Source organism: Pseudomonas sp. Marseille-Q5117 (genome assembly GCF_946901175.1).
Taxonomy (GTDB): domain Bacteria; phylum Pseudomonadota; class Gammaproteobacteria; order Pseudomonadales; family Pseudomonadaceae; genus Aquipseudomonas; species Aquipseudomonas iranensis.
This window is the reverse complement of the sequence record NZ_CAMPPP010000005.1, coordinates 286,546-344,216: the sequence shown is the minus strand read 5'-3', so window position 1 is coordinate 344,216 and position 57,671 is coordinate 286,546. Positions and strand designations below refer to the sequence as shown.

The 57,671-nt window shown below is 60.5% G+C and carries 38 protein-coding genes and 1 pseudogene (2 of these 39 only partly in view); 14 read left to right on the top strand and 25 right to left on the bottom strand.

Annotation, left to right across the window (positions count from 1 at the left end):
* The 7 genes from gspL to OC605_RS11535 form a co-directional block, all read left to right on the top strand.
* Positions 1-426 carry the 3' portion of a type II secretion system protein GspL gene (gene gspL / locus OC605_RS11565; RefSeq protein ID WP_262137193.1) on the top strand. It extends 696 nt beyond the left edge of the window, so the window shows 426 of its 1,122 coding nt (coding positions 697-1,122); its start codon lies off the left edge, out of view; it ends in the stop codon at positions 424-426.
* Positions 419-967, top strand: a complete 549-nt coding sequence (locus OC605_RS11560; RefSeq protein WP_262137191.1) for a type II secretion system protein M — start codon at positions 419-421, stop codon at positions 965-967. The genes gspL and OC605_RS11560 overlap by 8 nt, the downstream gene beginning before the upstream one ends.
* A complete protein-coding gene (gspD, locus tag OC605_RS11555) occupies positions 964-3,345 on the top strand; it encodes a type II secretion system secretin GspD (protein ID WP_262137190.1) in 2,382 nt (793 codons plus the stop codon). Before OC605_RS11560 ends, gspD begins: the two co-directional genes overlap by 4 nt.
* Positions 3,346-4,930: 1,585 nt before the next feature.
* On the top strand, positions 4,931-6,337 hold the full coding sequence (gspE, locus tag OC605_RS11550; protein ID WP_262137188.1) for a type II secretion system ATPase GspE: 1,407 nt from the start codon (positions 4,931-4,933) through the stop codon (positions 6,335-6,337).
* Complete coding sequence (gene gspF, locus OC605_RS11545; RefSeq protein WP_122506769.1) at positions 6,337-7,545, top strand: type II secretion system inner membrane protein GspF; 1,209 nt, start codon at positions 6,337-6,339, stop codon at positions 7,543-7,545. Before gspE ends, gspF begins: the two co-directional genes overlap by 1 nt.
* 437 nt (positions 7,546-7,982) lie before the next feature.
* A complete protein-coding gene (locus OC605_RS11540; protein ID WP_024013152.1) occupies positions 7,983-9,086 on the top strand; it encodes a substrate-binding domain-containing protein in 1,104 nt (367 codons plus the stop codon).
* Between the two features lie 174 nt (positions 9,087-9,260).
* Positions 9,261-21,746 carry a filamentous haemagglutinin family protein gene (locus tag OC605_RS11535; protein ID WP_262137186.1) on the top strand — a complete coding sequence of 4,162 codons (12,486 nt, stop codon included), beginning with the start codon at positions 9,261-9,263 and terminating at the stop codon, positions 21,744-21,746.
* 59 nt (positions 21,747-21,805) lie between these two features.
* On the opposite strand, the gene OC605_RS11530 is transcribed toward OC605_RS11535, so the two are convergent.
* The 9 genes from OC605_RS11530 to OC605_RS11490 all read right to left on the bottom strand — a co-directional run bounded on the left by OC605_RS11530 (position 21,806) and on the right by OC605_RS11490 (position 28,471).
* Positions 21,806-22,018 carry a type II toxin-antitoxin system RelE/ParE family toxin gene (locus OC605_RS11530; protein ID WP_262137240.1) on the bottom strand — a complete coding sequence of 71 codons (213 nt, stop codon included), beginning with the start codon at positions 22,016-22,018 and terminating at the stop codon, positions 21,806-21,808.
* A gap of 46 nt (positions 22,019-22,064) precedes the next feature.
* The gene (locus OC605_RS11525) at positions 22,065-22,259 is read right to left on the bottom strand and encodes a stability determinant (protein WP_186569711.1); all 195 of its coding nucleotides are present in this window, start codon (positions 22,257-22,259) and stop codon (positions 22,065-22,067) included.
* Between the two features lie 230 nt (positions 22,260-22,489).
* Entirely contained in the window at positions 22,490-22,708 is a 219-nt protein-coding gene (locus OC605_RS11520; RefSeq protein ID WP_130911900.1) for a hypothetical protein, read from the bottom strand.
* Positions 22,709-22,814: 106 nt separating this feature from the next.
* Complete coding sequence (locus OC605_RS11515) at positions 22,815-24,494, bottom strand: MFS transporter (protein ID WP_038861763.1); 1,680 nt, start codon at positions 24,492-24,494, stop codon at positions 22,815-22,817.
* Positions 24,495-24,672: 178 nt separating this feature from the next.
* Entirely contained in the window at positions 24,673-25,440 is a 768-nt protein-coding gene (gene phnE, locus OC605_RS11510; RefSeq protein ID WP_130901569.1) for a phosphonate ABC transporter, permease protein PhnE, read from the bottom strand.
* The gene (locus OC605_RS11505) at positions 25,437-26,264 is read right to left on the bottom strand and encodes a PhnE/PtxC family ABC transporter permease (RefSeq protein ID WP_024013147.1); all 828 of its coding nucleotides are present in this window, start codon (positions 26,262-26,264) and stop codon (positions 25,437-25,439) included. Before OC605_RS11505 ends, phnE begins: the two co-directional genes overlap by 4 nt.
* Positions 26,258-27,055, bottom strand: coding sequence for a phosphonate ABC transporter ATP-binding protein (locus OC605_RS11500; RefSeq protein WP_110645436.1), 798 nt, complete (start codon positions 27,053-27,055; stop codon positions 26,258-26,260). Before OC605_RS11500 ends, OC605_RS11505 begins: the two co-directional genes overlap by 7 nt.
* Positions 27,052-27,915 (bottom strand): putative selenate ABC transporter substrate-binding protein, encoded by an 864-nt coding sequence (locus OC605_RS11495; RefSeq protein WP_125918615.1) that lies wholly within the window; start codon positions 27,913-27,915, stop codon positions 27,052-27,054. Before OC605_RS11495 ends, OC605_RS11500 begins: the two co-directional genes overlap by 4 nt.
* A 157-nt stretch (positions 27,916-28,072) precedes the next feature.
* Positions 28,073-28,471 carry a RidA family protein gene (locus OC605_RS11490; RefSeq protein WP_073476714.1) on the bottom strand — a complete coding sequence of 133 codons (399 nt, stop codon included), beginning with the start codon at positions 28,469-28,471 and terminating at the stop codon, positions 28,073-28,075.
* Between the two features lie 115 nt (positions 28,472-28,586).
* On the opposite strand from OC605_RS11490, the gene OC605_RS11485 reads away from it, so the two are divergent.
* Complete coding sequence (locus tag OC605_RS11485; protein WP_262137180.1) at positions 28,587-29,480, top strand: LysR family transcriptional regulator; 894 nt, start codon at positions 28,587-28,589, stop codon at positions 29,478-29,480.
* Positions 29,481-29,513: 33 nt separating this feature from the next.
* Here OC605_RS11485 and OC605_RS11480 read toward each other — a convergent pair whose 3' ends face one another.
* From OC605_RS11480 to tssB, 16 genes are all read right to left on the bottom strand, one after another.
* Entirely contained in the window at positions 29,514-30,398 is an 885-nt protein-coding gene (locus OC605_RS11480; RefSeq protein WP_262137178.1) for a DUF6708 domain-containing protein, read from the bottom strand.
* A 25-nt stretch (positions 30,399-30,423) separates the two neighbouring features.
* The gene (locus OC605_RS11475; protein WP_262137177.1) at positions 30,424-31,035 is read right to left on the bottom strand and encodes a DUF6708 domain-containing protein; all 612 of its coding nucleotides are present in this window, start codon (positions 31,033-31,035) and stop codon (positions 30,424-30,426) included.
* Positions 31,036-31,267: 232 nt separating this feature from the next.
* Complete coding sequence (locus tag OC605_RS11470; protein WP_262137175.1) at positions 31,268-32,257, bottom strand: DUF6708 domain-containing protein; 990 nt, start codon at positions 32,255-32,257, stop codon at positions 31,268-31,270.
* Complete coding sequence (locus OC605_RS11465) at positions 32,257-34,800, bottom strand: T6SS effector BTH_I2691 family protein (protein WP_262137174.1); 2,544 nt, start codon at positions 34,798-34,800, stop codon at positions 32,257-32,259. The genes OC605_RS11470 and OC605_RS11465 overlap by 1 nt, the downstream gene beginning before the upstream one ends.
* A complete protein-coding gene (locus OC605_RS11460; protein ID WP_262137172.1) occupies positions 34,797-35,684 on the bottom strand; it encodes a DUF4123 domain-containing protein in 888 nt (295 codons plus the stop codon). The genes OC605_RS11465 and OC605_RS11460 overlap by 4 nt, the downstream gene beginning before the upstream one ends.
* On the bottom strand, positions 35,681-37,804 hold the full coding sequence (locus OC605_RS11455) for a type VI secretion system Vgr family protein (RefSeq protein WP_262137171.1): 2,124 nt from the start codon (positions 37,802-37,804) through the stop codon (positions 35,681-35,683). The genes OC605_RS11460 and OC605_RS11455 overlap by 4 nt, the downstream gene beginning before the upstream one ends.
* A gap of 27 nt (positions 37,805-37,831) precedes the next feature.
* Positions 37,832-38,089 (bottom strand): PAAR domain-containing protein, encoded by a 258-nt coding sequence (locus OC605_RS11450; RefSeq protein WP_186569724.1) that lies wholly within the window; start codon positions 38,087-38,089, stop codon positions 37,832-37,834.
* 77 nt (positions 38,090-38,166) lie between these two features.
* Positions 38,167-38,688 (bottom strand): Hcp family type VI secretion system effector, encoded by a 522-nt coding sequence (locus OC605_RS11445; protein ID WP_186569725.1) that lies wholly within the window; start codon positions 38,686-38,688, stop codon positions 38,167-38,169.
* Between the two features lie 102 nt (positions 38,689-38,790).
* Positions 38,791-39,558: a type IVB secretion system protein IcmH/DotU gene (gene icmH, locus OC605_RS11440; protein WP_410055992.1), complete on the bottom strand. Its 768-nt coding sequence runs from the start codon at positions 39,556-39,558 to the stop codon at positions 38,791-38,793.
* A 31-nt stretch (positions 39,559-39,589) separates the two neighbouring features.
* Positions 39,590-40,936, bottom strand: a complete 1,347-nt coding sequence (tssK, locus tag OC605_RS11435; RefSeq protein ID WP_262137167.1) for a type VI secretion system baseplate subunit TssK — start codon at positions 40,934-40,936, stop codon at positions 39,590-39,592.
* 37 nt (positions 40,937-40,973) lie between these two features.
* A complete protein-coding gene (tssJ, locus tag OC605_RS11430; protein ID WP_262137165.1) occupies positions 40,974-42,320 on the bottom strand; it encodes a type VI secretion system lipoprotein TssJ in 1,347 nt (448 codons plus the stop codon).
* Positions 42,317-43,339, bottom strand: coding sequence for a type VI secretion system baseplate subunit TssG (gene tssG / locus OC605_RS11425; RefSeq protein ID WP_262137164.1), 1,023 nt, complete (start codon positions 43,337-43,339; stop codon positions 42,317-42,319). Before tssG ends, tssJ begins: the two co-directional genes overlap by 4 nt.
* Entirely contained in the window at positions 43,303-45,069 is a 1,767-nt protein-coding gene (tssF, locus tag OC605_RS11420; RefSeq protein WP_262137163.1) for a type VI secretion system baseplate subunit TssF, read from the bottom strand. The genes tssG and tssF overlap by 37 nt, the downstream gene beginning before the upstream one ends.
* Before the next feature lie 7 nt (positions 45,070-45,076).
* The gene (tssE, locus tag OC605_RS11415) at positions 45,077-45,493 is read right to left on the bottom strand and encodes a type VI secretion system baseplate subunit TssE (RefSeq protein ID WP_262137161.1); all 417 of its coding nucleotides are present in this window, start codon (positions 45,491-45,493) and stop codon (positions 45,077-45,079) included.
* Positions 45,494-46,972, bottom strand: coding sequence for a type VI secretion system contractile sheath large subunit (gene tssC / locus OC605_RS11410; RefSeq protein ID WP_186569732.1), 1,479 nt, complete (start codon positions 46,970-46,972; stop codon positions 45,494-45,496).
* A 31-nt stretch (positions 46,973-47,003) separates the two neighbouring features.
* Positions 47,004-47,507 carry a type VI secretion system contractile sheath small subunit gene (gene tssB, locus OC605_RS11405; RefSeq protein ID WP_186569733.1) on the bottom strand — a complete coding sequence of 168 codons (504 nt, stop codon included), beginning with the start codon at positions 47,505-47,507 and terminating at the stop codon, positions 47,004-47,006.
* Positions 47,508-47,843: 336 nt separating this feature from the next.
* Here tssB and vasI point away from each other — a divergent pair, with 336 nt between their 5' ends.
* The 6 genes and pseudogenes from vasI to tssM all read left to right on the top strand — a co-directional run.
* Entirely contained in the window at positions 47,844-48,506 is a 663-nt protein-coding gene (gene vasI, locus OC605_RS11400) for a type VI secretion system-associated protein VasI (protein ID WP_262137158.1), read from the top strand.
* Positions 48,494-49,908, top strand: a pseudogene (gene tssA / locus OC605_RS11395) (type VI secretion system protein TssA). The gene vasI and the pseudogene tssA overlap by 13 nt, the downstream one beginning before the upstream one ends.
* Positions 49,909-49,912: 4 nt before the next feature.
* The gene (locus tag OC605_RS11390) at positions 49,913-52,441 is read left to right on the top strand and encodes a type VI secretion system Vgr family protein (protein WP_262137156.1); all 2,529 of its coding nucleotides are present in this window, start codon (positions 49,913-49,915) and stop codon (positions 52,439-52,441) included.
* The gene (locus OC605_RS11385; RefSeq protein ID WP_262137154.1) at positions 52,438-54,234 is read left to right on the top strand and encodes an esterase/lipase family protein; all 1,797 of its coding nucleotides are present in this window, start codon (positions 52,438-52,440) and stop codon (positions 54,232-54,234) included. The genes OC605_RS11390 and OC605_RS11385 overlap by 4 nt, the downstream gene beginning before the upstream one ends.
* A complete protein-coding gene (locus OC605_RS11380) occupies positions 54,222-55,454 on the top strand; it encodes a T6SS immunity protein Tli4 family protein (RefSeq protein WP_262137152.1) in 1,233 nt (410 codons plus the stop codon). The genes OC605_RS11385 and OC605_RS11380 overlap by 13 nt, the downstream gene beginning before the upstream one ends.
* Positions 55,455-55,542: 88 nt before the next feature.
* Positions 55,543-57,671, top strand: partial view of a type VI secretion system membrane subunit TssM gene (gene tssM / locus OC605_RS11375; protein ID WP_262137150.1) — the 5' portion only. Its footprint extends 1,483 nt past the window's final position; only the first 2,129 of its 3,612 coding nucleotides appear in the window; its start codon is at positions 55,543-55,545; the stop codon falls past the right edge of the window.

The window sequence follows — 57,671 nt, the reverse complement described above, 5'->3', positions numbered from 1 at the left end:
GCAGCCCGCGAAGCGCGGCAGGGCCAGCAGCTCAAGGCGCAGATGAGCCAGCGGGTGAAGCAGGCGTTCCCCGAATTGCCGGTGATTCTCAACCCGCTGCAACAGGCGCGTCAGCAACTGGAGCAGCGGCAAAAAGGCGCGGTCGATGACCCGGCGCAGAACTTCAATCGGCTGGTGTTGCAGGCCGGCACGGGCATGCCGTTCATGGCCGGCAGTGTCGAGCGTCTGACCTATCGCGACGGCGCTTTGCAACTGGCCTTGCTCAGCGATGCAAACCGTGGCGGCAACGACAAGGATTGGCAAAGCACATTGGCCCAGGCCGGCATCAGCGTCACTGCCTATGACGCAGGCTGGACCTTGCGGCCGAGCGATGAGTCCAGCGCCAACACCAACGAAGAAGACGACAGCGGAGCAGACGATGAGTAGGGCGACGCTGGCGATTTACCGTGCGCGTTGGCAGCGCTTCAGCAACCAGTTGCAGGCGCGTTGGCAGCCGCTGGCGCTGCGCGAAAAACGCATGGTCGGCGGCATGGCGCTGGTGCTTGTCGGTCTGTTGATCTGGCTGACGCTGGTCAAGCCGCCATTGGCCAGGATCACTTTCTGGCAGAGCGAAACGCCCAAGTTGCGCGCGCAAACCGAGGCGCTGGAAGTGCTGTTGCGCAGCGTCAATGTGCGGCCGCAGGGGCAGAGCGTTGGCCAGTCGCTGGAGCAAAGTCTGCAAGCGGCGGGGCTGGCCGGGCATTACCAATTACAAGCAGCGGAGGGTGGCGCGTGGCAGCTGAATGTCGACGCCGCGCCGGCTGATGCGCTGCTCGACTGGCTGCTCAGCCAGCCATCACAACTTTCTCTGCAGGTGGTCGAGGCGCAGTTGCAGCGCGCAAGTGAGGCCTCGACCGAAGTCACTGCCGGCACATTGTCAGGCACCGTTCGCATGGATCAGGCGCAGGGCGCTAAGGAAGCTTCATGAAGGAGTCACGCTGCAAACCGGCACGTCTGGCGCTGCCGTTGTTGCTGATGGCATTGAGCGCGTGCAACAGCACCACGGCGCCGCAGAATCAGCCGCCGCTATTGGTCGACAGCGAGCTCGGGCGGCCGCTGGCCAACACCCAGCGCAGCGGCGATGCGGTAGCCGATCGCGAACGGGCGCAGGCTCAGGCGCGGCCGTTGCCCAAGCAGCTGCACAACATCAGCCAGCGTGGGCGAAGTGCTGGTGCTGCGCCGAGCAACACGGTTGCGCGTAATCCGTTGGGCGAGCAACCGGTGACACTGAATTTTGTCGAGGCGGATATTCAGGCGGTGGTGCGTGCGCTGTCGCGGGCCACCGGGCAGCAGTTTCTCGTCGATCCACGGGTCAAGGGCAATCTGACCTTGGTCTCGGAAGGTCAGGTGCCGGCCCGTCAGGCCTACGACATGCTGCTCGCGGCGTTGCGCATGCAAGGCTTCAGCGTGGTCGATGTCGGCGGCGTGGCGCAGGTGGTTCCCGAGGCCGACGCGAAACTGCTCGGCGGGCCGATCTACAGCGCCGACAAACCGGCCGGCAACGGCATGCTCACGCGCACGTTTCGCCTGCAATACGAGAACGCGGTGAACCTGATCCCGGTGCTGCGCCCGATTGTCTCGCCGAACAATCCGATCAATGCCTATCCCGGCAACAACACCGTGGTCATCACCGATTACGCCGAGAACCTTACCCGCGTCGCGCAGTTGAGCGGGAGCATCGACACGCCGAGCGCGATCGACACCGATGTGGTGCAGATCCAGAACGGCATCGCTGCCGATATCGCGCCGATGGTGGCCGACTTGCTCGACGCGCCGGGCAATGATCCGACGCAGAAAATCGCCGTGATTGGCGACCCGCGCTCGAACACCATCATCATCCGCGCCGGCAGCCCCGAGCGCACCGAGCTGGCGCGCAACCTGATCTACAAACTCGACAACGCGCAGAGCAATCCGAGCAATCTGCATGTGGTTTATCTGCGCAACGCCCAAGCAGCGAAACTCGCGCAGGCGTTGCGCGGTTTGCTCACTGGCGAGAGTGACAGCGGCAGCAGCGACGCGGCGCGGTCGGTGCTCAGCGCAATGGGCAGCAGCACCGGCGGCAATGCCGGGCAGAACGGCCAGAGCAGCACGCCGAGCACTGGCACGTCGACCTCGACTGGCAGCGGCGCAAGCGGCGGCAGTTATGCGCAGGGCAGTGGCGGCGGCAGCAGCAGTGGCGGTACGCAGAGCAGCGAACAGAACGTTGCCTTCAGCGCTGGCGGGGTGACGATTCAGGCTGATGCCACCACCAACACGCTGCTGATTTCCGCACCGGAACCGCTGTATCGCAATCTGCGTGAGGTCATTGATCTGCTCGATCAGCGCCGTGCGCAAGTGGTGATCGAGAGTCTGATCGTCGAGGTAGGCGAGGACGATGCCAGTGAATTCGGTGTGCAATGGCAGACCGGTGATCTCGGCGGCAAAGGCGTGATCGGTGGCGCTAATCTGGGTGGTGCGGGTCTCAACACCGGTGCGAAGAACAGCATCGACGTGCTGCCGCAGGGTTTGAATCTTGGCTATGTCAACGGCACGGTCGACATCCCCGGCATCGGCAAGATTCTCGACCTGAAAGTGCTGGCCCGAGCGCTGAAGAGCAAGGGCGGCACCAACGTGCTGTCGACGCCGAACCTGCTGACGCTGGACAACGAAGCGGCGAGCATTTTTGTCGGCCAGACCATCCCGTTTGTCAGCGGCAGCTACGTCACCGGCGGCGGGGGCACCAGCAACAATCCGTTCCAGACCGTGACCCGCGAAGAGGTCGGCCTCAAGCTCAACGTACGCCCGCAGATTTCCGAGGGCGGCACGGTGAAGCTGGATATCTATCAGGAAGTCAGCAGCATTGATGAGCGCGCGTCCAACAGCGTGACCGCCGCCGGCATCGTCACCAACAAGCGCGCGATTGATACCAGCATTCTGCTCGACGATGGGCAGATCATGGTCCTCGGTGGTTTGCTTCAGGACGGCTACAGCCAGAGCAATGATGCGGTGCCGTGGCTGGGCAGCCTGCCGGGCATCGGCGCGCTGTTTCGCAACGAACGCCGGGCGATCACCAAGACCAACCTGATGGTGTTCCTGCGCCCGTACATCATCCGCGACAGCGAAGCGGGGCGCAGCATCACCCTCAACCGCTACGACTTCATGCGCCGCGCCCAGGGCGGCTTGCAGCCGGAACGCAGCTGGGCGATGCCCGACATGCAGGCGCCGCAATTGCCAAGCGCCGCGCAAGGCGTGCCAGCGCCGGGGCCGACATCAGGCCCACGCGCCACGATCAAAGCCGTACCAATTGAAGGGAGCACCCGGTTTTGACTGAGATGATGACTGTGGTGAAGGGATTTATGCCCGCTCGGCTGCGCAGCGGTCGTAAAACCGGTACACGGGATTTGCCTGGAGGAACCGGGTCTAAGGTTTTGGGCCTGCTGCGCAGCCCAACGGGGATAAATCCCCTCGCCACAGGGGATCTCATTGCCACAGGGGATCCCATTGCCACGGCATCGATCGAAGGGAGCACCCGGTTTTGACTGAGATGATGATTGTGGTGAGGGGATTTATCCCCGCTCGGCTGCGCAGCAGTTGTAAAACCGGTACACGCGATTTGCCTGGAGAAACCGGTTCTCAAGGTTTGGGTCTGCTGCGCAGCCCAACGGGGATAAATCCCCTCGCCACAGAGGTTCCCATTGCCACAGAGGATCTCATTGCCCCAGGGGATCTCATTGCCACGGTACCCATTGAAGGGAGCACCCGGTTTTGACTGAGATGATGACTGTGGCGAGGGGATTTATCCCCGCTCGGCTGCGAAGCAGTCGTAAAACCGGTACACGCGATTTGCCTGTAGAAACCGGTTCTCAAGGTTTGGGTCTGCTGCGCAGCCCAACGGGGATGAATCCCCTCGCCACAGGGGATCGCATTACCACAGAAGATCCCATTGCAACGGTACCGATTGAAGGGAGCACCCGGTTTTGACTGAGATGATGACTGTGGTGAGTGGATTCATCCCCGCTCGGCTGCGCAGCAGTCGCAAAGCCGGCACACGCGATTTGCCTGTAGAAACCGGTTCTCAGGTTTTGGGTCTGCTTCGCAGCCCAACGGGGATAAATCCCCTCGCCACAGGGGATCGCATTACCACAGAAGATCCCATTGCAACGGTACCGATTGAAGGGAGCACCCGGTTTTGACTGAGATGATGACTGTGGCGAGGGGATTTATCCCCGCTCGGCTGCGCAGCAGTCGTAAAACCGATACACGCGATTTGCCTGGAGAAACTGGTTCTCAAGGTTTGGGTCTGCTGCGCAGCCCAACGGGGATGAATCCCCTCGCCACAGGGGGTCTCATTGCCACAAGGGATCTCATTGCCACGGTGCCGATTAAAGGGAGCACTCGGTTTTGACTGAGATGATGACTGTGGCGAGGGGATTTATCCCCGCTCGGCTGCGCAGCAGTCGTAAAACCGGTACACGGGATTTGCCTGTAGAAACCGGTTCTCAAGGTTTGGGTCTGCTGCGCAGCCCAACGGGGATAAATCCCCTCGCCACGGGGGATCGCATTGCTACAGAAGATCCCATTGCCATAGAAGATCTCATTGCCACGGCATCGATTAAAGGGAGCACTCGGTTTTGACTGGAATGATGACTGTGGCGAGGGGATTTATCCCCGCTCGGCTGCGAAGCAGTCGTAAAACCGGCGCACGCGACTTGCCTGTAGAAACCGGTTCTCAGGTTTTGGGTCTGCTGCGCAGCCCAACGGGGATAAATCCCCTCGCCACAGAGGTTCCCATTGCCACAGAGGTTCCCATTGCCACTGAGGATCCCATTGCCACAAGGGATCTCATTGCCCCAGAGGATCGCATTGCCACATGGGATAGCATTGCTATGGCGAATTGTGAGGAGGGTGAGCGATGAGTGTATTGCCGTACGCCTGGGCCAAGGCGCAGCGCATTCTTTTGCGCGATGGCGTGCTGACGGTGTGCCCATCGACGCCCGGCTGGTCGATCAGCGAAGTGCGTCGGCAGTTCGGTGCGACGCGGATCGAGCGTGTGCGCGATGACGAGCTCGACGGTTTGCTCGCCAGCGCTTACGCCGACACCGGCAGTGCGGCGGCGGTGGTGGGGGCTGCGGAAAACGAGGTCGATCTCGATCGGCTGATGCAGGACATGCCGGAAATCACCGACCTGCTCGACACCCAGGACGGCGCGCCGGTGATTCGCATGATCAACGCTTTGCTCACCCAGGCCGCGCGCGATGAGGCCAGCGACATTCACATCGAGCCGTTCGAAACCCATTCGGTGGTGCGCTACCGCGTCGACGGCACCCTGCGCGATGTGGTCTCGCCGCGCAAGGCGTTGCACGGTGCGCTGGTGTCGCAGATCAAGATCATGGCCCAACTCGACATCGCCGAAAAACGTCTGCCCCAGGATGGTCGTATCGCCTTGCGCGTAGCGGGGCGGCCGATCGATATTCGTGTGTCGACGGTGCCGACCGGCCATGGCGAGCGCGTGGTGATGCGCCTGCTCGACAAACAGGCCGGGCGCTTGCATCTGGAAACCTTGGGCATGGATGCGCAGGTATTGGCAAAGCTTGACCACCTGATCCGCCAGCCCCACGGCATAGTGCTGGTCACCGGGCCGACCGGTAGCGGCAAAACCACCAGCCTCTACGCGGCGCTGGCGCGGCTCGATGCGAGCACCAGCAACATCCTTACCGTGGAAGATCCGGTGGAATACGATTTGCCGGGGATCAGCCAGATTCAGGTCAACGCCAAGATCGACATGACCTTTGCCCTCGCGCTGCGGGCGATTCTGCGGCAGGACCCGGACATCATCATGATCGGCGAAATCCGCGATCTCGAGACCGCGCAAATCGCCGTGCAGGCCTCGCTCACCGGGCATCTGGTGCTGGCGACGCTGCACACCAACGACGCAGTGTCGGCGGTCAATCGCCTGATCGATATGGGCGTTGAACCGTTCTTGCTCGCGTCATCCATGCTCGGCGTCCTCGCGCAACGTCTGGTGCGACGCCTGTGCAACCAATGCAAACAGGAAGACCCGGCCACGCCCGGCACCTGGCGTCCGGTCGGTTGCGTGGCGTGCAATCACACCGGTTACAGCGGCCGCACCGGCATCCACGAATTGTTCTGCATCGACGACGACATCCGCACGCTTATCCACCAAGGGGCAGGGGAGCAGGCTTTGCGCGCGGCGGCGTCGAAAGCGGGGATGTTCAGCCTGCGTGAGGACGGTGAGCGCTGGATTCGCAGCGGTGCCACCGCGCCGGAAGAAATCCTTCGTGTGACACGGGACGCCTGATGAATCGCTATCGCTTTGAAGCGGCGGATGCCACCGGGAAAATCGAGTTCGGGCACCTTGAGGCCGACAGCCAGAGCGCAGCGTTCAGTGCCTTGCGCGGACGTGGCCTGACAGCGCTGTCGGTGCACGAGGAAAGCAACGTCGCCCGACACGGCGGCGGTTTGTTCAGCGCCAGACTCTCCGACAACGACCTCGCCTGGGCCACGCGGCAACTGGCGAGCCTGCTCGGTGCCAGTCTGCCATTGGAAGCCGCACTGAGCGCCACAGTCGAGCAGGCCGAGAAAAAGCACATCGCCCAGACCCTCAGCGCCGTGCGCGCCGATGTGCGCAGCGGCATGCGTCTGGCGGAATCGCTGGCGTCGCGGCCACGGGACTTTCCCGAGATTTACCGCGCGTTGATTGCCGCTGGCGAAGAGTCCGGAGATCTGGCGCAGGTGATGGAACGGCTGGCCGATTACATCGAGGAACGCAATAACCTGCGCGGCAAGATTCTCACCGCGTTCATCTATCCGGGCGTGGTCGGGCTGGTGTCGATCGGCATTGTGATTTTCCTGCTCAGCTATGTGGTGCCGCAGGTGGTCAGCGCGTTCTCTCAAGCGCGGCAGGATTTGCCGGGGTTGACGCTGGCGATGCTCACCGCCAGTGATTTCATTCGCGCGTGGGGCTGGTTGTGTGCGGCGCTGATGGCCGGGGCGTTCTGGAGCTGGCGTCTTTATTTGCGCAATCCGGCGGCGCGGTTGAGCTGGCATCACCGGGTGCTGAAATTGCCGCTGTTCGGGCGTTTCATTCTCGGCCTGAACACCGCGCGCTTCGCCTCCACGCTGGCAATTCTCGGCGGTGCCGGCGTGCCGTTATTGCGTGCACTGGAAGCAGCGCGGCAGACGTTGTCCAACGACCGCTTGAGCCTGAGCGTCAGCGAGGCCACGGCAAAGGTGCGCGAAGGCGTCAACCTCGCCGCCGCGCTGCGCGTGGAGAATGTGTTCCCGCCGGTGCTGATTCACCTGATCGCCAGCGGCGAGAAAACCGGCTCACTGCCGCCGATGCTCGAGCGCGCGGCACAGACGCTTTCCCGGGACATTGAACGACGCGCGATGGGCATGACCGCGCTGCTTGAGCCGCTAATGATTGTGGTGATGGGCGGGGTGGTGCTGGTGATTGTGATGGCGGTGTTGTTGCCGATTATTGAGATCAACCAGTTGGTGCAGTAGCCAAATTTGATGTTGGCCGGGCCGGCCTCTTCGCGAGCAGGCTCGCTCCCACAGGGGAACGCATTTCAACCGTGGGAGCGAGCCTGCTCGCGAAAGCGCCAGTCCCGACAACACAAAACTCAAATATTTTGCACCGACCTGACCCTCACCCGAGTCCCGATCCCGCCATCCTCGGGTTCTCCATTCTGTCATCTGCAACCACCCACCAACGGCTCCAGCCCGATTCAGCCAAACCCGCGATCCAGACGCGCCGCAACCCACCGCAAACACCCGAGAATTCCCCACAAAAATCCCCCCGCAGCTCCCGAGGTTTTTTCCTTTATCTGTCACCGGAAGCTGCGAATTTCTCCCTGCGGCTCCACTGCGGTGGACCCTCCCGGTGTCATGCAAGCCTTCCGAAACCTGTGTTCCCAACCAAGTTGAAAAGGAGATTCTTCATGTTCAAGCGCACTCTGATCGCCGCCTCACTGACCGTCGCCGCTCTGGCTTCCGCCCAGGCCATGGCCGTAACCGGTGGTGGCGCCTCGCTGCCTGCCGCGCTGTACAAAGGTTCTGCCAACAGCATCCTGCCCGCCAACTTCAGCTACGCCGTGACCGGTAGCGGCGTCGGCAAAAGCGCTTTCCTGACCAACAACGCTGCCCAGTTCAGCACCACCGGCACCGTGCACTTCGCCGCTAGCGACTCGATCCTCAGCGCTTCGGAACTCAGCACCTACACCAGCAACTTCGGTGCTTCGTACGGCCCGTTGATCCAGCTGCCATCGGTGGCCACTTCGGTTGCCATTCCGTACAAAAAATCCGGTCAGACCGCGCTTAACCTGACCAGCGCTCAACTGTGCGATGCGCTGTCGGGCACCGCCACCACTTGGGGCGCTCTGCTGGGTAACGCCGACAGCACGCCGATCCGTGTGGTTTACCGCAGCGTGTCCAGTGGCACCACTGAAATCCTCAGTCGCCACCTGAACGCCGTTTGCCCAGGCAAATTCGCCGTCAACTCCACCTTCACCAACGCTCGTCTGCCGGCCGGTTCCGCGCTGCCATCGACTTGGGTCGGCGTAGCCAACACCGCTGATGTGGCCACTGCGGTGAATGCCGTGGACGGTTCGATCGGCTATGTGGGTCCGGACGGCGTGAACGCCACAAGCAACGCTGTGGTTGCCCGCGTCAATGGCGTCCAGCCAACCAACGCCAACGTGACGCTGGCGCTGAGCACTGCACCGGTGCCAAGCGCACCTGCCAACCCGGCTGGCTGGGCCCCGGTCGTGCCTAACCCGGCAAGCGGTTACCCGATTGTGGCTTACACCAACTTCATCTTCGGCCAGTGCTACAAAGATGCAGCCGTGGCCACCGCCGTGCGCAACTTCCTGACCACCCACTACAGCAACCCGGGCAACAACGTCGCCACCGTCGCCCACAGCTTCACGCCGGTTCCCAACAACTGGAAAACCGCTGTGACCGCCAACTTCATCACCAACACCTCGGGCAATAACCTGGACATCAACAACGCCAACGCCTGCAACGGCATTGGTCGTCCTTTGTAAGCCTTGTCTCAACTGCAATGAAACGGCAGCAGCCTTCGGGCTGCTGTTTTTTTTTGCCGATTTACTCCTCGAACATGAAGTTTGTGTGACATCCGTTCGGTCGTGAGGCTCGCCAACTGCCTATGTCGTAACAGCAGGGCTGATCCGACCTGCCACCCAAAAGGACCTGTAGTGATGCTTGCTCGCACCTCCCGTCACAGTACCCGTATCCGGCCGATCAAACGTGGCGCGGGCGATCCCGCACAGTGGCTCCTCAAGCCATTGGCGCAAGCCGTCGCCTTGTGTCTGGTGGCGGGCAGTGCCGAGGCGGCGACAGCGTTCAGTTCCACCTGGTTTGCCGCGAAGGGCGCAGCGCAGCAGGCTTCGGCGTCGCGTCCGGGTGGTAGCGGTCTGCCGGGGATGACCCCACCGCTGGCACAGCAGCAACGGGCCAGCCAGCAGTTGCAGCGCTCTTTGCAGACACTCAATAACACCGTGGCAGCGATTGCCGCTCAGCAGGCCGCACAAGCCGCTGGACGTGCCGCCGCGTTGGGCAGTGTGCAAGTGGTTCCGGACGGATTGGGCGAGGGCGGCCTGAAGATCGATAACAGCCTGAGCCAGGGCTGGATGAACGCCAAAGGCCCGCAACAAACCCAGGCGGACGGCAAGACCACGGTGAAGATCGAGCAGACCGCAGACAAGGCGATTCTCAATTGGGAAACGTTCAACGTCGGCCGCAATACCACAGTGGAATTTGCCCAGCAGGCCAACTGGGCGGTGCTCAATCGCGTCAACGATCCGAGCGCACGGGCCAGCCAGATTCAGGGGCAGATCAAAGCGGACGGCACGGTGATGCTGATCAACCGCAACGGCATCGTCTTCAGCGGTGGCAGCCAGGTCAATGTGCGAAATCTGGTAGCGGCAGCCGCGAACATGACCGATGCACAATTTCGCGATCGGGGTCTGTATTTCGACAGCACCGGCAGTCAGCCAACCTTTACCGACGCTGCTGGCAAAGTCCTGGTGGAGCGTGGCGCAGCCATACAAACGCATCAACCTGCGCTCTCCACCGACGCCGGCGGCTATACTTTGCTGCTTGGCCAGGACGTGCAGAACGACGGCTCGATCAGTACGGCCAAAGGTCAGACGGTGCTGGGTGCGGGGGACCGTTTCCATATCCGCAAGGGCTCGGGCACCGACGGTAATGGTTATTCAACCACTTTCGGCAGTGAGGTCATTCCCGGTTTCAAGGCTGACAGCTCGGGCAAGGTCAGCAACACCGGCCTGATCCAGGCATCCACCGGCGACATCACCCTGACCGGCCGCGACGTTGTGCAAAACGGTGTGCTGCTGGCGAGCACTTCGGTGGCGACGCGCGGCACCGTGCATCTGCTCAATCCGGCCAGCGATGCCCAAGGCCGTGTGACCCTGGGCGAAAATGGCGTCAGTGCGATTCTGCTCGACAGCAGTGATCTCACGGCCCTGGACAGCCAGCGCGAGGCGGCGCTGACCGGCGTCAATGCCAACAACCGGATCCGCAGCGATCAGTCACGCATCGACATCGGCAGCGGCGGCACCGTCGAATTCAAAAGCGGCTCGATCACCCTTGCCACCGGTGGGCAGGTGGCAGTTGCCGCCGGACAACGCAGTCTATTGCGCGAGTGGGCGGTGATCGACGTGTCCGGCGCCCTCGGCGTCAAAGTGGCGATGGCAAACAACAACATCAAGATCAACGTCCAGGGCAACGAGCAGCGTGATGCGCCGGTCAATCGCGAGAACGGCGCGCTCAACAGTAACGACATCTGGGTCGATGTCCGTGAGCTGGTATTCGTGCCGGCGGGCACCAACGGTTACGCCACCGACCGCTGGTACACCGCCGGTGGGTTGTTGGAGGTCGGCGGATACCTAGGCACTCAGGGCCATGGCGTTGGTGAATGGATGGCGCAAGGCGGTGAGGTGCGGTTTTCCGGAAAGGACGTGATCAGCGAAAAAGGTTCGCTGATCAATGTGTCCGGCGGCACGCTTGATGTGCAGGGCGGCGAGATTCGCCAGAGCTGGCTGCGCGGTGCGGACGGGCGGTTATACGAAGTGTCGCGTGCGCCGGGCGATATTCTCTACAACGGTCTTTACAAAGGTTACGAAAGTCACAGCGAGCGCTGGGGCCAGACGGATTATTTCTATAGCCCGCTGATCGCGCCGACGCGTCGCCAGGAAGCGGGGTACACCGTTGGCCGGGATGCCGGCCAGTTGGTGATCGCCACGGGCAACGCCGTGCTGGAAGGCCAGCTGTTGGGTGAGGTGTTTCAGGGCGAACGGCAAATCCAGGCACCGCGGGCAGGTCTGGACGGCTACGCCCAGACCCAGACCGCCCGGGCGCGGCGAGGGCAGTTGGTGGTTGGCAGTTACGATGCTGCTTATGTCGCTGCCAGTGCCGGCCTGCTCTATCAACTCGACCCGTTGCTCGATCAGGTGCAAGTGGGGGGCGCGCATGCCAGCGTAGCGAACGCAGGGCTGACCGACGCGGTCGCGGCAGAACGCGCAGGCAAACTGTTCCTCGATGCCGGTCTGCTCAATGGTTTCGCGCTGGGCGCGCTGAAGATCTCGGCGAAAAACACGATTGAAGTCAATGAAGGCGTGACGGTGGATCACGGTGGCAACATCACCCTGTTCAGCCCTGACGTGCAGGTCAATGCCGATCTGATTGCGCAAGGCGGCAGCCTGCAATTGGGCAACGTTTTGAACCAGCTCGCCACCGATCGGCGTGATGACACCAGTCTGCAGGTTTCAGCAGGCAAGCAAGCGCGAGTGACGGTTGCGCAGGGTGTGCAGCTGCAGACACGCGGTCTGTGGAGCAACCTGTCGAGTAACCCGGACGACGCGGGCGGCCTGGCGTACCTCAATGGCGGGACGGTGTCGATCCGCAGTTCCGGCGACATTCTGCTGGCCAGTGGCAGTCTGGTCGATGTTTCGTCGGGCGGTGCGGTATTGGCCAACGGCAAGACGCGTGGCGGCAAGGGTGGCGACGTGACGCTTGAATCCAGCGCCAACAGTGCGCCGGGCCTGTCGCGCATGGTGCTCGATGGCGAGGTGCAGGGCTATGGCGTGAACGGCGGCGGCACCTTGACCGTGCAGGCCAGCAAGGTGCGGATCGGCGTTTCCGGCGAAGTGTCCGAAGAACAGACCTTGCGCCTGACGCCGGAGCTGTTCCGCACGGGGTTCAGCGCCTACAACATCATCGGTCTGAAGGGGCTGGAGGTCGCCGCGCAAAGCGCGATCGATGTGCAGATGCCGGCCTATCGATTTGGCGAATCCGCCTCGACCATTGTGTCCGGTATGTCGCCGCGCGCTGCGCTGGAGCTATGGACGCCCGCGCTATTTCAGGAAGACCCGCTCAAGGGCGTCTTGACGCAAAGGGCCGGCGCTTCTGTCGCATTGCAAGCCGGCGCGACGCTTGCTGGCTTGATTGATCCCGCCAGCAGTCCGTTGTCGATTGGCGAAGGCTCACGGATCAGTGTCGATCCCGGCCAGCGCATCGGTTTGCGCGGGGCAGGCCAGATCACGCTTGATGGTGAACTCAACGCCTGGGGCGGTGTTGTCGATATCCGTCAACAGCAGTTCGGCGCGATTGATGTGGCGACGTCCTTGCAAGAGGCCGATCCGACCCCGCACAACCGTTCGATCTGGATCGGTGAACATGCCTTGATCGATGTCGCCGGTCGGGCAGCGACCGCTGTCGATGCGCTGGGCCGCGTCTACGGCCAGGTTGGCAAGGGTGGCTCGATCATTGTCGGTGGCGAGATTGATGTGAAGAAAGTCACGGCGACCGCTGCCGATGCTTTCGTCATCATCCGCAACGGTGCGCGACTGGAAGCGTCCGGTGCGCAAGCCGTGCTCGATAGCGGTGGGCAAGGCCCCGCTCGTGTGGCCACCGATGGCGGACGGATCACCCTGAGTTCCTACAATGGTCTGTTCATCGAGGGCAGTCTGCAGGCCAATGCTGGCGGTGCGGGTGCGGCGGGCGGGCGTCTGGAGATCGCTCTGGATACACCGGCGTACGGTTCCGCGAACTTGAGCAATGCGGTGCGCGTGCCACGTGAACTGATCATTGCCCAAGGGCCTGCGCCGGCACTGCCGCAGCCGCTGCGAGCGGGAGAGGCTTCGCCACTTTTACGCTACGGGCGTACACGCTTGAGTGCCGATCAGCTTATGAGCGGTGGCTTCGACAGCGTGAGTCTGCTGAGCAACGGTCTGATGACGTTCGACGGCGATGTCGACCTGCACGTGGGACAGGGCCTGAGCCTGTTCGCCGGTTCCCTTTCATTGGCCGAGTCGGCGAGTGACAGCGCCCGGGTCAACCTCAGCGCACCTTACCTGCGCCTGTCAGGGCTGGGCACCTATTTCAGCTCGGAAGTCAAAGTGCGTCCGCGGGTGATGAGCAATCCGACAGCGCAGTTGTCCGGCGCGCAATTCACCGCCAGCGCGAACCTGCTGGACGTGGGCAACTCGCTTTCATTCGGCACCGAAGGGACTCTCGTGCAATCGGCCGCACCGGCGCTGGCGGTCAGCCGCCGTGGCTTTGGTCTGGTCACGCTCGACAGCCAGGGCGACTTGCGCTTCCTCGCGCCAACCGATGAACAGCAGCGCAGCCGTCTGTGGACTGCGGGTGACATGCACATGCGGGCTGCGCAGATCTACCCGGCCAGTGGCGTCTCGGCTGAGGTGCGAGTGGGCTATCAAAGTATGGCCGGATCGGTGCCGGAGCATACGTTGCGTATCGGCAATCACGGGGCGGCGCCGACCGCTTTGCCTTACTCGGTGTTCGGCAGCCTGACACTCAGTGCGGGACAGATCGAGCAGGGCGGCGTCATTCGTGCGCCTTTGGGGCTGATATCCCTGGGTGATGACATCATCGTCAAAACCCGTGAACTTCACCTTCTGCCGGGCAGCGTGACTTCAGTCAGCGCCGCCGGACTGGTCATGCCCTATGGAGGAACCACCGACGGTATCGACTATCGGTACAACGGCAAGTCGGTAGTGTTGAATGGCATTGCCGGAGCGACCTCCGGGGTCATCCTTGATGCGCAATACACCAATGTGCAGGCCGGGGCGGTGATCGACCTTTCGGGCGGCGGCGATTTGCGCGGTGCCGGTTTTGTCTCCGGACGAGGTGGCTCCACCGATGCGCGTTTCAATCCGCTGGTACGCAATGCCACCGATGGCACCTTCAGTTTGCCGGGGCTGGCCAATAACCCCGTGTATGCAATCGTGGCCGGTGACCAGAGCCGCTATGCGCCGATGCTGGCCGAGGCCGGCGCGGTCGACCCGCGTATCGGCCAGCAGATCACCCTCGGGACCGGCGTTGCCGGACTGGCGCCCGGCACCTACACCTTGTTGCCATCGACCTTTGCCTTGTTACCGGGCGCCTTCCGGGTCGAAATCAATGGTCAAGCGATTGCGGGGCCGATGGACAGTGCGTTGAAGTTGCGCAATGGCTCGTGGACCACGGCCGGACAGCTGTCGATTGCCAACACCGGGATTCGCGACAGTTTGCCCAGCCAGGTCATCGTGACGTCTGCCGATGTGCTGCGGCGCTATTCACAGTACAACGAAACCGGGTTCAGCCAATTTGTGCTCAATGATGCTGCCCGCCGCGGTCTGCCGCGCGCCCGCACACCGCTGGACGGCAACACGCTGCACCTGCGCATGGTCAGTGGCGGCGAGCACGACTCAGCCCTGGATTTCAACGGGCAGGTGCTGTTCAAACCTGCCAGCGGCGGGGTCATTGGTACGGCGGTCGTTCAGGGCGGTTATACCGGCGCAGAGTTTGAAATTCTCGGTGCCGGGCATACGCGAATGCCAGGGTTCGACGGTGTATCGCTGTACGCCGACACCCTCAACCGCTTGAATGCCGGACGTTTGACCATCGGTGGCACCCCAACCGTGTATTACGGTTCGGAGGGCGGCTCGATCAAGGTGATCGGCAATACCTCGGCGATTCGTCTGCGCGAGGGCGCGATCCTCTCGGCGCCAGAGGTTGTGCTGAGCAGTAACAGCGCCAATGGCGGCATCACCATCGATGCGGGAGCGGGCGTCAATACCTTGGGGCGAGGTAACGTTCCGTATGATGCCGCAGCCGGTTTCGTCTACGAGCCGGGGCGCTCCAGCCTGCTGGTGGTGTCCAACGGCTGGACGCCGGTGCTTGCGCCCACCGATGGCGGGGGCGGAAGCATTCGTATCGGCAACTGTCCGACGGCCGATTGCACCGCTGCGGCGTTGCTGTACTCCAACGGCAGCATCATCGCCGCCACTGACAAAGACTTCGAACTGGGCGAAAGCGTGCGCTTTGGCACTCGCCAACTCGGGCTTTCGGTCGGTGTGGTCAATGCCGGCAGTCCGCAAGCACTGGCCGCAGCCAGCGGCCGCACACCCGCGGGCCTGACGCTTAACCAGAACGTGCTGGATCGCCTGTTGCAGGGCGACACGCAATCTGGCGCCCCCGCCCTGGAAACCCTGAGTCTGGTGGCCCGCGATGCGTTCAACTTTTTCGGCAGCGTGACCCTCGACACCATTGATCCGCAGACCGGCCAGAGCCGTTTGCAGAATCTGGTGTTGGGTAGCCCGGCTATCTACGGCTCGGGCGCTGCCACCGATGTCGCGACGATCCGCACCCGCAATCTGATCTGGAACGGGGCGACTCAGGCCCCGGGTACGGTGGTCAAGGACGGCGCCGGCAACGGGCACGGCACGCTGGATATTCAGGCGCAGCGGATCGAATTGGGTTATGGCCCGAACCCGCAGCCCAATGGCCTGGATCGCAATGACCGACTGGCCCTGGGGTTTGCCAACGTCAACTTCAACGCCAGCGAGCGCATCACCGCCAACCACAAGGGCAGTCTGGCGGTGTACGAATCCCAAGGAGCTTATGACGCGGTCAAGGGGTTCAGCTACAGCGGCGGCAATCTCAATCTGCGCACGCCATTGCTGACCGGCGAGGCCGCATCGGTCAGTGAACTCAAGGCGGGCAACAACCTGACGCTGAGTGGTAGCGCCACAACGGCTGCCGCGGATGCCCTCGGTGCGCAACTGAGCCTGACGGCACGCAGTGTTGTGCTCGACAGTCGCATCGTCCTCGCCAGCGGCAAGCTGCTGGTCAATGCCGAGGATGATCTGCTGCTTGGCAGCGGCGCGCAGGTGGACATGGCGGGCCGGGTTCTGCCGTTCAATGATGTGCAGAAATACAGCTGGGGCGGCGACGTGTCGTTGCAGAGCAACAACGGCAATATTCGTCAGTTGGCGGGCTCGCGAATCGATCTGTCCGCCGTCAACAATCAGGCCGGCCAATTGAGCGTTGTGGCCGTGGCCACTGACGCTGGACAGGTTGAGCTGCAAGGGCAGATTGTCGGCAGCAGCAGTGGCTATTACGACGCGGGCGGTACGTGGGTGCCGTACAAGGCCGGCGGCGTGGACATTCGCGCCCAGCGCCTGGCGGGTGATTTGAGCCAGGCCTTTGCCAGCCTTAACCTGCGCTTGAATGCCGGCGGGGGAGTGGGCAGTCGAAGCTTCCAGTTCAAGCAGGGCAATCTGCGTATCGGTAACGAACTCAAAGCGGGCGAAGTCAATGTCTCGGTGGACAACGGCAACCTGACCGTGGACGGGGTGATCGATGCCAGTGGTGAACGGGTCGGCAGCATTCGCCTTGCCGGCAAAAACGGTTTGAACCTGACGGGCAACGCGCTGCTCGATGCCCATGGCCGCGTACTGCGCGTCGACAGCTACGGCAAAATCATCGACGCACCGAACCGCGCCATGGTTGAACTCAATTCAGGTGACGGCGTGCTGACGCTGGCCGCTGGTGCACGGATTGATCTGCGTCACGGCACCGATGCAGTGCCTGGAAACCAGGCGGGACAACGCGATGACGTGTTGCGTGGGACGCTGGAACTGAATGCACCGCGCCTGGGCGGCGGTGACATTGCGGTGGATGCCAGCGGTACGTTGAGTATTCAAGGTGCGCGCTCCATCGGGCTGAATGCCGTGCGAAGTTACAGTGATGCTGCCGATGGCACCGATCCGGCGGCCAGCGGTCGCCCGTATCAAGTGATCGATCAAGCCTACCTGGATCGCATTCACTCAGACAGCAGCGGCTTTATCGATGCGGCGCTGGGTAACAGTGATCTGCTACAACGCAAACTGGCCGGCCTCAACAATGCGACCTATGCCGATGCGTTTCATCTGCGCCCGGGGGTGGAAATCGTCAGCAAAACCGCTGACGGCGATCTGGTGGTGCAGGGCGATCTCGACTTGTCCGGCTACCGTTACGCCAGCCTCAACCCGCACACTCGCCGGACCTCGGTGTATGGCAGCGGGGAAGCGGGCAGCCTGTTGATCCGTGCCGGTGGCAACCTCGATATCTACGGCAGCATCAACGACGGTTTCGCACCGCCGCCGGAAACCGTGGACGACGCTGGCTGGAAACTGTTGCCGGGGATACAGCCTTTCGGCGGTGACCTGATCGTACCGGGCAGTGGTGTCAGCCTTGCCGAAGGGACGCTCTTTCCGGTAGGCGCCACCTTGAATTACGACCTGCCGATTCAAGCCGCCACACTGGCTGCGGGCACGGTGTTGCCGGTTCAGAGCACTTTGGCCGCACCTTACGTGTTACAGGGTGGAACGGTGCTGGCCGGCGATGTGCATGACGCGACGGGTAACCTGATGTATGCCGCCGGTACGTTGCTCGACAACGCTGTGACCCTGCCGACCGGCAGTCGTTTGGGTGCAGGTATCCGCTTGAACAACGCCACCGCACTGCAGGCCCTGCTCTGGCCCAAAGGCGTGCCGCTGCCGGGTGCGGTTGACGCCGACAATAAAACGGTGGGTGTTGTGTTGAACGGAACGTTGGCGCTGTTGCGGGGTTCGCTGATCCCCTCCATGACTAACGTGAAGCTCGCCGATGGCACGGTATTCCTCGACCTGCGTCCTGCCAATGGCAACCAGCAAGGTCGTAACTGGGCGATCGCCAGCATGCTGCCGGCGGGCAGTGCGTCGTGGTCGATGCGCATGGTGGCAGGGGCCGATCTGACCGCGGCCGACAGCCGTAGCGTGAAACCTCAGGCCAGCGTCGGCAACTTGCAGATGGCCGACACTCACTATGGTGTGAACATGATCGAGGTGGCCGGCAAACTGGTCTGGGCGGTAGATAACGAGTATGGCTTTACACCGTACGAACCTGTTCCCGAGGAATACCTTGTGCTCTGTGATATCGCTCCCGGTTCTTGCGCGCCCATGGCGCGCAGTGTGTGGGCGCCTGGCAACTGGATGGGCATGCCGGATTACACACCGATGAACGATGACGAATTGTTCTGGTGCTCCATCGACCCGGCACTGTGCATTGAAAACAATCCGAGCAAGAGCGCCCAGGCCCACACGCAGATGTTCAGCGTTTTGCGTACTGGCACTGGCGACCTGGACTTGATGGCGGCCGGTAACCTGAGCATGGCCTCACCTTTCGGCGTCTACACCGCCGGCACCCAATCGGCAGACGTCGACGCGCGTTATAACCAGCCCCGCGGAAGGCTGTCGGCTGATGGCTCGGTATTGGGCAGCGCTGGCAGCGATTACGAAAAATGGGTCGATGGCGGCAGTGCCAGCCTCTATCAGGCCTGGTATCCGCAGATGGGCGGTAACCTGACGATCAATGCCGGCGGGTCTGTGTCCGGTGACGTGCTCGGCCGTCGCTCGGTCGCCACGGGCGACGGTACGCGGGAGCAGGTGCCGAGTGTGGCGGTGGGCAATTGGCTCTGGCGCCAGGGTACCGGCAACAACGATGTACCGACTGCCTGGTGGATCAATTTCGGCAGCTACGCTGCGCAGCCATTGCCAGCGCTGGGCGAGGAAACCAGACCTTATCTGGTGGGCTTTACCGGGTTCGGTACGCTGGGCGGCGGCAACATCAGTCTGAGCGCTGGCGGGGATGCCGGCATGCTCAAGGCCATGGGCGACGACAGGTATGCGTCGTACCCTCGCAGTCAGGGGTTGATCGTGGCTGTCGGCAGTACGGGCCGCGTGGACAGTGACGGGAACCTGCAACTGACCGGTGGCGGAGACCTGGATATTCGTCTGGGCGGTGTCCTTAATCCGTCTCTGCAGGCACGTGCCGGCCTGGCGGGTACCGGCACGCCGACGCACGACTTGCAGGGCGCGCTCATCAACCTGCGCGGTGCGGCGCAACTGACGGGCGCCGCGTTGGGCGGTATCAATCTGCAGTACGGCGCCTCGGCGCTGTTTCATGACCCACGGGAAACGCGCGCCTTCGACCCGTTCAACTCGACGGCCAGTAATGCCAGTGGTGGGCTGGTGCTGATTCCCGGTGACTCCGGCATGCGCCTCAACACCCGCGGCGATCTGGTCTTGGGCGCCGCCGCCGATCCCGGCCGCGTGCGATTGCAGAACTCCACACCGTTTACCACGGCGGATGGCATTTACCATGCCGGTGGCGGTTTGACTGGTTTCTCGCTGTGGACCGATCACACGGCCATCGATTTGTTCTCGGCCGGCGGCAACCTGACGCCCAGCACCCAGTTGATGGAAACCACCGGGCAGGACCCCGTCGCCGGGCTTAACGGGTCACCGACCGATGACCGCTTCGTCTTTCCTTCGATATTGCGTGCCGTGGCCGGCCAGGGTTCGATTTATGCGGGACCATCAGCGGCCTACGGCATAGGCAACCCGGCGCCGGCTCTGGCCTGGTCATTGCTGTTGGCACCTTCCAGCGCGGGGCAGCTTGAACTGATCGCTGGGGATTCGATCTATGCCGGCGGCTACGCCATCAACCAGTCAGGGGCCAGCCCGGCGGCGCTCGCCACACCGTTTGCACCCGCATTCAATGGCTACGGCAACAACCAGTCCGCTCGGCCGATCACGACCAACGCCGGCAGCGATGGTGTGCTGGCGCAAACCAATTCGCGCTATCCACTGTTTGCCTTTGGTCCCGATAGCTACTCGGGGTTGAGCAGTGTTCAGGGGCCGGCGCGCTTCTATGCACTGACCGGTGACCTGGTGGGTATTCGCACGGGCGAAACGCTGGCGTTCGCGACCACGAAGCGCACCTGGTATGAATCGGCAGGCCCGGTGTGGATGGTGGCGGGGCGTGACATCGTGGCGTCCGGTACCAATTTGGGGCAACCCACGTTTGCGCCCGTTGGGGGCATGAGTCGCAATAACGAACAGATCGCGTCTACCGGCAATCTGTTCGTGCATAACGATGCGCGCGACATTTCGCGGATTTCGGCCGGGCGAGACATTCTCTACAGCAGCTTCGACATTGCCGGCCCGGGTGTTCTGGACGTCAATGCCGGGCGCAATATCCTGATGGAAGATCGCGCCAGCATCACCAGCCTCGGCCCTGTCGTGGCAGGTGATCAGCGCCCCGGTGCGAGCATCGTGATGCAAGCGGGTGCGGGCGCGCAGGGGCCGGATTACTCACGGTTCATTGCGCGTTATCTGAACCCGCAAAACGTAGCGGATTCAGCGGTGGCCCTCAGCGCGCAGCCGGGCAAAGTGGTCAAGACCTACGGCGAAGAACTGCAGAGCTGGCTGAGCCTGGGTTATGGCTTCAAGGGTAGCGACGAACAGGCGCAAGCGTTCTTCGCCGCACTGCCGAGTACCGAACAGGCGATCTTCGCCCGCCAGGTGTACTTCGCCGAATTGCGTGCCGGTGGCCTGGAATACACCGATGCCAGTGGTCCGCGCACAGGCAGTTACCTGCGCGGTCGCAACGCCATTGCGGCGCTGTTCCCGACCACTGATGTCGCCGGCAATCCGATTCGCTACGACGGCGATATCACGATGTACGGCGGCGCCGGGGTCAAGACGCTGTTTGGCGGCGATATCCAGATGCTCACGCCGGGCGGTGGTCAGGTGTTCGGCATCGAAGGCGCAGCGCCGCCGTCGACGGCGGGGATCATCACCCAAGGCTCGGGCGACATTCAGTTGTACTCGCAAGGCAGCATTCTGCTCGGCCAGAGCCGGATCATGACTACCTTCGGCGGCTCGATTCTCGGCTGGTCGGCCGAGGGCGATATCAACGCCGGTCGCGGCTCGAAAACCACCGTGGTCTACACCCCGCCAAAACGTGTCTACGACACTTGGGGCAACGTCACGCTGTCGCCATCGGTGCCGAGTACCGGCGCCGGTATCGCCACGCTCAACCCGATCGCCGAAGTGGCGCCGGGCAACATCGACCTGATTGCGCCACTGGGCACCATCGACGCCGGCGAGGCGGGTATTCGCGTGTCAGGCAACGTCAACATCGCCGCGCTGACGGTGGTCAACGCCGCGAATATTTCGGTACAGGGCAAGGCAACCGGCGTGCCGGTGGTGTCGGCGGTGAATACCGGCGCAATCACCTCGGCCAGTTCGGCGGCATCTTCCGCTACGCAAGCGGCGGAAGACGTCGCCCGGCAGCAACAGGCAGCGGCGCGGCAGAACCAGGCCTCGGTGTTCACCGTGCAGGTGCTCAGTTTCGGCAACGAGCAACTGGCGCCGTCGCGCGATGGTGCCAGTCGCACGCCGGCGACCGGTTACAACCCGGACAGCCCGGTGCAGGTACTCGGCGCCGGGGCATTGGATGAACAGGCGAAGCAGCAGCTGACCGAGGAGGAGCGTGGGCAGCTGACGTTGTAGAGGACTCTCGTGCAGTACGTTTGGGCGGCCGGTTGGCCGCCTTTTTTTGGGTTGAAAGGTCAGGGATATTTCTTTCGGGCATGAATTACCGTCAGTATTCGGATCTGGCCATTCACCCGATAGACCAGCAGATAGTTCGGATGAATCACCATTTCGCGAGTGCCCGGTATCCGGCCGAAGCGAAAACCATGTGGAACTGAAGAAAGCGTCTGCGCAGCCGCTCCAACTTTGCGAAGCAGCGATGCTGAAGCGCGAAGGTTGAATTGCTCAATGTATCCAGTAATGTCAGCCAGATCGTCGAGAGCCTGATCGCTCCATCTAACCGGCAGCGCGTCGATTTTTGCGTCTCTCTTCTATCTTTTGGGCCAGAATCACCATTGCCTCATCGTGAGGGATTCCAGGTCGCGGATCATCAAGTGCAGCTTGTACTTTGGCCCGATACCAAAGGTCATAGCTCGCAGCCTCTTCTTCGGTTTCGAAGTCTGAAACGATAAGTGAAAGTTCAGCGCTCATCATGACCTCCATGATCAATGTGAAGCAGTCTAAGGGGGATGTGGCTCGTTGTCGTCACTGGCGGGACGAGGAAGACATCATCCGCAAACAGACGAGGCAAATCTGTCAGACGCTTCGCTTGTGATGCACGTGAAGTCGATCAGCTGTGTAGTTCAATTCTGTAGGAAATCAGCTTTTGGTCATCGGGCTGACAGCCGCCGCTCAAAGCCGCGGCCACAGCCACGCTGCACTCAGTTACCGTCTGCAACCTTACGCTCGATCTCATCGACTTTGCGCTGTAGCTCTTCAGCTTCCTGCTCTTTGACCCGAGTGGAAGACGGCGTGATGATTTTGTCCACGCCTTCGGTTTTGCCGTCGCGGTCTTGCAGATCGCGCTCGACCACGTTCACCGGTTTGCCGCTGGCATCGGTGGGTGGGGCGTTGGGAGTTTTGTCGTCGTTGGTATTCATGGTGCTGGCCTCCAGTGGGTGTACATATTGGAGACAGCGCTGCGGCAGACGTTCGAAATTTTTCGGGCCAAGGCCCTCTCCCGCAGGAGAGGGCACAGTGGTTGTTTCAGTCCTTGAGAATGTCGCGATCCTTGGTTTCCGGCAGGAAGAACGTGCCGAGTATCGCCGTCGCCACTGCAATCACGATCGGGTACCAGAGCCCGTAGTAGATGTCACCGGTGGCGGCGACCATGGCGAACGCCACGGTCGGCAGGAAGCCGCCGAACCAACCGTTACCGATGTGGTAGGGCAGCGACATCGAGGTGTAGCGGATCCGCGTCGGGAACAGTTCGACCAGCCACGCGGCGATCGGGCCATAAACCATGGTCACGTAGATCACCAGCACGGTCAGCAGGAGCAGCATCATTGGGTAATTGATTTTCGCCGGATCGGCTTTTTCTGGGTAACCGGCGTCCTTCAACGCCGCGCCGAGGTTGGCGGTGAAGGCGTCGTTGCGGGCCTTGAAGTCGGCGGCGGTGAGGGCGCTGCCTTCGAAGCTCTCGACAACGCGGTCACCGATGCGCACCTGCGCGACGGTGTTCGGTTCGGCGGCAACGTTCTCATAAGGGATCGCGCGTTTCGCCAGCAACGTTTTCGCCAAGTCACAGGAACTGGTGAATCTGGCCTTGCCCACCGGATCGAACTGGAACGAGCACTGATCAGGATTGGCGATCACCTTGACCGGATTTTTTTCCTGGGCGACGAACACGTCCGGATTGCCGTACTGGGTCAGCGCAGTAAAGATCGGGAAGTAGGTCAGCGCCGCTAGGATGCAGCCGGCCATGATGATCGGCTTGCGCCCGATGCGATCGGACAGGCTGCCGAAAATCACGAAGAACGGTGTGCCGATCAGTAGCGATCCGGCGATCAGCAGGTTGGCGGTCTGCGCGTCAATCTTCAATGTTTGCAACAGGAAGAACAGCGCATAGAACTGCCCGGTGTACCAGACCACTGCTTGCCCGGCGGTGCCGCCGAGCAGCGACATGATCACCACTTTGAGATTGTCCCAGCGCGCAAAGGATTCAGTCAGCGGCGCTTTCGAGGCCTTGCCTTCGTCCTTCATTTTCTGAAATACCGGCGACTCGCTCAGTTGCAGGCGAATGTACACCGACACGGCCAGCAGAATGATCGACAGCAGAAACGGAATCCGCCAGCCCCACGCTTCGAACGCCTCGTTACCCAGCGCCGTGCGACAGGCGAGAATCACCAGCAACGACATGAACAGACCGAGGGTGGCGGTGGTTTGAATCCACGAAGTGAAAAAGCCACGCCGGTTGCGTGGTGCGTGCTCCGCTACGTAGGTTGCCGCGCCGCCGTATTCACCACCCAGCGCCAGACCTTGGAGCAGACGCAGGGTGATCAGAATCACCGGGGCAGCGACGCCGATAGTGGCGTAGCCCGGCAGCAAACCGACGATTGCCGTCGACACGCCCATGATCACGATGGTGATCAGAAACGTGTGCTTGCGCCCGATCATGTCACCCAGGCGCCCGAAGACGATGGCGCCGAACGGCCGCACCGCAAACCCGGCGGCAAAGGCCAGCAGGGCAAAGATGAACGCGGTGGTTTCGTTGACGCCGGCGAAGAAGTGCTTGGCGATGATCGCCGCCAGTGAGCCGTAGAGGTAAAAGTCGTACCACTCGAAAACCGTGCCCAGCGAGGAGGCGAAGATGACCTTGCGCTCCTCCTTGGTGATGCCGCCGCTGCGCGGTGGCGTGCCGGTGGATGCTGTGTCGATTGTGGCCATGGGTGTTCTCCGTCGTGCTTATTGTTGTAGGCCGGAGTCCCCCGTTACTGCCTGTCGCACTCTGGCCCGTCGGCATCTGTCGCCATCGCTGTCGCGTGAAGCTTGCACAGTCTGACCGCCTCGCAGGGCTGCAAGGTTTCCTGAAGCATAATCAGCTTTTGCCAGATATCCACTCGGCCTACGCTTTGACCCAACGCTGCCGGCTCCAGGCGCTCAACCAATCGACCAGAAACACCAGCAACAGCATCGCCAGAATCACCGTACTGGCCTGGGCTTCCTGGAACAGGCTGAGGCTGACATACAGCATCTGGCCCAGGCCGCCGGCGCCGACGAAACCGAGCACGCTGGCCATGCGGATGTTGTTTTCCCAGCGATACAGGCAGTAGGCGAGCAGTTGCGGGGCGAGGTTAGGCAGGGTGCCGTAGCAAAAAGCGAGGATCGGATTGCCGCCCTGCAAGCGAATCGCTTCGGCGGGTTGCGGCGGGGTGTTTTCCAGCGCTTCGGCGAACAGCCGACCGAGTACGCCGGTGGTGTGCAGAGCGAGGGCGAGGGTGCCGGCGTTCGGTCCGAGACCGGCGGCAAGCACCATCAGCGCCGCCCAGACCAGCTCTGGAATCGCCCGCAAGCCGTTGAGCAGCAGGCGCGCCGCACTTTGCAGCGGCCAGCCGAAACGCCCGGCGGCGGGCAGCGCGAGAACAATGCCGAACAGCGCCGCGAGCAGGGTGCCGAGGCCTGACATAGCGAGAGTTTCCAGCGAACCGTGAGCGATAGCTTTCAGATACCCGGCGCTCAAGTCGGGACTGAGAAAACGCTGCACATAACTGCCCATCTGCTTGAGGCTGTTGGCGCTGCCGAGTTCGGCAAGATCCAGTTCCAGATAGGCAAAAGAGGCGACCACCGCGACCGCAATGGCGGCGAGCAGCAGCAGGTTGATCAAGCGCCTCATGTCAGCCTCCAGCGCAGCAAGCGGCTGAGTTGATCGGCGCACAGCACCAGCAGCAGGAACGTCAGCAACATGCTGGCGACTTCACCGCCGGCGAACATGCGGATCGACAGGTCGATCTGTTGCCCCAGACCACCGGCACCGACAAAGCCCATCACCACCGAGGCACGGATCGCGCACTCCCAGCGGTAGACGGTGTAGGAGAGCAATTCGGCGGCGACATTCGGCAGCGTGCCGTAAGCAAACGCCGCCAGTCGACCGCTGCCGGCCTGCAACAATGCGTGCGCCGGGCGCTGGTCGGTGGACTCAAATATCTCCGCGTAAACCTTGCCGAGCATGCCGCTGTAGGTGATGGCGATGGCCAACACGCCCGCCGCCGGCCCGAGGCCGACCGCGCGCACGAACAACAGCGCCCAGACGATCTCCGGCACGCTGCGCAGAAAGATCAGCAAGCCACGCACCGGCCAGCGCAGCAAACGCCCGGGCAGGCTCGGCACGCCGCCCCGGGACGCCGCCGAGAGCGACAGCGCGCGACTGGCGATCAGGCTTGCCGGCACCGCCAGCAGCAGGGCCAGGGCCATGCCCGCTGTGGCAATCGCCAGGGTTTGCAGGGTGGCTTTGAGCAGCAGTTGCAGGAACGCTTGATCATGCGCGGGTGGCCAGAATGCCGAAACGAAACGGCCCATTTCGTTCTGGCTATCGGCCTGAAACAGCACACCAAGGTCCAGCTCGCTGAGCTGAATGCCCGGCCACAGCAAAGCCAGCGCCAGCAGCGTCAGCAACAATCGCGGCCACGCCGCCGGGTCCCGTGAATCGGCCTTCAGCATCGCGGAATCTGCACAATCAAAGGCGCGACCGCAGGCGCTGGCGATTGCAGTTGTTCATTGGCGTACAGCGCATCGAGCTTGTCGCGGCTGACTTGATCGGATGGGCAATCAAAAAGAATCTGCCCGTCGCGCAAGCCAATGATCCGTGGAAAGTGCGCCAGCGCCAGGTCCACCGCGTGCAGGCTCGCCACCAGCGTGACGTTGTGCTCGCGAGCATGGCGCGAAAGGATCGACAGCGTGTGGCCGGCGAGGACCGGGTCCATCGCTGACACTGGCTCGTCGGCGAGCAATATTTCCGGCGCCTGATACAGCACCCGCGCAATGCCGACGCGCTGCAATTGCCCGCCGGACAATTGCTGGCAATGGGCGAACAGTTTGTCGCCCAAGTCCAGCCGCGCCAACGCCGCACGAGCGCCAGCCACATCCAGCGGATGCAGCAGGTTCAGCAGACTTTTGCCCAGACTCCACTGACCGAGCTTGCCGGCCAGCACCGCCGTAATGACCCGCTGACGCGGTGGAATCGGCGGCGCCTGATGCACCAGACCGATGCGCGCACGCAGGCGCTGGCGCTGGCGCGCCGACAAGTGCCAGGCGCGTTCGCCGAGCACTTCGATGTCGCCACTGCTGGGCTTGAGCGCGGTGGCCAGCAGATTGAGCAGGCTCGACTTGCCCGCGCCGGACGGGCCGATGATCGCCACCTGTTCGCCAGCGCCAATCTGCACGTCGATGTTGCGAAGGGCAGCGACGCCATTGGCGTGGCGCAGGCTGCCCTGGGTGAGGCGTAGGGTCATTTCAGCAGTTCGGCGGCGCGGGCGGCTTCCTCGATGCCCTTGTAGTTTTCAGGCTTGGTTTCGATGAAGCGACTGGCCGCCTGCAGATCAAGAATCTTCTTCTGCTCAGGATTGGCCGGGTCGAGGTCGAGGAAGGCTTTCTTGATTTTCGCCGCCAGCTTCGGATCAAGGGTGCCGCGCACGGTCCAGTTGTAATCGAAGTAGGTCGGGGTGGTGGCGAAGACTTTGACTTTGCTGGTGTCGACCTTGCCGGCGTCGACCAGTTTCTGCCAGACGCTGGCATTCAACACCCCGGCATCGACCTTGCCGGCCTGCACCCAGGCAACGGTGGCGTCATGCGCGCCGGAGTAGGCGACGCGGCTGAAATAGCCTTCAGGCTTGATGCCGTCGTTCTTCAGCATGAAGTAACGCGGCATCAGGCTGCCCGAGGTGGACGACACCGAACCAAAGGCGAAGGTCTTGCCCTTGAGGTCGGCGAGGCTTTTCACGTTCGGGTCGGCGGTGATGAATTTGCTGGTGAACTGCGCGTCCTGCTCGCGCTGCACCAGCGGGATCACTGGCGTGGTGGCGTCGGTCTTCAAACGTGCCTGCACAAAAGTGAAACCGCCGAGCCAGGCCATATCGAGGCGATCGGTGGCCAGCGCTTCAACCACCGCCGGGTAGTCGGCGACGGGGACAAATTGCACCTTCATGCCCAACTGCTGCTCAAGATAGGCACCCAGCGGTTCGAACTTGCGCAGCAGCTCAGTCGGGGCTTCGTCGGGAATCGCGCTGACGCGCAGAACATCAGCGGCTTGCGTCATCAGAGCAGAAAAGGACAACGCCAGGCCGGCGGTGAGGGCGAGGGTACGCTTGAACATAGAATTCTCCGTTTCGTAAGCGTCAACATTCGAAGGGCCACCGGTAGTCAACGGCGCGCCACGTCAGGGTAGACGAAACGGCGAGGTTATACGCATTCGCGAGGAGATTGGCCAGCCTCCGTGCCGGCGCGGTGTGTCTGTTTGTGTACGGTTGCGGTCAAGCCGCCTCGGGCAGTCTGGCAATCACCTTGATCTCGAAATCGAAACCTGCCAGCCAGGTCACGCCGACAGCGGTGATGGTCGGAAACGGCGCTTCGCCCCAGAACTCCGGCACCACACTCCAGATCGTTTCGAACGTCGAGTGCGGATCGACCATGAACACGGTGACATCCACCGCATCATCGAAGCTGCAACCGGCCGCAGCGAGGATCGCGTTGAGGTTGTTGAAGGCGGTGCGCACCTGACCGGGCAAATCCGCCTCCGGTGAACCGTCCTCGCGACTGCCGACCTGGCCGGAGACAAACAGGAAACCGTTTGAGCGAATCGCCGGTGAGTAGCGGTGACGCTCATACAGGGCGTGGCGGGCAGGCGGGAAAACTACATCGCGCTTGGACATGGGGCTGACTCCATCAGTGGGTTGATGGAAACGACTTTAGGTATTTGCAGTGCGCGGATAAACGCGCAAGCTTGGCGTTCACTGTTTGCAAATCCCAAACAATCGAGGGGCGCGGATGGACCGGTTCGATGCGATGCAGGCCTTTGCCCGGGTGGTCGAGGCGGGCAGTTTCACCAAGGCTGCCGAAACCTTGCACATGAGCAAGACCACGGTGACGCAACTGGTGCAGCAACTGGAGGCGCGGCTGCGGGTCAAGCTGCTCAACCGCACCACACGCAAGGTCAACGTTACCGCCGACGGTGCGGCGTATTACGAGCGGGTGGTCAAGCTGTTGGCCGACATGGATGACGCCGAAACCAGCCTGCCGGGCGCCGCAGCACGGCCGCGCGGGCGTTTGCGCATCGACGTGCCGAGCCCGTTCGCGCGGCACATTCTGGTGCCAGCCTTGCCGGATTTTCACGCGCGCTACCCGGACATCCAGATCGACATGGGTGTCAGCGACCGCATCGTCGACATCATCGATGAGAACGTCGATTGCGTGGTGCGCGGCGGCGAGCTGCTCGATCAATCGTTGATGGCGCGCAAAATCGCTGATCTGCCCTTGGGTGTTTTCGCCGCGCCGGCTTATCTGGCCCGCGAAGGGACGCCTGAGCACCCGCTGGAACTGCAAGACTCACATCACCGCGTCGTCGCTTTTCTCTGGGCTCGCACTGGTAAACCTCTTCCGTACACGTTGCACAACGGTTCCGAGCGCCTGCAGATCAAGGGCCAGCATGTGCTAGCGGTGGATGACGGCAATGCTTATCTAGCGGCGGGGCTGGCGGGCATGGGGGTGTTGTGGTTGCCGACGTATATGTCTGATGCGCATGTGGCGCGGGGCGAGTTGGTGCAGTTGTTTGAAGGCTGGCAGCTTGAATCGATGCCGCTTTATCTGGCGTACCCGCCGAACCGGCATGTCAGTTTGAAGTTGCGGGTTTTTATTGATTGGGTGGTGGAGTTGATGGCCTAGGAGGGTGTAAGGGCAAGGGGCGGGCAAAGCCCATTACGGCGCCGTCCTTGATTGCAGATCAATTTCTGCAGGCCATTGCACTTTCGGGGCGAGGCGGCGGGCGAGATTGAAGCGCACGTCTTCGTTGTTCCAGTCGCGCGGTGGTCTGGTGAAGGTGGGCAGGGCTTGCGGGCCCTGCTGCATGAACAGTTGGGCCATGGCCCAGTACATTTCGCCCTGTTGAATTTCATTGGCGAAATGAAAGCGATCTATTACCTGATGGGTGCCAGGTTTCACCACAGCAAGGGTGACGGTTTCGATGAGGCCGCCACTGCCCATGGGGCCGTAGATGCTACAGGCCTCGGCGCGCAGGTCATCCCAGTCATAGACATCGGCCCGAACGCCCCATGCGGTGCGGCTGAAGGGTCTGAGGCCGTCGTGGTGGAAGCGGTAGACGTAGACTTTGCGTCGGGCGCGGTTGAAGCGGATGGGTTCGTCACGCGGCGCTTGGGTGTCCATTCGCCAGAAATAAGTGCCTAGCCATGAAGCTGTAATGAATCCCAAGAGGGCGACTAAAACGAGAGAGGCGGGCGGTGCGTTATTATCTTTGATTGCAAAAGCAACCAACGTGGCCGGAAAGCCGAGGGATAACAAGCAAATAAAAGGAGTTAACCAAACACCGACGCCGCGAACTCTCATCGTGGCCCGCGCCAATTCTAGATACACGCCATCAACATGGTTGGGTGGATTCGACAGTACGAGCGGATACGGTTCTGTGGACGGCGATTCGTTTGGCGCCGGCAAGTCGTGCTTCCAGCCAGGCGCGGGTTTGTCGAGTAAAGGTGCTGTAAAAAGCATGATGGGCAGTTCCGGTTCTTTGTGAGTGCTGCTTGCAGCTTTGAGCTTGCGGGGGGCGCTGGCAGGTAGCCAAAGGGGCATGTGCCCTATCGCGGCGGGTCCGTATTCAGGGAGCGGTGCGTGATTCCAAGTCTATTTCCGCAGGCCACCGCACTTTGGGAGCGAGGCGGCGGGCGAGATTGAAGCGCACGTCTTCGTTGTTCCAGTCGCGCGGTGGTCTGGTGAAGGTGGGCAGGGCTTGCGGGCCCTGCTGCATGAACAGTTGGGCCATGGCCCAGTACATTTCCCCTTGTTGAATTTCATGGGCGAAATGAAAGCGATCTATGACCTGATGGGTGCCAGGTTTCACCACAGCAAGGGTGACGGTTTCGATGAGTCCGCCACTGCCTATGGGGCCGTAGATGCTACAGGCCTCGGCGCGCAGATCATCCCAGTCAAAAACGTCGACGCGCACACCCCAGGCGGTGCGGCTGAAGGGTCTTAACCCGTCACGATGGAAGCGGTAGACGTAGACTTTGCGTCGGGCGCGGTTGAAGCGGATGGGTTCGTCGCGGGGGGCTTCTACGTCCATTCGCCAGAAGAATACGCATACCCATAGAGGCACGATAAACGCGATGAGGCCAAAGAAGTTAAATACAAAAGAAGGCACAGTTCCAGTTGTTATAAAAAGGGTAATCCAAGTGAAGGGAGGAATGAGAGAGAACAAAAAAAGAGTCATAGCCCCCCAAACGGCAACACCCCTAATTCGGAAGGTCTCACTTGGCAACTCAAGATATACATCGTCAACATGATTGGGCGGATTCGATAGTACGGGTGGATACGGTTCGTTGGAGGGCGATTCGTTTGGCCCCGGCAAGTCGTGCTTCCAGCCAGGCGCTGGTGGCTTGAGTATCGGAGCTGAGAATATCATCGGGGTAATTCCAGCTTGGTGTGGGCGCAAATCACCATGCTTATTTACCTGCTTCTTCAATGTTTCTAGGAAACTTGGGCTCGTAACACAGCAATAGGGAAACCCAATGCGCACAGGCGTGGACAACTATCAACGGTAATAGAAATGTGTAGATGACTAGGAAGATCCACAATTTTGGGGTTTTCACAAATTCGCTGTCCAGTCGCCATACGGTCATGAACGACCGCCAAGGCCAAGGAAATTTACCAATGAGCTTCTCGGGCTTGGGTGCGGCCTCCGGGCCATCCTCCATATAGCGTCGGATATACTCCCAGAACGCCAGCAACTCAGACGCATTACGAGTTGGTTTGCCCACAAATGTGATTTCGAAGTCGTCCTTGAGGTTGCCATGGACATCACGGACAGAATTACTCTCCTTGTCCCATCCCAGCACGACAAATCCGCCGGTGCCATTCAGCTCAGACATTTTTGGATCAATGCAGACCTCGGCGGTGTCCCAGTCCAATGCCACAAACCCTCCAAGATGATTGGGGCGAAGCAGATAGATTTTTCGGGTGATGCGGTTGAAACGGACGATAAGGCGACGGGCGGTGAAAACCTCAAGTCGCAAGTAGCGAAATATGTATTTTACGTAGAAATAAAGAGCCGTTAAGGGTATGAGCGGAATGCCTCCAAGTAAGATGTAGTCAAACGCAATCAGAGGGATTTGGTCACCTTTATATCCTGCCAAAATATCTCTGATAGCATGATGGAGTGTCATGCCTGACAGCCAAAATAATATTGCGCCGCATCCTCCGATCAATAGAGTAATGAGTCCTCGCTTCTCATCATTTGGAGTGCGAATGTCTATGTAGGTTGAATTGTAGGAATAGAGCGAGTCGTTGCTTGTGATTTTTGTGGAAACTTCTTGATCTATACGAATGGGTGGCAATTTTTCATTTTTTTGTTTTTGTGCATCAGCCTGTCTTGCCAGTGTGTTGTAATCAACCGTTGCACGACCGTCGTATATGAGCCATTCAAAGTAATACATTAAAAAGTTGCCTCTACAGCCTTGTTAAGGTTATTGAGCTCTGCTTCTTCAGTTTTTGGTGTTTTGTTCAGGGCGCTCCGTTTTTTTCGAAAGGTACTATGGCGGAGATAGTTTTGAAGTTGGTTTGGAGCTAGCATTTCCAACGCGACAGATGCCGCAAAAATAACGATGTTGATTCGAATGCACCAGCGCAACATGAACGCCATTTTCAGTGCGGCCTGTTGAGACTTACCTTGCATAAGGACCAGAAAGCGGTTTTTTCCGTGCTGGTGTATTAGTTTTTCCAAGTAAGGTGCCGCCGCTGCCAATCCGAGGGCTGTCGAAAAAAGTGCGGCTCCGGCTTGAGCTGTAGCGCGAAGAACGTATACACCTGCCAAGGAATATTCCCCCTGTTTTTGAGCTTCATCAGCACTACTAACATCAAAAAGCGCTCCGGCGATCGCTGCTCCACCAGCCAACATTCCGGCCATCAACTTCAACTCACTACTCATCAACCGCCCGGCCTGACGAAGTGTGATGTTATGACTACGCTCGGCGAACCCTACTGCGACGGCCCCCAATTCAAGCAAAGCGGCAGACACGGCAAGTATCGCAGCCGTCAGTTCCAAGTACTCTTGGGTTCCCTTGTTGGCTTTTTCTGCCTTCAGCTTCAAGTTCCAGACCTCTAGCATAGCCAGGGTTGTTCCCAAGCGAACTTCAAGCATGGGGCCGGCGGACCCTGCGGCCAGTGCGTCGCCAAAACTATTACTGGCAGCCAAGCCTATTTTCGCTTTCACCCCTTGACTGAGGGGTGTGCCTCTGCCTTCAAAATGCAGTTGTTCTCCCAGCTTTCCTAATCGCGCCTTGAATACCAGAGCCAACGCGTAGTTCGTGGGACGGTCCAACGTAGAAGCCACTTCGCTCTGCAGTATTCGTGTACCGAACGTGTTGATCATTAAAACAGCACCGCTGACCTTGATAGGCGTGGGAGACGTATTGCGATTGGCTTCACTGACAAATGCATTGGATTTGTCGAAAATATCCACCAGGGGCTTTATCAGAGCTTGCAACTGGCTGTTATCCATTTTTGACAGTTGCGAGCGCTGGGTGAGCATGAGGTCGATTATCTCGATGGCCTCGGTTTGGTTTTGAGCAAGTCCGCGCCAAAACCAGTTCTCTGGAGTAACGCTGTCGGCGTTGCTCCATGTTTCGATTTGGGAGTCGCCCTTTTTCGTGCTGTTCATACCGGCAACGGATACGCCCGTTTGTGCTTCAAAGAGCAAACCATTGGCAGCGTCCCGTTTATCGTAATAGGAATATGCCTCTTGCAAGGCTGAGCTTTGGAGCCAGAGCAGGTGATCTTCCGCACGCCTGTCCTTGATCTCGTCTGCCAGTTTTGCGGCGGCCTGAAACTCTGCCATGAAGGCTCGCATTCGAACTTCATCTACCGAAGACGCATAGTCCTTTTCCCAGCTATCTCTTCGAGCTTTCTGAATATCCTGCAGCTCTTGGCGCTCTTGATCAGCCGGGTTGCGAAAGCTGCGATAACTCCCCCTTGACGCAGCGACCATATGGAAGTTGCTATTTGCATATTCCCGATCGGTATACCTCACACCGAGAGAGTTAGCGTGATTGACGTAACGTTGCTCAGCTTGTTCGGCCAGAGTGAGCTTGAGGTTTTTAATTGCAAAGCCGATCGTGTGTTTGCGTTTGTTATCGATGCCCTCGTCATCGGTTTTGCGCATAAACGTTTCAAGAGACTCAACGCTCTGGTTGCGCCAGGCATTCAGCTCTTGAGTGATACCGATCGGATCGTCAAGAATCACGGCAAAACCCTGCGCTTTGGTTGCTGTTGCCTCAAGGCGCGTTGCCACACCCATTAAGGGTACGAAACCAGTCGGCGGCGCAAACAACTGATTCGCCAGATTGGCGCTCAACGAATCTGACGTCTTCGCGACTATGTCTGCCACGGTGCTTTCGAGGGTTGGGGCTTCGATAATGTGCTCGGTATTGCTGCAGCTTTGGATCAGTTGCCGGACGTCCACCTTGCGTAGGGTGTCCCGTAGGCGTTTTTGCTCACGGACTTGGGCAAGCATACGGGGTGTCAAGGGATCTGGCGTAAATAGCAATCGAGCTTCATTGATGTCCTCCGGTTCGCTGAGCTGAATAACTCGATCACCAAAATCCGGAACGTTGCTAATGGCGAGGCCATCAGAGGGAGGGGAAGGCCATAACGCTTTGCACAGGCCGCTGCTAAACGTTTGATAGGCGCCCTCACATACCCAGCCCGTTTCGGTACGGTCAATGAACACGTAGAGATAGCCATCGCGCAGAGCGCGCACGACGTAGCGTGCGGTGGTAAGCGAAGGTAGAAACGCGACTTTGGAAGAGCTCGCAGGTATGGAGGCAGGCGTCTGGGCCGCTTCTGCCTGGCTTTTCCCCACCACCGCATAGCGCAGGGGTATTACGGATACGGTTCTTTTACAACTGACGCAAGGGCTGTTGCCCTCAGTGCTGTTGGTCTGTCGGGAAATGAAGCTCAATAGATCGGTTGTGTCCGTCATGGTCGTTTATCTCCTTGGAGGTACAGCTGACTCAGTCGTCCTTTGCCTTTGGCGCTAAGCTGCACCGCTACATGCCAGTTAGCGCTGTTTTCCAGTTGGCCAGAGGTGTTTTGAAGGTTGAGGACTACGAAGTCGATCAGGTTGTGATGGTCAATCAATCCCAAGCTTTTCCCTTTGTTCAGCAGCGACTCAATGAGCGCTAGGCGTACTCCATGGCATGGGGTACTGAAGAGGCCTGGTGATGTTTTTTCGAGAATGTCTAGTAGGCGGTGAGGAAGAGGGTCGCTTGCCAGCGCATGCCATAACTCTGTGTTTATCACTAACTCCGGAGAGGGCTGCGCAGGGCTTGGCTGGGCTTGTCCGCGAACGCGGTGCCATTGCTCGTATTGTGAGGTGGCCCCCCGATACCACCAAGAGACAATAGGGGCGAGCAACCAGTCTCTCCACGGTTTTGGTGCATGACGCACCAGTTTGGGCGTGACCAAGCTGTCGTAGTAACGAAGCAAGTGACGCTCACCGTTTTCTGTGTCGACAAATGTGGCCTGACTCAAATGTTGAACCAGGGCATCAGGGCTCAAAGTGCTAGTAATCCATGCAACGATTTCATTGCTGCCATAAGGCGAAAGTCTGTCTAGTAAGGCGCTGTTTCCCTTGTGTGTGGCCTCGTATGAGACCGCCAGATGAGGTCCCAAAGGCCTGAGTTTCTCCAGACCGTGGGCGAGGAGAAGTGGGACCAGCAGATCTCCCAAGTTCTCTATTAGTTTTTGCTGTGTCTCCTCAGGCAATGTCGCCATATCAATCAAGGCGACAAGGTACCGAGGGCTGGAGTCGTCATGCCCGTAGAGTTCATTTGTCAAAGCCGTAAGAAGCTCGTAAGGGATCATGCGTCCACCTTCACGAGAGCTTTGTGCTCACGAGCAGCTTTGAGCCAGCAACCTATACAGATCGGTTCACCATTCGCAGGGACACCACTGGGAGCTAAAGAATGTCCTGTGCCATTAGCGATTTGTTGTACCGGGCCCTTCAGATAGATGGCAATTCCGCTGAAGGTGATGCCGTTGGCATCCAGGGTAATGCTCCCGCCCGGGCCTTGTAGAACGAGGCTGTCGCTTGTTTGTAACTGATAGGTTGTAGTTTTGGTTCCTATACCTTTTCCTACAGAAACATGCTGAAAACCCTGTACGAGCTGTTCGGCGTTCCCACCGATATCCATACGATGATTGACTGCAATCGTGTCATGGCGATCATTGCCTATGGTTTCGATCCGGTCTTTGCCAATGGTGATCTGGTGGTCGCGTCCGAAGCTCTGCATTCGATCTCGACCCACACTGTGATACTGATCCTGACGAATGCTTATCCGTTCGTCATTGCCGACTTGTTCCTCGCGGTTGTGGCCCACCTCTATCCGCTCGTCATGCCCGACTTTCTCACTACGATCATTGCCAACAAACACCCCATTGTCGTTTTTGACATGAACATTCTTGTCCCTCTCCGCATGAATGAACACCTCCTGCTGCCCCAACTCATCCTCAAACCGCAGCTCATTGAAACCTGCCCCCTTATGAGTGCGGCTTTTGATGGTCATGCGGGTTTTGTGTTTCGGTAATTCATACGGCGGCAGGTTGGTTTGCCGATATGCACGCCCGGTCGCAATTGGCTGGTCGGGGTCGCCGTCGAGATAGCTGATGATCAGTTCCTGCCCGACTCGCGGTATCGCCATCGCGCCCCAGGTCGCGCCTGCCCAGCCCTGAGCCACACGAATCCAGCATGAGCTCTGGTCGTTGTTTTTATCCGTGCGATCCCACGGGAACTGCACCTTGACCCGGCCCCATTCATCGCAATAGATCTCTTCCCCCGGCGGGCCGACGACTGTGGCGATCTGCGGGCCATCGATGCAGGGTTTGGGACGCAGCGGCGCCTTCCAGTCGGAGGTCCAGCGGATCGCGCTGGCGTGCATTTCATAAGACGTGCCTCGGTCGCTGCCGAACGATTCCTCTTCGAGGCTGCTGTGCTGTTTGCCTTGATGCTGAACGGCGATGGTGCGCCAGCGGTCGTTGAAGTCTTCGCGCGGATGCTCGTTGAGGTCGAAGGCCAGCCCCGGTTGCAGACGCTCATCGTCGCCTTCCAGATGGGCCAGTTTGGCGTCGTTGCGCAGCGCCGCCAGCCGCGTTTTGGTGAAGGGCTTGCCGGCGATGTCGCGTTTGTAGCGGCCGGGGTAGTCGTAACGTTCGTAGTCCTTGTGCTGATTGTTCAGGTCCTGGTCGCCGGTGGCAGTGTGCTGCTGGTTGTAGCGCGGGTGGGTGAAGGTGTAGTCGCGCTGCACCTGGCGAGCGGTGCGCACTTGTTCGGTGTAGTGGAAGCGGGTCAGCGCCGGTTCCGTAGCATCGCCGCCGCCCATGGCCTGGTAGATCACCGGGCAGTCGGTGTGCGTGCCGATGGTGCCCAGCCCGCCGACTCGGTCGGTGAGAACCAGGGTGTGGCCGTCGACGCGGTGTTCGAAGGTGTAGAGCAGGCCTTCTTCGGCAGCGAGGCGGGCGATGAAATCGAGGTCGGTTTCGCCGGCCTGTACGCAGTATTCGCGGGGTTGGTGGTCGAAGCAGATCTCGCTGCGGATGTCGGTCAGCTTCTGCTCGGCCAACACGCTGGTGATGATGTCGGGCACGGTCTGGGCCTGGAAGATGCGCCAGTTGGAGCGCAGATCGAAACGTCTCAGGGTCGGCTCGATCACGGCGCTGTAGCGGGTGCGGCGAAAGCCGGTGTCGCCCTGCGTGAACAGGCTGACCAGACCGTGGACGTAGCGCACCGCGGTTTCGCCGCGCCAGATGGTGAACAGCCCCGCCAGGTCAAGCACGCGATTGAAGTCGACGGCGGCGTTGTGGCTGGCCAGTTCCAGAGAGAGTTTGAATGGCTGGGACAGGCTTTCTTCGAGGGTGAACGAGACCACGTCAAAGGGATCGCCTTGCAGGGGCTCGAAGGTGAAACGCAGGTCGCTTTGGCGGGGCATGGGGCCTCCCTGTCGCAGGTGAAAATATCAGTCGATGAGCCAATCGGGCTCACCGTTCTCCAGTGCGCCGTCGTGGTCGGTGGTGTCGCCGACGCGGGCTACCGGTTGCCCGTCCACGATCATTGAGGGCGAACCGCTGTTGATCACGGCGCCACAGCCGAGGCTGTCGCCAACACGAGCGACGGCGCGACCGTTGACGATCAAGTTGCTCGAACCGCTGTCCACGACGGTGGGACCACACAATGGGCAATCATGGTCGTGTCCGACCAGTACGACGGCAGGCATTGCGCCTCCTTAACAGATTTCAAGTCAGTGGAGGTTCCGCCGCTACACGAACCGCAGCGGCGGAGTCGGGTACGCGCTTAGCCCGCTGCTGCCGGCTTGCGCCAGTCATCCGAAGCTTCGGTACCGGCCACCACATGACTCCAGCTGACCTTCCGATACGCCAGGCTGGTCTTGATCAATTGGGTGTAGTTGGAGTTGTCGCTGTCTTGGGCGTGGGGCAGCACGGTGTGGATATCAACGACGGTGGCCTCTTCCAGCTTGGTGGTGAAAAAGTGCTCCTGCTTGCCATCGAGGTTGGTGCGAAACCACTTCACCTCAACAGTCGGCAGCATTTCGCCGGTGGCCAGGGCCTGGTAAAGCAGTGGTGAGGCTTTGTTCAGCGCACTGGTGAAGGTCAGCGGTTTATGCACGCGCTGTCCGGTGGGTTGGCCGCTTTGCGGGTCAGTTGGGGCACCGATCTGATGGTCGATTTCCTGAGCAAGGATTTCATCTTCGTGGCCTTCCACATAAACGTTGCCCACCGAGTCAGCGGTGAAGGCGCCCTTGGTGATGTGGCCCTGGGTTTTGCCGTGGATGCTGATGTACGCGGGTGTTGGCATGACATGCTCCTTGTCGCGATGATTTAACGACTCTGAGGTCGTGGTTTTTGGCCCAAGAGGCCATGGCTTCGCAGCGCTCGGGATGAGCACGCTGGAAATCGGTTACAGGTTGAGAATCCGTTCCAGCGACACCAGCACTTCCTCAGTGATGGCATTCAGGCGGATCGTGTAGATCGTGTAGGCGACCGTCAGCACGACCGCTGCCATGGCCCAAGGTGTCCACAGCGGCCACGCCCGCTTGATCCGGTAGTTGCGTGGCGCGACGTTTTTCAGCGGATCAGTCAGGCGTTTGGGCGTCTCGCCGCGCAGGGGGCGCAGCAGGCCGTGGAGCTGGCTGATGATCTTCTGTATTTCGTCATCGCCCTTGGCATGGGCGCCGTATTTGCCCTTCAGACCGGCGCTCAGGCACAGGTACATGAACTCCAGCACGTGCTGATAGCGGGCGGCTTCGGGGATCATGTTGTTCATCACGGTGAAGAATTTTTCGCCGCCTTGGGTTTCTCCGTGAAATTGACTGAGCAACGAGCGCGCGCTCCACGTGGAGAGCCGGCCCCAGGCGGTGCGCATGACCACCTCGTCCACCAGCAGGCACAGGCTGTAGGAGTAGGCCTTGAGCATGCCGGCGTCGTAGTCGAGTTGCCGGACTTCTTCCATGATCGTGGTGATCTGGTTGCTAACGCTCAGGTACAACTCAGGCACGTCGTCGTGCTGGTCCAGACGGCGCAGGCGGATGACCAGGCCTATCAGGGGCATGGCGGCATCGCACAGCGGGTTCCAGGCCAGGCCGCGCAGGTCGAACTCCGGGTCAGGCAAATACGTCTGACGCTTGACGGTAATGGTTTCGCTGTCGCTGTGGATGGCGCCGGACATTTCCTCATCGAACCGTGAATCGGCTGCGGACTTATTCATCTCTCTCACTCCTGATCGCCCAGAACTGCAACTCCAGTTCCGGGAATTCACCGGCAATATGGAAACCGAACCCGCTGCCGCTGCTCAGGCTTTGCCAAGCGGGGTGATGGCGGTCGAGTTCGAAGTAGCTGAAGCCGGCATGGAAGGGCAGGTGTCGTGGCGCCACCGGCAGCGGTCGCAGGGGAATGCCCGGCAGTTGCAGGCTGACCAGTTGCTCCAGGCCTTCGGTGGAGCTGATCTTGATCTGCCGCGGCAGTTGCTGACGCAGGGTCTCCGCGGGTAGTTCGGCGCGCACGGCGAGGATGAACTCGGCGTTGTCGAGGAGGCGTTTGTCGTTCAACGCGGCGCTGCGCACGCCGTACTGCTGCTCAATGATGGGCAATGACAGCGCCCTTGGTTGCAGCACCGTGCCCAAGGCTCGACGCAAGGTGTGCTCGAGTATCTGAAACGACTCGCGCAGGTTTTCGTGCTGATAGGCCGGATATTCCTGCGGCAGGTGCCCCTCATCGGTAAAGGTCACCAGTTCGCCGCAGGCTTGAGCCAAGGCGACGTACAACCGCTCGGGGTGAACCTGACGTTGGCGGGCCAGATGCTGGAACAGCGGGTACAACCGATTGAGGGTTTGCAGCAGGTTGAAGTCGCTGACATCAGCCACCCCCGACTGCCCCGGTGAGCCGATACGCTGGGCCAGATTCTTGGCCCGCTCGCGCATCAACCCGGCCACTTCACCCAGGTAGCGATGCAACGCCGGCACCGCTTGCAGGGACAGGCTGGTGGGGTAGAAGTGCTCATCCATTACCAGGCTGCCGTCCGGGCGTTTGTCTTTGATCCTGCCCAAGGCGATGCCGGTGAAGGCGCTGCGGTCGCTGCGTTCGAGCATCAGTTGCAAATTGGGCACGGCCAGATCCATGCCGACCTGATCGCCGTCATCGCTGTGGGTGTCGCGGATTTCTTCGCGGCGGACGATGTAGCGGCTGTTGCCGTACTGGTCGGGCCAGCGCACTTCGAGGGCACCGATGGAACGTAGCGGCAGGGCCAAGTAGACGATCTGGCCGATCGCGTTGCTGTCAGCGATCTCCAGTGGGGAGGGCGGGGCGAGGTCGTGGGGAATATCGAAGACGCTACCATCGGGCATGATGCCTCGCGCCTGGGTAACGGCGACTTTGCCAAAGCTCAGGTATTCGCTGTTCAGGGTCAGTTCGCTGAAGCCATAAAGTGCATCGTTGAGGCTGTGCAGGCGCTGATGCACGGCGGCTTCGGCGGCGCGGACCTGTTGCTGGAAGTGCTGGGGTTTAACGAACAAACCCTCATGCCAAATGACGGGGTTACGTGAACTCATCGGTAATTACTCTGGGCAAAAGCGGCTGGAAAGAGCGTCATCGGGTTTCTCCCTTGAGGCTGACCTGCTCGGCGTCCAGCTGTACCAGCACCGCGTATTGCCGACCTTTGGGCTCGACGCGCAGTCGCTGCTTCCACTGTCCGACATCAGTGCTGTGGTAGTTGGCGATCACTGCGATAAAACGGGTGTCTTCATCCAGTGCACGCAGGTCGATGAACTTGAATTGGCCGGGCTGGAGCAGGTAGTCGTCGGCACGGATATAGCTGCTGCCCAAGGTCTTTTTCAGGTCGTCGGCCAGCGCTTGAGGGCTGGCGTTGACCAGCAGCGAGTCGTCGGTAAGGTGCAGCACCTTGAAGCTGATCGGCGTGGCGACATGCTGCATGGCCGGGTCGCCCCACGGGGTGGTCAGGCTTACCCCCTCAGCGTCGTAGTCACCCAGCAGCGGGTCTCCCAGCGGCGACATCGGCAGGACAGGCTCGGATTCCAGACTCAGCGGCGACTGGGCCGGCACGCTTTCGTAAAGGTGACCGAGCAATGTCTGCACTTTGTCCGTCAGGGCCTGCGGGCTGGCGGCCTGCACGTTGAGCGTGTAAGGGGAACGGTTGGCGTCCTCGTCCGTCACCGTGCCGGTGCTGATGAGCCGTGGGTTGACATTGTCGCTGGCGTACAGACTCAGGGAGTAACGGCTGGGCTGGTCGTCGGGGCCGCCGACCGGGATGGAGGGCGTCCAGATCACTTGCCCGATCTTGCTGAACATGGTGCAGCCGCCAAGTGCCAGACAGGTCAGCAACAAGGTGCCCAGGCGCAGTTTGCTGAACCGGCTGATGCTGCGCCTGGTTGCAGCCGCGTACATGTCAGGTAGCGGTTCGGCAAGCGGTGCCTGCCGCATTGCTCGCAGCGGATCGCCTTGCTCGGCCAGATCCACGGGGTGGCAAAGGCGCTCGAATTCCGGGCAAGTGGCGGGTCGCCTGTCAGCCGCTAGCGTGTTCGGCAGGTCTTGTTGCCACAGGTGCATGTCCTTAGGGTGGCCACCGAGCAATTCGTCGAGAGAACGCTGTCCTTGGGCGTACTCGCCCAACTGCACCACGACCTGATACGCACCAATCTGCAGCCGATCCCCGTCGTTGAGGCTTATTGCAACATGCCGCTCAAGCGGCAGATCGTGACCGTTTACGCAGGTTGTACCGCTGCGATCGATCACGCAGAACCGGCCTTCGATGACGCGGATGTCACAGTGGTAGGGCCGCACGCCATTGATGCGATCTTCAAGACGCCAGTCCAGCGCCGCACTACCGATGCTGCCACCCTGCGGGCCAAATTGATGACCGGGCAAATAACCGTGGAGCAACTGCGCAGGATTGCTGATTACCAGGCTCAGTTTCATGCGCGCCCCCGAATCCGTACCACGGCGGGGTAACGGTGTTGCTGGTGCTCGATAAAACTGGTCCAGCCCAAGTGGGTGCCGCTGGCGCGTTGCAGGTTGAACGGCGGTACGTCTTCTTCGCGCAACCCCAGTTCGAGGTCGTAGGCGGTGGCATCGCGCAGCAGAAAATCCATCAACTGGCGCAAGCGTGCGAACTGGTCGCCGCTGGGCAGGAACTGACGAAAGCGCGCTTGAGTCAGGTTGGGTATCACTAACGTGAATTTGCTGGCGCGCGTCTTGCTGCGGTCACCCACAACGAAATCGCTGCCCAGAACACCGTTGGCCTTGCCGAGTATCAGACGCTGGTGTTGCGGCAGACTCACCGAGCGTGCCTCGAACTCACGGATATGAACGCCGTGCAGGTCGAAGCAATGCGCGACGATGCCGGACACCACCGAGGGCGAGCGGCTGCGGCTGGCGATCAATCCGGCAAAGCTCAGCAATCGGCCCCAGGGTAGCGGCGTTGCACCACGAAGGTCGTTGTCGTTCAGGCCGACCATGGAAAATACGTAACGCGAAAAGCGGTCGCTGCCCTTGGCCTGGAAGCGAATGTAATAGCGGTGCTTGCGCCAACTGGTATGCAGCAGGGTCAGCAGCCGATGGTTGAAGAAGTCCATGAACGCGGGGCGAATGCCGCGATCCTGGTGTTGTTCATAGGCCAGGCGATCCAGGTAATAACCGGGCAATGGCGAGTCGCTGCCGTGCAGGCCAAAGAAGCTCGTCTGCAAGCGATAGCGCACCTCGCCGCCACCACTCTCCACGCGCGCAGCCGATACCACATCGGAGGCCGGAAAACCCAGCCCCGCATGGCTTTGCAGACGCACGCGGCGTCTCGCCGCCGAACTCAAGGGTCGCGCTTCCAGGTCATCACCATGCAAGGCGTGCAAATGCTCGAGCAGACGGTGAAACGAGTAGTTCCGCGCGTCGGCCAGCAGCACATCGGCTAGATCACGGGTTGTCTGCCGGTCAACAGTGGCCATTCGTAGCGCTCGTTGTTAGTGGTATTGATCACTTCCAGGCGATGGAAGGAATTGATGCTCGCGTACAGGGCGAAGAAGTGCGAAAGCACGCTGCCGAACAGGTACAGCTCGCCCTCGCAAAGGAAGGCGTCCTGGTTCAGTTGCAGACGGGTCTGCACGCCGCGCACGGGCAGACCTTTCATCAGCCAGTCGATGGGCGTGGTCATGGCATTCTCGATGCCGTTCAGGCGCTTGCGTGTGGCACGGGCCTGTTGCAGGTCGTGCAGGGCGGCAAAGTCATAGGCGCGGATCAGTGCCTTGAGCGGCTCGGCCGACAGCAACGACAGGTAATTCAGCGACAGGTTGGAAATCAGCGTCCAGTGCAGGCTGGCATCCAGCACCGGCCGGTAGGAACGGGTCGGCGCGGTGAGATTGGTGTAAGTGGCAAACGAAGGCGTGGATTCGTTGGACAGCGACACATCACCCACTCCCAGAGCCAGTGGCAAATCGCGGTTAGTGCAGGTCAGTTCGATGGATGCCGCTTCACGCTCGCCGATGTACAGACTTTCATCACCACGCACGAAGGCGATCCGATGGCGCAAACCTTCACGCCCATGGGACTCCTCGATATGCGTGCGAAAGTACAGCGCGGTGCGGCCTCGCGCGTGTTCGATCTCATGCTGGAACGACTCGAACGGGGTGAAACGTCGTAACGGTTCACCCTTTCGCTCCTTGTCGGCGGCGTCCCAACCGGCTACCTGGTCGACACTGAAAACCTCAACGGCATCGGGGCGGTTGCCACTGGGTGTAATGCGCCGTTCCTGGCTGCGTCCGTCCAGCGTGATGGGCTCGGCATCATGGCGGAACAGATTGACCGCCGGTGCACAGAACAGGTGGAGGTCTGAAGTGCGCAAGTGCGTATCGACGGGCATTGGCCGGGAGAACTGAAACTCGAAGCGGATCTGGTCGGTGCTGATGGCGGGCCAGACCTTCGCCAGGTGGGTCAGGCTGAAAAACTGGAAGCGCTGCGGGAACACAAAGTATTCCTGCAGGATGCGGTAGCCATCGAACACGTTACGCGGGTAGGGCAGCAATGCTTCTTCGGCGGTGAAGCCGGGGAAGCCCAACTCGGTGGGGTTCAGGCGGTAAGACGTGTTGTTGACGTACAGCGTGACGCTTTCAAGGTAATGAGCCAGCCACAGGTACAGGTTCAGTGCGGTGGCATTGTCTGCGCCGAGGTAAAAATCCAGTTGATCGCACTTAAGGCTGTCGAGCGGCTGCTGGGTCAGCACGTTGAGGTCGATTCGAAGCGTCGAGGCTTCGCGGCTGTGAGCATCGCTGACTTGCGCCAGAACCAACGGGTACAAGCTGACGTCGGTGCAAGTGCGAAACTCGCACGAGATGCCGTCCACGGGCTTGGCAAACAGCCGCGTGCCCTTGGGAATCACCTGGCGCTGGCTGATCACATCCGGCAACGGTGTAAAACGGATGATGGTCGCACTGGGCAAGGGCCGCAGGTAGTTGGGCCAGAGCATCTGCAGCAGCGGATGGGTCAGCTCCGGCAAATCGTCATCGATCTTCATGCCCAACTTGGCGGTGAGGAAGGCAAAGCCTTCCAGCAGCCGCTCCACGTCCGGGTCGCCGGCCTCGTCGCCCAGAAACTGCGCCAACTGTGGATTGTCCTCGGCAAACTCGCGACCGAGTTCGCGCAGGTAGCGCAGCTCCTCGGCAAAGCGTTGTTTTAGCTCCATTGCTTCCTCACCTCACGCGGGTGTAACCGTCGCGACCCTGCATGGCCACTTCGATCTGCACCTGTTCTTCCTTGTGGTTGACCTGCACCTGGCAATCGAGACGAAAATTCAGCTCCAGCGGTAGATCAGGGTCAGGCTGATAACGCACGGTCGTGACCTTGATGCGCGGTTCAAACGCTTCCACCGAGCGCCGGATATCGGCGCTGATGGCCAACGCCAGATCACTGCTGGCCTGGGTGACCCCATTAAAGTCGCGCAGACCCAGCTCGGGGCTGCTTTGCGAGCAGCCCTGGCGTGAGTTGAGCACCTGTTCCAGGTGGCGCTTGATTGCATCGACACGCTGGCGCGCCTGATCATCCGCGCTGTCCGCGCGGTAGCGTGGTGCGTCGGGTTCCAGGCGCTCGAACAGACTCCAGGCGCCCACTTACTGGGTGTCCAGCCGGCCCACCAGTGAGATCTCGAAGTTGGCGCCCATGTACTTGAAGTGCGGGCGCACGGCCAACGACACCTGGTACCAGCCCGGATCGCCCGCCACGTCCTGGACGACGATTTGCGCGGCGCGCAAGGGTCGACGGCTGCGTACATCCGACGATGGGTTTTCCTGATCGGCGATGTACTGCTTGAGCCAGGTGTTCAACTCGCGTTCCAGGTCCTGGCGTTCCTTCCAACTGCCGATCTGCTCGCGTTGCAGTACCTTGATGTAATGGGCCAGGCGATTGACGATAAACAGGTACGGCAACTGGGTGCCGAGCTTGTAGTTGGTCTGGGCTTGCTGGCCTTCGCGGGTCTTGGGGAAATTCTTCGGTTTCTGTATCGAGTTGGCGGAGAAGAACGCTGCGTTGTCGCTGTCTTTGCGCATGGTCAGGGGAATGAAACCGGCTTCGGCCAGCTCGAATTCCTTGCGATCGGAAATCAGCACTTCGGTAGGGATCTTGGCCTGTAACTGGCCCAGGGATTCGTACAGGTGCACCGGCAGATCATCCACCGCGCCGCCGGATTGCGGGCCGATGATGTTCGGGCACCAGCGGTAGCGTGCGAAGCTGTCGGTGATGCGCGACGCCATCAGAAACGCGGTGTTGCCCCACAGGTAATTGTCGTGGTTGCCGTCGACGTTTTCGTCGTAGGCGAAGCTGCGGATCCGGTTTTCCAGGCCGTCGTAGGGCGAGCGCAGCAGGAAGCGCGGCAGCGTCGCGGCGATGTATTTGGAGTCTTCCATCTCGCGCAGGCCGCGCCATTTGGTATGGCCGGGCCCTTCAAAAATATCGCTGACTTCCTTGATCGACGGCAGATCCTGATAGCTCTTGAGATTGAAGAATTCAGGACCGGCGGCCATTACGAAAGGGGCATGGGCCATGGCGCCAACGGAGGCGACGTAGCTCAGCAGCTTCATGTCCGGGGACGACGGGCCGAAAGTGTAGTTGCCAATCATCGCCGCAATCGGCTCGCCACCGAACTGCCCGTAGCCAGAGGTGTAGGCGTGCTTGTACAGGCCGCTACGGGTGATATCGCCGGCATTGTCGAAGTCGTCCGACAGCTCTTCTTTGGTGACATGCAGCATCTCCAGCTTGATGTTTTCGCGAAAATCCGTGCGATCCACCAGCAACTTCAGACCACGCCATGCCGACTCCAGTTGCTGGAACTGCGGCTGATGCAGGATCACATCCATCTGCTGGCTCAGGGCGCGGTCGATTTCGGCAATCATGTGGTCGACCCGGTGCTTGTTGACCGGCTGCTGGTGATCACCGCTTTGCAGGATCTCGCTGATAAACGCGGCCACGCCCTGGCGAGCCACGACGTAGCCTTCCTGAGAGGGGAGCATGGTGGTGTTGGCCAGCAATTGATCAAGCAACGACAGCGGTTCGTCAGCCACCAACACTTGGGCGGCGGCGCTTTCCTTGGACATGGGGACTACTCCGTTGAGAAGGGCGTTCAGATCAATGGTCTGGCGCGTCGAGCACCAGATTCAGCTCGCTGGCCAAGCGTTGGCGGGAGGTTTCATCGGTCAGCAGACTCTGCAGGTGTTTGCGAAAAGCCGGGACGTTGCCCATCGGGCCCTTGAGTGCAACCAGGGCTTCGCGTAATTCCAGTAACTTGCTCAGTTCAGGCACTTGGCGCGCGACGGCGTCGGGGCCGAAGTCATTGATGCTTTTGAATTGAAGTTGCACATGCAGATCACTGTCATGGTTGTTGCTCAGCACGCACGGGACGGCCATGTCCAGTGCAACTTCGGCTTTACTCAGGACGTCATTGAAAGTGTCTTTGTCTATTCGAACGGATTGTCGATCTTCAAGGGCGGTTAGTTCGCTGTGTCCTTTGAAATCGCCTGTGATCAATAACTTCAGAGGCAACTCGACTTCAGCCTGTTGATCGCCTGTGGCCGGGACGTACTTGATATTGACGCGTTCTTTTGGCGCGACAGATCCGTGAGTTTTAGACATGGGAATAATCCTTTTCGTAAAGTCGGCGTATTAGAAACAGCTGTTGCGGGATTTGTCATGTAGGACGATGTGGACGCGATTCGTGGCTTTAAGATGTAGGAAAAGTACCAGATAGTATTTTTGTAAATTTTCCTACAAGTCCCATGGGATAAATCTGAGCGATCCGTCTTTTAATACAGGTCCGAGTAATAAGTTGCTCGTCTTTCGCTTGCCTATTATTTGCACTCGGGTGAGGCTCGTTAAGTTAATTCAGTGAACTTTCAGGCGGGCTGCGTTAGTTCGAAAGTTGGAACAGTGCCCGCTGCGGATTTCGGTTGGGTCTATCAGGAGGCATTGATGCACAGCGGATGGCGAGGATGGAAATGGGGGCTTTGCCTGTCGGTCATGGCCCTTTTGGAGGCGCGGGCAGCGGCTCAGGATTGTCCTGCCATTGTTTCGCCCTTGAGGCGCCTGGAATGTTTTGACCTGGCTGCCGGCACGCCGATTCATCGTCCGCCTGCGCCGCCACGCGACGTGGGCCGTGTACTGCCTATTGTCGATCTGGTCCAGCGCAATGAAGCCAGACGTCCCCCTGAAGATCAGCGTTTCAGGTTGTCGTCGTTTCCGGAGGCAGACAACGATCAGCACCAACGCATGGTTATCTCAGCCCCAGCCCTGGGTGCATTACCACCCCGACCTTACCTGGCCATCAGCTGCGAATCGAAAATATCCCGACTCCAATTGGTGCTGGATGAGCCGGCCAGGCCCAACAAGATTCGCATCCAACTGTTCAAGGACGAGCGTCCAGTCTCCGAGGCGTACCGGTGGCAGGTGCTGGACGACGCCGGCCTGGTGGTCGACGCCGGACGCGGCCTGCAGGCTATCTCGCTGTTGCGCAATATGGGCGGTGGCCAGCGCCTGCGGCTGGAAAGCGACTATCCCCGGCTGCACGGTCTGGTATTCGACGCAGAAGGGCTGGGTGAATTGATCGAACAGGAGCGCCAGGTATGTCGCTGGTAATCGACGTGCCGGCGGATGTCGTCACGCTGTTGCTGACACCCATTGAGCCCGAGCAACCTGCCGGGCATTTCGATGTGGAGGATGAAACCTACCAGGCTATCGACCAGGAAATGGTCAAGCTCGGCGGCTTGCGCGAGAGTGATATCGACTGGACATATATCGACGAAGCCTCCCGACAGTATCTGGCGACCCAATGCAAGCACTGGCGCATCGTTGCCCACCTGCAAGTGGTGTGGCTGCGGACGCGGCAATGGGCGCGATGGGCCGACGCCCTGGGCTTGTTGGCCGGCATGGTCGAGTTGTATTGGGACAGTGCCCACCCCAAGCCCGGTCCCACCGGCTACCTTAACAAACGCAAGCAAGTGCAGCGTCTGTTGGGCGAGCTGGGGCAGGTGTTGCCGACCCTGGAGCGCAGCAGTTTTGAACCCGCCTGCCAAGCCGCAGCCGAACTGGCCCTGGCCAATCTGCAACGCTGTGTCGAAAGCGCCAGGTTCGACCCGGCCCCGTTGGACGCGTTGCAACGCCAGTTGGACAAATACAGCGAGCCGGTCGTTGCCACTGAGCCCACCCGTGCGGCCACCTCTGGCGGTGCGCTGGAGTCAGCCTTTTTCACCAGCCCCAAACCGCAAGCACCGAACAACGAGCGCGAACAACGCCGCGCCGTGTTGGCCATGGCCGAACAGATCAACCAGCAGGACCCCTACGACCCCACTGGCTACCAACTGCGACGCTTCGGCCTGTGGTCGCATCTGCGCACCGCGCCCCTCATCACCCGCGACCGTCGCACTGAATTGACCGCGGTGCCCAAGGACATCGTCGATGGCTATCAGGACGCGCTGAACCATAACGCCCTGGACCCGAACCTGTTGCTGCGCATCGAAAAAGCGTCTGCGCCTCGCCGTACTGGCTGCGTGGCAGTTATCTGGCCGCCGAGGTCGCCTCGCGGCTGGCTATGGAAGAAGTGGCGGCCGCCATTCGCCAGACCTGCGAGCGTTTTATCTGCCGTTTGCCGGCCTTGCTCGAGTTGTGCTTTAGCGACGGCACGCCGTTCGTGGATGCGCAGACTCAGGCCTGGATCAGTGCTGCCGACCAAGCGCAAACCAACGGTAGCCCGGTGCAGGAGTACGCCGGTTTACGCGACGAACTGGCCGCGCAACTCAACACTGAGGGCGTCGAGCGGGTGCTGCTGCGCCTGCAAGAACTGCACGCCGCCCACGCCGCTCCGCGTCAGCGCAGCTACGCCACCGTGATCGCCGCCGAGCTGTTGGCCTCGCGTGGCCTCTCGTGGCTGGCGGATGACCTGTACGCCAACGTTGCCCGGCTGATGCGCGAGACCACGGCGCAGGGGTGGGAGCCGGAGTTGTACCGGAAGGTGGCGACTATCAGTGAAAACAAGGATTAATCACATGCCCCGCCAAAGCGACCTGCGTTTCACCTTCGAGCCCCTGCAAGGCGATCCCTTTGACGTGGTCTCGTTCACCCTCGAAGAAGGCCTGTCCCAGCCATTCAAACTCGAACTGGAACTGGCCAGCCACAACGCCGCCGTCGACTTCAGTCGCGTGCTCGACCTGGCGGGGCTGTTCACCATCTGGCGCGGCGAAACCGCGGTGCGTTACGTCCATGGCCTGGTCAGCCTGTTCACGCAGGGCGACACCGGTTTTCGTCGCACCCGCTACAGCGCCGTGATCGAGCCGACCCTGGCGCGTTTCGACCTGCGTTCCAACTGGCGCATCTTCCAGAGCCAGACGGTGCCCGACATCATCACCACTGTCCTGGCCGAACAAAAGCTCACCGACATCCGCCGCGAAATCTGCTTCGACCACCAACCCCGCGAATACTGCGTACAGGCCGGAGAAACCGACCTCGATTTCATCACCCGCCTCGCTGCCGAAGAAGGCCTGCTCTACACCTTCGAACACCGCGCCGACGGCCACACCCTGATCCTCACCGACCGCGTCGGCGGCCTCGGCACCATCGGCACCCATAAAGACTGCCCGGTGCTCTACCAACCGATGGCCGGCGGCGATTCCATCGAACCGGCCCTGACCCGCTTCCACTACACCGAACAAGTGCGCACCGCACGCCAAGTGCAGCGCGACTACACCTTCACCCACCCGCGCTACAACCAACAGCACACCGCCACTGGCGACCAGGACCTGAACAACCAGCACAAACACTATGAACGCTACGACTATCCCGGCCGCTACAAGCGCGACATCGCCGGCAAACCCTTCACCAAAACGCGGCTGACCGCCCTGCGCAACGACGCCAAACTGGCCCATCTGGAAGGCGACGATGAGCGTCTGCAACCGGGGTTGGCCTTCGACCTCAACGATCATCCCCGTGAGGATTTCAACGATCGCTGGCGCACCATTGCCGTGCGGCATCAGGGCAAACAACACAGCAGCCTCGAAGAGGAATCGTTCGGAAGCGACCACGGCACGTCTTATGAAATGAACGCCAGCGCGATCCGCTGGACCTCCGACTGGAAAGCCCCGCTACGCGACAAACCGTGCATCGACGGCCCACAGATCGCCACGGTAGTCGGCCCACCGGGCGAAGAGATCTACTGCGATAAATGGGGCCGGGTCAAAGTGCAGTTCCCGTGGGACCGCGCGGATAAAAACAATGACCAAAGTTCGTGCTGGATCCGTGTGGCTCAAGGCTGGGCCGGCGCGACCTGGGGCGCAATGGCGATACCGCGAGTCGGGCAGGAACTGATCATCAGCTACCTGGACGGCGACCCGGACCAGCCGATTGCTACCGGCCGAGCCTACCGCGAGACCAACCTGCCGCCGTATGAACTGCCCAGACTCAACGCCGTGGCGACGACCAAAAGTCGCGAATTCAAGGGGACACGAGCCAACGAGTTGCGCATCGACGACACCACTGCGCAAATCAGCGCGGCGCTGATGAGTGATCACGACCATAGCGCACTGCACTTGGGGTACCTCACCCATCCACGCCACTTTGGTGGCGGCAAACCGAGGGGTGAAGGGTTCGAGTTGCGCACCGATGGTCACGGGGCACTGCGCGGCGCCAAAGGTCTCTTGCTGACGGCCGAAGCGCAACTGAAAGCTGGCGCGGGGCAACTGGAACGCCAGCAGGTCATTGACGTGTTGCAAGCCGCTCTGACATTGGCCAAACAGCTAGGAGCATCTGCCGAAAACGCCCAGGGAATTGCCCAGGATTCGCAACCGCAACAGGCCCTCACCGATGCCGTAAATGTTCTGGGACACGGCGCCAACGACCAGGCCAACAGCACCGGCACCGGCACGGGCGCGCAGCCGATCATCGCCTTGAGCGGGCCCGCCGGTATCGCCGCCGCTACATCGCGCAGCATCGTCCTGGGTGCGGGAGAGCATATCGACAGTGTCGCCCAGCAGAACCAGCAACTCACCGCCGGCGCAAAAGTGGTGATCAATGCCGGCGACGAACTTGGCCTGTTCGCCCAGGGCGGCGACATGCGCCATATCGCCCAGAACGGCCAACTGTTGTTGCAGGCCCAGCACAACAGCATCCATGTACAAGCGGATCAAAGCGTGGAAATCAGCGCCAGCCAGCAACACGTGCTGGTTGCGGCGGACAAGCACATCACCCTGTTGTGCGGTGGGGCATATATCAAGATGCAGGGAGGCAATATCGAGATGGGGATGCCCGGCAACTTCACGGTGAAGGCTGCGAACAAGATCTTCACTGACCCGAGCAATGCCGCGACGGAATTCAATAGCTGGCCCAGCACATCGTTCAACGAACGCTTTCAAACCCGCTTCACCGACGGGCGACCTGTCCGAAACCGCGCCTATGCATTGGTTCGCAAGGATGGCGCACGGTTTGAAGGCCGTACCGATGCTGAAGGCTTCGTCACCCTGCAACAGGGCATGACGCTGGAAGGGCTTGTTTTGGAATGGCTTGAAAACGGAGACCCCCTGTGACCGATAACCCGACAGCACCGCGTATTGCACCCATGACCTTTAACGCTCGGGGCAATCCCACACATGCCTGGACGATGACGCCCAGCAATATCACCGACGCGGTGCACTGCATCCTGCCGCCGGATGGAGTGCTGCCGGTGATTTTTGTGCCGGGGATCATGGGCTCGAATCTGAAGAGCAAGCCTGACAAGCGGAAGACAAACGAAAAAACGACTCCCGTATGGCGCCTGGATGCGGGGCTCATGGGCAAGAATATGTGGCTGGCCGTGAACTGGATCAACAAAAAGGCCGGTATACGGCAAAAACTGCTGCACCCGGACAGGGTGGAAGTTGATAACGAAGGCGCGGTGCCCAAACGTCCCGCTGGTACTGTTATCGCGCAGTCGGGGCCGAACCAAAAAAACACAACCCAGGCTCTGACCAAACGCTATAGGGAACGCGGTTGGGGCGAGGTCAGTGAAACCAGCTACCACGCATTTCTTCTTTGGCTGGAAGAAACCCTGAACAACCATTTCCTGCCTCACCAATGGTCGCAATTCGACATTCGGCCTGAGCACCTGCAGATCGTCGCGGTCGAGCCTGGGCCGATACATATCACCCGGTTAAAACCCGAAATCGCCATTGCCATGCCGGGGTTGGGGGCCAGTCTGGCGAGCCAGTTGCCCCCGGTTATCTCGGATGAATTGCTGGCGCGCGGTGACTATCGAATGCCGGTACATGCGTGTGGGTATAACTGGCTGGACTCCAACAAAGTCGCCGCACAGCGTCTGGCACAACGCATTGACGAAGTAATGAACCAATACGGCCGAAACTGCCAACAAGTCATTTTGGTAACCCATTCCATGGGTGGACTGGTGGCTCGACGGTGTGCGCAGTTGCCCGGCATGGGTGCCAAAATTGCCGGCGTCGTGCATGGGGTAATGCCCGCCACCGGGGCTCCGGTCGCTTATCGCCGTTGCAAGGTCGGTATGAGCGATGAAGATCCGATTGCCGGTGCAGTGATTGGTCCTACCGGCCAGGAAGTGACCGCCGTTTTCGCGCAGGCGCCTGGTGCTTTGCAATTGCTGCCTACCCAGGATTATGCCCCTGGCTGGCTGAGGCTGATCGACAACCAAGGTACTTCGGCGATGCCGCGCCAGCCTGTAAAAGACCCTTACGAAGAGATCTATCTACGCCGCGACCGTTGGTGGGGGTTATTGCGTGAAGAGTGGTTGGCACCGAAGGATGGTGACCCGATTACGTGGGAAATATTTGCGGAAAACATATCGGAAGCGAAAGAGTTTCATCAGAAAATTTCGGGCTCCTATCACCCTCAAACCTACGTCTACTACGGCAGTGAAGACAAGCATCCCAGCTTCGAATCCATCACTTGGACAATACAGCGCGGGTCTCGCCTCAACGGGCCTCACGGCTCAGCCCCGGATAGCTTCACGGTTTCCAGTCTCGAGCTGCATCAGGTCAGAGATGATGGCCGCAGCCCTGTGTATGTCGGCGGCCGCGAGCAGCCTATACCGCCCATGCGTGGTGATCTCGATGCGCCCGTCAGAACCGTGCAGACCAGCCATTGGGAACTGCATTGCAAGATGCAGGATGGCTCCGGCGACGGCACCGTACCGGTCAGTTCGGGTAGCGCACCGATAAAAACTGCGCGCAACGGTGGCGTTCGCCAGCAAATCAAGGCGCCCGGGTTCGATCATGAGGCGTCCTACGCCAACCCGTTAACACAGCAGTTCACCCTCTATTCGATCATCAAAATTGCGGCGAAAGCCAAGAGGCCCCTATGCGTCGGCTGATCACTCTTTTTGCCTGCTTGGTACTGGGTACTCTCGCTGCATGTACTGCCTTCAAACAACCCAGCGAGCGGGAGAAACGTAACGTGAGCGAAATGACCAGCAACATGCGCACCTGGGCTTTGGGCCGAGGCTTGATAGATTTGCCGGCCAACTGGAGTGGCGGTGGTGATGTGAAGCTCTATTACGGATTGGGTGCCGATCATTCGTCCGTTGAAGTACGCGTGTTGGGGGAGGGGGTGACGCAGGAGCGGTTTGATGCAGCTATACGCGACCGCGCCAGTAGGATCGCGGCGGTCAAGAACGATGAAATGGACGATATACCGATGTTGGTTTCGGCCAAGGTGGTAACACCGCAAAGTGCCATGTTGCAATACTACATGCGTCAAACCCGGCGCCAGACCTTCGTCCACGAACTCCACCTGCTGGTCGTTGACGCCTACGTCATGCTCCGCGCGGACTCCTTCAACGGCAACACCGCCCCGGTTGAGGCGCGCCTGTCAAAGCTGTCCAAGGAAATATTCAAAGTCGCACCTGAGCACGCCGGTGCAGGCTTTGCCCTGGGGCCGATTGTGATCCGAAGTCATCACGATCAGGAGATCGCCAGCTTCGATTTCAGCCCTCCCGCTTCTGACGTATCGCTGAACATCTACATCAACGCGCTCTCACCCGATGACGAAGAACGCCTGCACGTGCGCACCCAAAAAGACACGAAGATGTTCCTCGCAGGCGATTACGAAAATCTGCGCGCTGGAAAAATCATGTTGGCCGACATGCAAGCTGAAGAGTCCCTGATCGGTTTCAGTGACGATACTCACCGCCAAATACTCTTTGTCAGCGAGAACTATCGCGAAAATCCCTCGCTGAGTCGGCCTGGCATGAGTTTCCGCCTTTCAGCAGGAGGAATGAGTGCGGGCCCGGATGACCCCGACGAACCAGAAGATCTCGTGCGCTGGACCCTTCCCCAATTTGCCAACAAAGGCTACGAACTGCCGCTCTGGCAGCAGCCCGCGAGCCCAGAACCCGTCAACCCGTCCCTGACTGACTACGAGGCCATGGCCGTCTGGGACGCAATTCTGAAATCCGTGCGCATCCGCTACGGTGCGGTCGTGCCCAAGCCGGATCCCTGGGCCAACATTCGCGGGCCCAGTGCCGAGGAAGCGGCCGAAAGCAAACGCATCCTCGATGAGTTCATCGCCAGCTTTGAAAAGCGCAAGCCATGAACATGACAGTGGTGTTGGCAGACGCAAAAACGAACGCGTTCATGCCATCGGCAAGCAACGAATTCCATAAGTACGCAAGGAGCGATTCATGAAGACGGTCTGGAGTTACCTCAAACGCTGGGGCCTGCCGGTGCTGCGTCAGTTCAACCAGGCGGTGCCGGTATTGGTGCTGCTGGGCGTGGTGTTTTTGTTGGTCGCCATCTGGTGGCTGGGCCCGCCGTGGACCTGGCGTGAGCATCAGCCGCTGAGTGAACTGGCGATGCGCGTTTCGGCCAGTGTCGTGGTGCTGGTGGTGCCGTTGCTGGTCTGGGCGTGGCGGGTGCGTAGTCGTTTACAGCGCTTGCAGGTTGAGCGCCAGCATGAGGCTGCGCTGCAGGCTGACCCTTGCCTTCCTTATATCGAGGCGCAAGAGCGAGCACTGGACCGTAGCCTGGGCAATTTGCTGAACAATATGGAGCGCCGCCGTTCGCTCTATCAGTTGCCGTGGTATCTGGTGCTGGGCGAGGAAAATGCCGGCAAGACCAGCCTGATCACGCGTTCCAATCAGAGCTTCGCTTTGTCCCATGTGACCAAGGCGGGGGTCAGGATCGATCAGGAAGAACAACTGGCCTATTCGGTGGATTGGTGGATTGGCGACGAAGCAGTTTTGATCGACCCTCCGGGCGAGTTCCTCAGTCACCCCGATTCACCGGCTGAAAACAGCGAGCAGCGCGGCAGGGTCAAACCGGTACTGCCCGCTGGCACTCACCCGCGTCTTTGGTCGCACCTGCTCGGCTGGCTGACGCGCAACCGCAGCCGTCGAACGTTGAATGGTGTGGTGCTGGTGATCGATGTGCAGGTGTTGTTGGCGCAGCGCCCGGAACAACGCAAGGCTCACGCCAACTTGCTGCGCACCCGATTGTTTGAGCTGACGCGGCAGCTGGGTACGCGCTTGCCGGTATACGTGACGCTGAGCAAGTTCGACCTGCTGGAGGGGTTCGAAGAGTTCTTCGCCCGCTTGTCGCGCAGTGGGCGTGAAGACCTCTTGGGTTTCACTTTCAGTCTGGACGCCGTGGATGATTTTGATGCTTGGCTAGCCGAGCTGACCCGCCAATATCAAACCTTTGTCGCCTGCCTGAGCGAACAGATTTTCGATGGTATGGGTGAATCGCGCACCTTGATCGAACGTGATCGTCTGCTGGCGTTGGCGCAGCAGATGGCCGGGCTGCGCCCGGCTCTGTTCGGCTTCCTCAGTGAAATGCTTGGCAGTGATCGCTTCACTACGCCGGCGCTGGTGCGCGGGCTGTATTTCTCTTCGGTATTGCAGCAGGGAACCCTGAGTAATGCCTTCGTCAAAGAGGCAGGGCAAGCCTACCGGCTGCCACCACCGCCACCCGAGGTCAAACCTGTCGGTGGTACAGCGGTGTACTTTGCCCAGCAACTGTTCCAGCGTGTGATCTACCCCGAAGCAGGTCTGGCGGGTGACAACATCACGGTGGCCCGTAGCAAACGTCGGCTGCTGATCGCCGGGTTCAGTGTCGCGTCACTGGGGTGTCTGGTGATCATCGGGACCTGGCAGTTGTACTTCAACGTCAACCGTGACAAGGCGGCCAGCGTCTTGGCCAAGAGTCAGGAATTCAGTGGCCGAGACATCGACGCCAAGGTCGATACCACCGGCCGTAACCTGCTGGTGCCGTTGGACCAGATTCGGGATGCGGTGCTGGTGTACGGCGACTACCGCGAGGCTTGGCCGTTGCTGTCGGATATGGGGCTGTATCAGGGGAGGGCAATCGGTCCGACGGTGGATGAGGCCTATCTCAATCTGTTGTCCAAACGCTTCCTGCCGGCGATTGCCAGCGGTGTGCTGGACGTCATCGACACCGCGCCGGCCGGCAGCAATCAACAACTGGCGGCCTTGCGTGTCTACCGCATGCTCGAAGAGCGGCAAAATCGTCGACCGGCCATTGTCCAAGAGTGGGTTGCCAAACGGTGGCAACGTGCCTATCCAGGTCAGGGCCAGTTGCAGGCCGACTTGATGGGCCACCTTGGCTACGCCTTGAAATACGCCGACGCCGACCTGCCGCACTATCGTGAACGCATTGACCAGGTGCAGCAGCAACTGCGCCAGTTGCCCATGGCCGAACGGGTCTATATGAGCCTGAAACAGGATGCCCTGGAGCGTTTGCATCGCCCGCTGGACCTGCGCCACGAGGTCGGCCCGGCGTTCGACATCGTCTA

What these genes read in the sequence shown, in the direction of transcription:
- OC605_RS11560 (WP_262137191.1), top strand. Translation starts at nt 419, where the DNA reads ATGAGTAGGGCGACGCTGGCGATTTACCGTGCGCGTTGGCAGCGCTTC.
- gspD (WP_262137190.1), top strand. Translation starts at nt 964, where the DNA reads ATGAAGGAGTCACGCTGCAAACCGGCACGTCTGGCGCTGCCGTTGTTG.
- gspE (WP_262137188.1), top strand. Translation starts at nt 4,931, where the DNA reads ATGAGTGTATTGCCGTACGCCTGGGCCAAGGCGCAGCGCATTCTTTTG.
- gspF (WP_122506769.1), top strand. Translation starts at nt 6,337, where the DNA reads ATGAATCGCTATCGCTTTGAAGCGGCGGATGCCACCGGGAAAATCGAG.
- OC605_RS11540 (WP_024013152.1), top strand. Translation starts at nt 7,983, where the DNA reads ATGTTCAAGCGCACTCTGATCGCCGCCTCACTGACCGTCGCCGCTCTG.
- OC605_RS11535 (WP_262137186.1), top strand. Translation starts at nt 9,261, where the DNA reads ATGCTTGCTCGCACCTCCCGTCACAGTACCCGTATCCGGCCGATCAAA.
- OC605_RS11525 (WP_186569711.1), bottom strand. Translation starts at nt 22,259, where the DNA reads ATGAGCGCTGAACTTTCACTTATCGTTTCAGACTTCGAAACCGAAGAA.
- OC605_RS11520 (WP_130911900.1), bottom strand. Translation starts at nt 22,708, where the DNA reads ATGAATACCAACGACGACAAAACTCCCAACGCCCCACCCACCGATGCC.
- OC605_RS11515 (WP_038861763.1), bottom strand. Translation starts at nt 24,494, where the DNA reads ATGGCCACAATCGACACAGCATCCACCGGCACGCCACCGCGCAGCGGC.
- phnE (WP_130901569.1), bottom strand. Translation starts at nt 25,440, where the DNA reads ATGAGGCGCTTGATCAACCTGCTGCTGCTCGCCGCCATTGCGGTCGCG.
- OC605_RS11505 (WP_024013147.1), bottom strand. Translation starts at nt 26,264, where the DNA reads ATGCTGAAGGCCGATTCACGGGACCCGGCGGCGTGGCCGCGATTGTTG.
- OC605_RS11500 (WP_110645436.1), bottom strand. Translation starts at nt 27,055, where the DNA reads ATGACCCTACGCCTCACCCAGGGCAGCCTGCGCCACGCCAATGGCGTC.
- OC605_RS11495 (WP_125918615.1), bottom strand. Translation starts at nt 27,915, where the DNA reads ATGTTCAAGCGTACCCTCGCCCTCACCGCCGGCCTGGCGTTGTCCTTT.
- OC605_RS11490 (WP_073476714.1), bottom strand. Translation starts at nt 28,471, where the DNA reads ATGTCCAAGCGCGATGTAGTTTTCCCGCCTGCCCGCCACGCCCTGTAT.
- OC605_RS11485 (WP_262137180.1), top strand. Translation starts at nt 28,587, where the DNA reads ATGGACCGGTTCGATGCGATGCAGGCCTTTGCCCGGGTGGTCGAGGCG.
- OC605_RS11480 (WP_262137178.1), bottom strand. Translation starts at nt 30,398, where the DNA reads ATGCCCCTTTGGCTACCTGCCAGCGCCCCCCGCAAGCTCAAAGCTGCA.
- OC605_RS11475 (WP_262137177.1), bottom strand. Translation starts at nt 31,035, where the DNA reads ATGACTCTTTTTTTGTTCTCTCTCATTCCTCCCTTCACTTGGATTACC.
- OC605_RS11470 (WP_262137175.1), bottom strand. Translation starts at nt 32,257, where the DNA reads ATGTATTACTTTGAATGGCTCATATACGACGGTCGTGCAACGGTTGAT.
- OC605_RS11465 (WP_262137174.1), bottom strand. Translation starts at nt 34,800, where the DNA reads ATGACGGACACAACCGATCTATTGAGCTTCATTTCCCGACAGACCAAC.
- OC605_RS11460 (WP_262137172.1), bottom strand. Translation starts at nt 35,684, where the DNA reads ATGATCCCTTACGAGCTTCTTACGGCTTTGACAAATGAACTCTACGGG.
- OC605_RS11455 (WP_262137171.1), bottom strand. Translation starts at nt 37,804, where the DNA reads ATGCCCCGCCAAAGCGACCTGCGTTTCACCTTCGAGCCCCTGCAAGGC.
- OC605_RS11450 (WP_186569724.1), bottom strand. Translation starts at nt 38,089, where the DNA reads ATGCCTGCCGTCGTACTGGTCGGACACGACCATGATTGCCCATTGTGT.
- OC605_RS11445 (WP_186569725.1), bottom strand. Translation starts at nt 38,688, where the DNA reads ATGCCAACACCCGCGTACATCAGCATCCACGGCAAAACCCAGGGCCAC.
- icmH (WP_410055992.1), bottom strand. Translation starts at nt 39,558, where the DNA reads ATGTCCGGCGCCATCCACAGCGACAGCGAAACCATTACCGTCAAGCGT.
- tssK (WP_262137167.1), bottom strand. Translation starts at nt 40,936, where the DNA reads ATGAGTTCACGTAACCCCGTCATTTGGCATGAGGGTTTGTTCGTTAAA.
- tssJ (WP_262137165.1), bottom strand. Translation starts at nt 42,320, where the DNA reads ATGAAACTGAGCCTGGTAATCAGCAATCCTGCGCAGTTGCTCCACGGT.
- tssG (WP_262137164.1), bottom strand. Translation starts at nt 43,339, where the DNA reads ATGGCCACTGTTGACCGGCAGACAACCCGTGATCTAGCCGATGTGCTG.
- tssF (WP_262137163.1), bottom strand. Translation starts at nt 45,069, where the DNA reads ATGGAGCTAAAACAACGCTTTGCCGAGGAGCTGCGCTACCTGCGCGAA.
- tssC (WP_186569732.1), bottom strand. Translation starts at nt 46,972, where the DNA reads ATGTCCAAGGAAAGCGCCGCCGCCCAAGTGTTGGTGGCTGACGAACCG.
- tssB (WP_186569733.1), bottom strand. Translation starts at nt 47,507, where the DNA reads ATGTCTAAAACTCACGGATCTGTCGCGCCAAAAGAACGCGTCAATATC.
- vasI (WP_262137158.1), top strand. Translation starts at nt 47,844, where the DNA reads ATGCACAGCGGATGGCGAGGATGGAAATGGGGGCTTTGCCTGTCGGTC.
- OC605_RS11390 (WP_262137156.1), top strand. Translation starts at nt 49,913, where the DNA reads ATGCCCCGCCAAAGCGACCTGCGTTTCACCTTCGAGCCCCTGCAAGGC.
- OC605_RS11380 (WP_262137152.1), top strand. Translation starts at nt 54,222, where the DNA reads ATGCGTCGGCTGATCACTCTTTTTGCCTGCTTGGTACTGGGTACTCTC.